Annotated in this window: 48 protein-coding genes and 3 pseudogenes (2 of these 51 cut by a window edge); 30 read left to right on the top strand and 21 right to left on the bottom strand. The window is 56.8% G+C overall.

Annotation, left to right across the window (positions count from 1 at the left end):
- Window positions 1–231: the 3' end of an NAD(P)/FAD-dependent oxidoreductase gene (locus ACLH0H_RS25205; RefSeq protein WP_411380119.1), read on the top strand. It extends 1,074 nt beyond the left edge of the window; 231 of the gene's 1,305 nt are visible here — the last part of the coding sequence; the start codon falls outside the window, past its left edge; it ends in the stop codon at window positions 229–231.
- A 223-nt stretch (window positions 232–454) separates the two neighbouring features.
- Window positions 455–1,453 carry a LysR family transcriptional regulator gene (locus ACLH0H_RS25200; RefSeq protein ID WP_411380118.1) on the top strand — a complete coding sequence of 333 codons (999 nt, stop codon included), beginning with the start codon at window positions 455–457 and terminating at the stop codon, window positions 1,451–1,453.
- On the opposite strand, the gene ACLH0H_RS25195 is transcribed toward ACLH0H_RS25200, so the two are convergent.
- Window positions 1,437–2,069 (bottom strand): TetR/AcrR family transcriptional regulator, encoded by a 633-nt coding sequence (locus ACLH0H_RS25195; protein ID WP_411380117.1) that lies wholly within the window; start codon window positions 2,067–2,069, stop codon window positions 1,437–1,439. The genes ACLH0H_RS25200 and ACLH0H_RS25195 overlap by 17 nt on opposite strands.
- A gap of 383 nt (window positions 2,070–2,452) precedes the next feature.
- On the opposite strand from ACLH0H_RS25195, the gene ACLH0H_RS25190 reads away from it, so the two are divergent.
- The 5 genes from ACLH0H_RS25190 (at window position 2,453) to ACLH0H_RS25170 (ending at window position 7,829) form a co-directional block, all read left to right on the top strand.
- The gene (locus ACLH0H_RS25190) at window positions 2,453–3,973 is read left to right on the top strand and encodes an aldehyde dehydrogenase family protein (protein ID WP_411380116.1); all 1,521 of its coding nucleotides are present in this window, start codon (window positions 2,453–2,455) and stop codon (window positions 3,971–3,973) included.
- A 66-nt stretch (window positions 3,974–4,039) separates the two neighbouring features.
- Entirely contained in the window at window positions 4,040–4,993 is a 954-nt protein-coding gene (locus tag ACLH0H_RS25185; RefSeq protein ID WP_411380115.1) for a PDR/VanB family oxidoreductase, read from the top strand.
- Between the two features lie 260 nt (window positions 4,994–5,253).
- Window positions 5,254–6,330 carry a catalase family peroxidase gene (locus ACLH0H_RS25180; protein WP_411380114.1) on the top strand — a complete coding sequence of 359 codons (1,077 nt, stop codon included), beginning with the start codon at window positions 5,254–5,256 and terminating at the stop codon, window positions 6,328–6,330.
- Complete coding sequence (locus ACLH0H_RS25175) at window positions 6,330–6,887, top strand: cytochrome b (protein WP_411380113.1); 558 nt, start codon at window positions 6,330–6,332, stop codon at window positions 6,885–6,887. The genes ACLH0H_RS25180 and ACLH0H_RS25175 overlap by 1 nt, the downstream gene beginning before the upstream one ends.
- A complete protein-coding gene (locus ACLH0H_RS25170; protein WP_411380112.1) occupies window positions 6,888–7,829 on the top strand; it encodes a LysR family transcriptional regulator in 942 nt (313 codons plus the stop codon).
- A 56-nt stretch (window positions 7,830–7,885) separates the two neighbouring features.
- Here the strand turns inward: ACLH0H_RS25170 and ACLH0H_RS25165 are convergent, their stop codons facing one another.
- On the bottom strand, window positions 7,886–8,413 hold the full coding sequence (locus ACLH0H_RS25165; RefSeq protein ID WP_411380111.1) for a flavin reductase: 528 nt from the start codon (window positions 8,411–8,413) through the stop codon (window positions 7,886–7,888).
- 258 nt (window positions 8,414–8,671) lie between these two features.
- On the opposite strand from ACLH0H_RS25165, the gene ACLH0H_RS25160 reads away from it, so the two are divergent.
- The 8 genes and pseudogenes from ACLH0H_RS25160 (at window position 8,672) to ACLH0H_RS25125 (ending at window position 14,916) form a co-directional block, all read left to right on the top strand.
- Window positions 8,672–9,862, top strand: a complete 1,191-nt coding sequence (locus tag ACLH0H_RS25160; RefSeq protein WP_411380110.1) for an acyl-CoA dehydrogenase family protein — start codon at window positions 8,672–8,674, stop codon at window positions 9,860–9,862.
- 324 nt (window positions 9,863–10,186) lie between these two features.
- A complete protein-coding gene (locus ACLH0H_RS25155) occupies window positions 10,187–11,812 on the top strand; it encodes a methyl-accepting chemotaxis protein (RefSeq protein WP_411380109.1) in 1,626 nt (541 codons plus the stop codon).
- 285 nt (window positions 11,813–12,097) lie between these two features.
- Window positions 12,098–12,346: pseudogene (locus ACLH0H_RS25150) on the top strand (hypothetical protein); the annotation flags it as partial.
- Window positions 12,347–12,419: 73 nt separating this feature from the next.
- Window positions 12,420–13,640 carry a multidrug effflux MFS transporter gene (locus ACLH0H_RS25145; protein ID WP_411380108.1) on the top strand — a complete coding sequence of 407 codons (1,221 nt, stop codon included), beginning with the start codon at window positions 12,420–12,422 and terminating at the stop codon, window positions 13,638–13,640.
- A 17-nt stretch (window positions 13,641–13,657) separates the two neighbouring features.
- On the top strand, window positions 13,658–14,263 hold the full coding sequence (locus tag ACLH0H_RS25140) for a TetR/AcrR family transcriptional regulator (RefSeq protein WP_411380107.1): 606 nt from the start codon (window positions 13,658–13,660) through the stop codon (window positions 14,261–14,263).
- 14 nt (window positions 14,264–14,277) lie between these two features.
- Window positions 14,278–14,403, top strand: a pseudogene (locus ACLH0H_RS25135) (ArdC-like ssDNA-binding domain-containing protein); the annotation flags it as partial.
- 70 nt (window positions 14,404–14,473) lie between these two features.
- Window positions 14,474–14,653 (top strand): hypothetical protein, encoded by a 180-nt coding sequence (locus tag ACLH0H_RS25130; RefSeq protein ID WP_411380106.1) that lies wholly within the window; start codon window positions 14,474–14,476, stop codon window positions 14,651–14,653.
- A gap of 77 nt (window positions 14,654–14,730) precedes the next feature.
- On the top strand, window positions 14,731–14,916 hold the full coding sequence (locus ACLH0H_RS25125) for a hypothetical protein (RefSeq protein WP_411380105.1): 186 nt from the start codon (window positions 14,731–14,733) through the stop codon (window positions 14,914–14,916).
- A gap of 103 nt (window positions 14,917–15,019) precedes the next feature.
- Here ACLH0H_RS25125 and ACLH0H_RS25120 read toward each other — a convergent pair whose 3' ends face one another.
- Window positions 15,020–15,238 carry a hypothetical protein gene (locus ACLH0H_RS25120; RefSeq protein WP_411380104.1) on the bottom strand — a complete coding sequence of 73 codons (219 nt, stop codon included), beginning with the start codon at window positions 15,236–15,238 and terminating at the stop codon, window positions 15,020–15,022.
- A gap of 177 nt (window positions 15,239–15,415) precedes the next feature.
- Between ACLH0H_RS25120 and ACLH0H_RS25115 the strand changes: the two genes are divergently transcribed.
- The 4 genes from ACLH0H_RS25115 (at window position 15,416) to ACLH0H_RS25100 (ending at window position 17,466) form a co-directional block, all read left to right on the top strand.
- Window positions 15,416–15,574, top strand: coding sequence for a hypothetical protein (locus ACLH0H_RS25115; protein WP_411382493.1), 159 nt, complete (start codon window positions 15,416–15,418; stop codon window positions 15,572–15,574).
- Between the two features lie 572 nt (window positions 15,575–16,146).
- Window positions 16,147–16,341, top strand: a complete 195-nt coding sequence (locus ACLH0H_RS25110) for a hypothetical protein (RefSeq protein WP_411380103.1) — start codon at window positions 16,147–16,149, stop codon at window positions 16,339–16,341.
- A 158-nt stretch (window positions 16,342–16,499) separates the two neighbouring features.
- The gene (locus ACLH0H_RS25105) at window positions 16,500–16,811 is read left to right on the top strand and encodes a hypothetical protein (protein ID WP_411380102.1); all 312 of its coding nucleotides are present in this window, start codon (window positions 16,500–16,502) and stop codon (window positions 16,809–16,811) included.
- A gap of 289 nt (window positions 16,812–17,100) precedes the next feature.
- A complete protein-coding gene (locus ACLH0H_RS25100) occupies window positions 17,101–17,466 on the top strand; it encodes a hypothetical protein (RefSeq protein WP_411380101.1) in 366 nt (121 codons plus the stop codon).
- Between the two features lie 37 nt (window positions 17,467–17,503).
- Here ACLH0H_RS25100 and ACLH0H_RS25095 read toward each other — a convergent pair whose 3' ends face one another.
- Window positions 17,504–18,571 carry a putative phage abortive infection protein gene (locus ACLH0H_RS25095; protein ID WP_411380100.1) on the bottom strand — a complete coding sequence of 356 codons (1,068 nt, stop codon included), beginning with the start codon at window positions 18,569–18,571 and terminating at the stop codon, window positions 17,504–17,506.
- Here ACLH0H_RS25095 and ACLH0H_RS25090 point away from each other — a divergent pair.
- Both ACLH0H_RS25090 and ACLH0H_RS25085 read left to right on the top strand, forming a co-directional pair.
- Window positions 18,570–19,555 (top strand): annotated as a pseudogene (locus tag ACLH0H_RS25090) (DNA cytosine methyltransferase); the annotation flags it as partial. The gene ACLH0H_RS25095 and the pseudogene ACLH0H_RS25090 overlap by 2 nt on opposite strands.
- Before the next feature lie 137 nt (window positions 19,556–19,692).
- Window positions 19,693–20,103: a DUF1937 family protein gene (locus ACLH0H_RS25085; RefSeq protein ID WP_411380099.1), complete on the top strand. Its 411-nt coding sequence runs from the start codon at window positions 19,693–19,695 to the stop codon at window positions 20,101–20,103.
- Between the two features lie 48 nt (window positions 20,104–20,151).
- Here the strand turns inward: ACLH0H_RS25085 and ACLH0H_RS25080 are convergent, their stop codons facing one another.
- Window positions 20,152–20,556, bottom strand: coding sequence for a hypothetical protein (locus ACLH0H_RS25080; protein WP_411380098.1), 405 nt, complete (start codon window positions 20,554–20,556; stop codon window positions 20,152–20,154).
- 261 nt (window positions 20,557–20,817) lie between these two features.
- On the opposite strand from ACLH0H_RS25080, the gene ACLH0H_RS25075 reads away from it, so the two are divergent.
- The gene (locus ACLH0H_RS25075) at window positions 20,818–21,048 is read left to right on the top strand and encodes an HNH endonuclease (protein WP_411380097.1); all 231 of its coding nucleotides are present in this window, start codon (window positions 20,818–20,820) and stop codon (window positions 21,046–21,048) included.
- Between the two features lie 128 nt (window positions 21,049–21,176).
- Window positions 21,177–21,815, top strand: coding sequence for a hypothetical protein (locus ACLH0H_RS25070; protein ID WP_411380096.1), 639 nt, complete (start codon window positions 21,177–21,179; stop codon window positions 21,813–21,815).
- A gap of 43 nt (window positions 21,816–21,858) precedes the next feature.
- Here the strand turns inward: ACLH0H_RS25070 and ACLH0H_RS25065 are convergent, their stop codons facing one another.
- Window positions 21,859–22,272, bottom strand: coding sequence for a TonB family protein (locus ACLH0H_RS25065; RefSeq protein WP_411380095.1), 414 nt, complete (start codon window positions 22,270–22,272; stop codon window positions 21,859–21,861).
- A 511-nt stretch (window positions 22,273–22,783) separates the two neighbouring features.
- Here ACLH0H_RS25065 and ACLH0H_RS25060 point away from each other — a divergent pair.
- On the top strand, window positions 22,784–23,002 hold the full coding sequence (locus ACLH0H_RS25060; protein WP_411380094.1) for a hypothetical protein: 219 nt from the start codon (window positions 22,784–22,786) through the stop codon (window positions 23,000–23,002).
- Window positions 23,003–23,004: 2 nt separating this feature from the next.
- Window positions 23,005–23,178: a DUF4224 domain-containing protein gene (locus ACLH0H_RS25055; RefSeq protein WP_411380093.1), complete on the top strand. Its 174-nt coding sequence runs from the start codon at window positions 23,005–23,007 to the stop codon at window positions 23,176–23,178.
- 94 nt (window positions 23,179–23,272) lie between these two features.
- Here the strand turns inward: ACLH0H_RS25055 and ACLH0H_RS25050 are convergent, their stop codons facing one another.
- From ACLH0H_RS25050 to ACLH0H_RS25040, 3 genes are read right to left on the bottom strand one after another with little or no spacing between them, the layout of a single operon-like run.
- Window positions 23,273–23,788: a DUF2247 family protein gene (locus tag ACLH0H_RS25050; protein WP_411380092.1), complete on the bottom strand. Its 516-nt coding sequence runs from the start codon at window positions 23,786–23,788 to the stop codon at window positions 23,273–23,275.
- A 1-nt stretch (window position 23,789) separates the two neighbouring features.
- A complete protein-coding gene (locus ACLH0H_RS25045) occupies window positions 23,790–36,287 on the bottom strand; it encodes a hemagglutinin repeat-containing protein (protein ID WP_411380091.1) in 12,498 nt (4,165 codons plus the stop codon).
- Between the two features lie 32 nt (window positions 36,288–36,319).
- Entirely contained in the window at window positions 36,320–38,041 is a 1,722-nt protein-coding gene (locus tag ACLH0H_RS25040; protein WP_411380090.1) for a ShlB/FhaC/HecB family hemolysin secretion/activation protein, read from the bottom strand.
- Window positions 38,042–38,594: 553 nt separating this feature from the next.
- On the opposite strand from ACLH0H_RS25040, the gene ACLH0H_RS25035 reads away from it, so the two are divergent.
- Window positions 38,595–39,323, top strand: a complete 729-nt coding sequence (locus ACLH0H_RS25035) for a class I SAM-dependent methyltransferase (protein WP_411380089.1) — start codon at window positions 38,595–38,597, stop codon at window positions 39,321–39,323.
- Window positions 39,324–39,358: 35 nt separating this feature from the next.
- Here the strand turns inward: ACLH0H_RS25035 and ribD are convergent, their stop codons facing one another.
- The 7 genes from ribD to ACLH0H_RS25000 all read right to left on the bottom strand — a co-directional run bounded on the left by ribD (window position 39,359) and on the right by ACLH0H_RS25000 (window position 46,513).
- Entirely contained in the window at window positions 39,359–40,462 is a 1,104-nt protein-coding gene (ribD, locus tag ACLH0H_RS25030) for a bifunctional diaminohydroxyphosphoribosylaminopyrimidine deaminase/5-amino-6-(5-phosphoribosylamino)uracil reductase RibD (RefSeq protein WP_411380088.1), read from the bottom strand.
- Entirely contained in the window at window positions 40,459–41,115 is a 657-nt protein-coding gene (locus ACLH0H_RS25025; protein ID WP_057722505.1) for an SAM-dependent methyltransferase, read from the bottom strand. The genes ribD and ACLH0H_RS25025 overlap by 4 nt, the downstream gene beginning before the upstream one ends.
- 17 nt (window positions 41,116–41,132) lie before the next feature.
- A complete protein-coding gene (locus tag ACLH0H_RS25020; RefSeq protein ID WP_411380087.1) occupies window positions 41,133–42,821 on the bottom strand; it encodes a WD40 repeat domain-containing protein in 1,689 nt (562 codons plus the stop codon).
- A 28-nt stretch (window positions 42,822–42,849) separates the two neighbouring features.
- Window positions 42,850–43,446, bottom strand: a complete 597-nt coding sequence (gene ribA / locus ACLH0H_RS25015) for a GTP cyclohydrolase II RibA (RefSeq protein WP_057722507.1) — start codon at window positions 43,444–43,446, stop codon at window positions 42,850–42,852.
- 10 nt (window positions 43,447–43,456) lie between these two features.
- Window positions 43,457–44,488, bottom strand: coding sequence for a formylglycine-generating enzyme family protein (locus ACLH0H_RS25010; RefSeq protein ID WP_411380086.1), 1,032 nt, complete (start codon window positions 44,486–44,488; stop codon window positions 43,457–43,459).
- Window positions 44,489–44,564: 76 nt separating this feature from the next.
- Window positions 44,565–45,458: a VOC family protein gene (locus tag ACLH0H_RS25005; RefSeq protein ID WP_411380085.1), complete on the bottom strand. Its 894-nt coding sequence runs from the start codon at window positions 45,456–45,458 to the stop codon at window positions 44,565–44,567.
- A complete protein-coding gene (locus ACLH0H_RS25000; RefSeq protein WP_411380084.1) occupies window positions 45,458–46,513 on the bottom strand; it encodes a methyltransferase in 1,056 nt (351 codons plus the stop codon). Before ACLH0H_RS25000 ends, ACLH0H_RS25005 begins: the two co-directional genes overlap by 1 nt.
- A gap of 341 nt (window positions 46,514–46,854) precedes the next feature.
- Here ACLH0H_RS25000 and ACLH0H_RS24995 point away from each other — a divergent pair, with 341 nt between their 5' ends.
- Both ACLH0H_RS24995 and ACLH0H_RS24990 read left to right on the top strand, forming a co-directional pair.
- Complete coding sequence (locus tag ACLH0H_RS24995) at window positions 46,855–47,508, top strand: helix-turn-helix transcriptional regulator (protein WP_411380083.1); 654 nt, start codon at window positions 46,855–46,857, stop codon at window positions 47,506–47,508.
- Window positions 47,509–47,544: 36 nt separating this feature from the next.
- Window positions 47,545–48,282 carry a nitroreductase family protein gene (locus ACLH0H_RS24990; RefSeq protein WP_411380082.1) on the top strand — a complete coding sequence of 246 codons (738 nt, stop codon included), beginning with the start codon at window positions 47,545–47,547 and terminating at the stop codon, window positions 48,280–48,282.
- Here the strand turns inward: ACLH0H_RS24990 and ACLH0H_RS24985 are convergent.
- From ACLH0H_RS24985 to ACLH0H_RS24965, 5 genes are all read right to left on the bottom strand, one after another.
- A complete protein-coding gene (locus tag ACLH0H_RS24985; protein WP_411380081.1) occupies window positions 48,249–49,691 on the bottom strand; it encodes an efflux transporter outer membrane subunit in 1,443 nt (480 codons plus the stop codon). The genes ACLH0H_RS24990 and ACLH0H_RS24985 overlap by 34 nt on opposite strands.
- Entirely contained in the window at window positions 49,688–52,771 is a 3,084-nt protein-coding gene (locus ACLH0H_RS24980) for a MexW/MexI family multidrug efflux RND transporter permease subunit (protein ID WP_411380080.1), read from the bottom strand. Before ACLH0H_RS24980 ends, ACLH0H_RS24985 begins: the two co-directional genes overlap by 4 nt.
- A 21-nt stretch (window positions 52,772–52,792) precedes the next feature.
- Entirely contained in the window at window positions 52,793–53,899 is a 1,107-nt protein-coding gene (locus ACLH0H_RS24975) for an efflux RND transporter periplasmic adaptor subunit (protein ID WP_411380079.1), read from the bottom strand.
- 36 nt (window positions 53,900–53,935) lie between these two features.
- Complete coding sequence (locus ACLH0H_RS24970) at window positions 53,936–54,436, bottom strand: DUF2165 family protein (protein WP_411380078.1); 501 nt, start codon at window positions 54,434–54,436, stop codon at window positions 53,936–53,938.
- A gap of 161 nt (window positions 54,437–54,597) precedes the next feature.
- Window positions 54,598–56,019, bottom strand: a complete 1,422-nt coding sequence (locus ACLH0H_RS24965) for an MFS transporter (RefSeq protein WP_411380077.1) — start codon at window positions 56,017–56,019, stop codon at window positions 54,598–54,600.
- A gap of 900 nt (window positions 56,020–56,919) precedes the next feature.
- On the opposite strand from ACLH0H_RS24965, the gene ACLH0H_RS24960 reads away from it, so the two are divergent.
- Window positions 56,920–57,543, top strand: a complete 624-nt coding sequence (locus ACLH0H_RS24960) for a chemotaxis protein CheB (protein ID WP_411380076.1) — start codon at window positions 56,920–56,922, stop codon at window positions 57,541–57,543.
- Window positions 57,543–57,671, top strand: partial view of a DUF421 domain-containing protein gene (locus tag ACLH0H_RS24955; RefSeq protein WP_411380075.1) — the 5' portion only. The gene runs 564 nt beyond the window's last position; the window shows 129 of its 693 coding nt (coding positions 1–129); its start codon is at window positions 57,543–57,545; the stop codon falls past the right edge of the window. Before ACLH0H_RS24960 ends, ACLH0H_RS24955 begins: the two co-directional genes overlap by 1 nt.

Below are 57,671 nucleotides of genomic sequence, written 5' to 3'. Positions count from 1 at the left end.
AAAAAAGCCACCATAGAGCTCGAATGGGCTGGCATGATCGATGTAACGCCGGACGGCCTCCCAGTGATATCCCCCGTGGATAAAATTCCGGGTTTGACGCTTGCTTCCGGATTCTCAGGGCATGGGTTTGGCACCTCTCCAGCAGCCGGACAACTGGTCGCAGATCTCGTCACTGGCGACACACCCATAGTTAATCCCGCACCGTATCACCTCAAGCGCCAGCACAGCTGATCAGGGGTACTCAGCAATCAAGAGTCTCATAGAACGTTAAACGTGCAATCTAGAACCGAGAATTTCAGCGCAGACAAAAACGCCTTCTTAGATCAAAAAGCTATAAAAATATTGTAGGTCACTGACCAAAAAAACTAGCCCGCGGTATTGCTTCCCAGCATTCACTAGCATAGATTCGTCAGCATAATAAAAAACCTGATGATGCGAACCGTGCGAGGCACCCATGATGAATTCCCAAACCGAGCTTCAAGATCAACGCTTCAAATATCTGTATTTGAGCTCCAGACTGGGAACCATGCGCGCGGCGGCCGAAGAGCTGGAACTCGCCGTCTCCTCCATCAGTCGCCAGATTGCAAAACTGGAGTCCGATCTCGGTATTCAGCTCATACAAGAAGGTACTCACAGGATCTGCCTGACCGCCGCTGGTCAGGCTGCAGTTGATTATTATGTTGAGCGTATGGGTCATCACAATCAACTTTTGAAAAAACTCGGCCAACTCAAAGAAGGATATTTAAATAGAACCAGCATTGCGGTGGGCGAAGGACTACTTAGTACTCAGGCCATAGGCGAGCTTTATCAATTTTTCAAAGCTAATCGACAATCGCACACTGAGCTTTTAATTGCGCCCTCTCACGAAGTTGAGCGAATGGTTGCTGAAGACGAAGCAGACATAGGATTGGTGTTTTCCCCCACCAAGACCGCCAACATCAATAGGCTCCATTCTTTCGACCAACCCATGAGAGCTATTGTCCATCCCGACCATCCGCTGGCGGGCAGATCGATACTCAGTCTTCAAGACTTGGCTGACGAAGATATTGTTCTCCCCCCGCCTGAGTACCGGATCAGAGGGATTATTGATCAGTTGCAAAGTGAAAGCAGCGCTCACTTCCAGCCTTACATTACTTCAAACTCACTGAAGATAATGTTGGACCTCACGCGCAATGGCATAGCCTCCACAATACTCAGTGACTTTCCCGTCATTGATGAGTTATGCAACGGCACATTAAAAGCTATTCCTATCGATTATCACGCCTTGAATGTAACACAAGTACAAATTATTTCGCGCCAATCCAGGAAGCTGTCCCCTCTTTCGCGTGATTTGGTGCATTACTTGGCAATGGCGATAAACGCACAGATTCGGCGCATTCGTGATTGCACCAGCAGAAATCCCAATAAGATTTTCTTGGTTCGGAAAAATGCCATAGCTACGGTAGTTGACTAGTCTCTTTTTCCTGAGAGATATTTTCCATGATTCTCCATATGATGGATTTAGCGTCTTGAACTATTCGCTCATAATTCTGCGCATCCGGCCAATCCACCATGTAAAGCACCATAATGCCATCGATGTGTAACAGCACCTGGGTTGCGACCCGTTTGATGGTCTCACGCGATGCGTCAGGGTAAACCTTGGTAAGGATTGTCGAAAATTTTCGCCTATTGACTCTGTACAGTTTACGCTGAAAAAGGCGCGCCTCTACATCCCGGAGTGCCATCCCCCAGAGCTCCACGAAGATAGCTGTAACATCCAGTCGCATGAGATCGCTAAACAAATAATCCAACACAGCACACATCTGTTGTTCGGGACTATTATAGGACTCCATCATTATGAGTTTATAATTTTTCAGATAGTCATTTACGGTATACCTGACCATCTCCAAAAATAGTTGATCTTTGGTCGGAAAAAAATATTGAAGATGGCTCAGCGACATATCGACTTTTTTAGCCACGCTTCTCATACTGAATCCAGCATTTCCCGAGTCGAGAAATACCATCCTTGCCTCGACCAAAATAGCCGTACGTTTCTCTTCAGTCTTTTGATTGTTTTTAGCAACCCTCATTAAGAATTTCCTTTTTACCTAAAAAATTCTAGAAATTATACAACACTCTTAATTCGCCTTAAAGCCCATACTTGCTTGTATTCCATACAGGCCAGATATACCGGTCCGGTTAGATGCACTACTTTTTTACCCGATATCGTCATCGTCTCAGCTTAGTGCAGTCGCGGCCCACGACCTAGGGCACGATCAGCAAAACCAATCCGCGCTACACGCAAGTGAGACATTGGACGCACCACCTGGATGATTCGCCTTTGTTGCAGCAAGGGCAACAATAGGTACCTCTGCTGTCATTGTCCAACTCTTGACGGTGCGGGATATTAATTTCCTTTATATTCCGCTAGTACGATAGCGGCCCCTGAAACAATAACAATGGGCATTCGATCATGACATTGGCAAATAACTACGAACACCTCACCGCTGGGGCTAAATCCAGGATCGGCAAACGTACCCAAATCTTCATTAATGGTGAGTTCAGGGACCCGCATTCAGGAAAATACTTTTCTATCGCCGATCCTAGTAACGGTCTTGAATTAGGTCAAATCGCACAGGCAGACCAATTTGACGTCGACCTGGCAGTGGCCGCTGCACGCAAGGCATTTGAAGACAGCGCCTGGTCCAGAATGAGACCTTATCAACGTGAAGCTTTGATGCTGCGGCTCGCTGATTTGATTGCGGAAAATGCTCAGGAGCTTTCTGAACTCGAGACGCTCAGCAGTGGCCGCCTTATTCGAAACACTCGCGCATTCGATGCGGACCTGTCGGTCTATACGCTGCGTTATATGGCCGGGTGGTCCACCAAAATCTCTGGAAAAACCCTGGATTTGTCCGTTCCTTACCTGCCGGATCAAAAATTCTTTGGTTTCACAAAACGATCGCCACTGGGTGTCGTCGCAGCAATTACCCCATGGAACGTGCCGCTTTGCCAAGCGGTCTGGAAATTGGCGCCTGTTCTTGCAACGGGGTGCACTGTTGTTCTCAAGCCCGCTGAGCAAACCCCGTTCACTACTTTGCGCCTGGCGGAGCTGTGTAATGAAGCTGGCATTCCACCTGGAGTTGTCAATGTCATTACCGGCCTAGGTCATGAAGTAGGTGCGGCGCTTGTTGAGCACCCTGGCGTGGACAAGATAAGTTTTACAGGCTCGACTGAGACAGGGAAACGAATCGCCGCAATAGCAGCGCCCCTGATGAAAAAATACACGCTTGAACTCGGCGGTAAGTCACCGGTAGTCATCGCCGAAGATGCCGATTTGAACATCGCTATTCCCGGCGCTGCCTGGGCTATTTTCGGCAATCATGGTCAAAACTGCTGCGCAGGTTCTCGGCTGTACGTCCACGAACGCCACTACGCCGAAGTCACTGCGGGAGTCGCTGAAATCGCACGGACCATCAAAATTGGCCCGGGTCTGGATTTAAGTTCCCAGATGGGTCCACTCGTTCATCACGCCCACCGCGACAAGGTGATGAGCATGATCCACCAGGGCCTTGAGTCCGGTGCAGAATTACTGTGTGGGGGCGAAACGATCAACAGCCCTGGCGCTTATATTCAGCCTACCATTTTGACCGACCTTACAAACAACAGCGTCACATCCCAAAAGGAGATTTTTGGGCCGGTGCTAACAGCCTTTTCCTTCAAGGAGGACCGTGAGGTTATCCAGCGCGCCAATGCGACCTCATTTGGTTTGGGGGCCAGTATCTGGACCAAAAACGTTGATCGGATCACGAGCTTCTTCGGCGGCGTGAAGGCAGGCACTATCTGGATCAATAACCACAATGTGCTGGATCTCAGCCTCCCCTTCGGCGGCATGAAGGATTCAGGCGCAGGTCATGAATTGGGTGAAGAAGGCTTACTCGCTCACACGTCACTCAAGGCCGGTGTTATGCGTGTTTTTGATCAGGCTGAATGAAGATTGGCGAGCTTTTTTAAACCATCAATATGAATTGTCTTCCCGCGTGCGTACAGGTATTACCCGATGAATGAACTCCTAAACGTAGTCGTGCTTAAACGAGTGCTGCAAGGTGATGATGTGGTCGTCATCGAGCTGGCGCGGGCAGACCGCGGCAATTTACCGACCTTTGAGGCCGGTGCCCATATTGATGTGCACCTACCCTCAAATGTGATCCGCCAATATTCGTTGTGCGGCGATCCCGCTGACGCAGGCATTTATCGCCTTGGGGTATTGAGAGATCCTCAATCCAGGGGTGGGTCCATTGCAGTCCATCAGGAATTGCTTGAAGGCGTAAGGGTAAACATAAGCCTGCCTCGTAACCATTTCCCGCTGGACTTGAATGCCGAACGTTCAATCCTGCTCGGAGGGGGTATAGGCATCACACCGATGCTGGCCATGGCCTATGCACTCGAAGCCAGGGGCAAGGCGTTTGAAATGCATTATTGCGCACGCTCACGTAGCCGAAGTGCGTTTCTTGAAGAGTTGGAGCTCTCCAGATTTTCCCAAGCCGTCCAGCTGCACTTCGACGATGAACCTGAAAGCAAACTGGACCTCAAACGCGTATTAGGAGGCAGCCAGGAGACGGCTCACATCTATACATGTGGACCGGGAGGTTTTATGAAGTGGGTTATCAATAATGCTCTCGAACTCGGCTACCCTGATGCACGCATTCACCGCGAATACTTTCAGGCCGACATTGATACCAATGGGTCTGGTTTTGAGGTTGTGGCGGCGCGCAGCGGTAAAACCGTCAATGTCATGACCGGGCAGACCATTTATCAAGCACTGGCTGAAGTAGGTATAGATATCGAAATATCCTGCGAGCAGGGTGTTTGTGGCACATGCCTCTGTGATGTTTTAGAGGGTGAACCAGACCATCGCGATGTGTATCTCACTGCTGATGAAAAAGCGGCGAACGATACGATATTGGTTTGCTGTTCACGATCAAAATCTCCACGATTGGTGCTGGACATATAACGTCAAAAGCGGTGCATCGCCGGCGTCATTTGCCTTGGGCGTCCTCAGCAATTTAATGACACACAGGCTATGGCGCAGGGCTTGTCATGCGTTGCCGCTCAAGCAAACCCATTGAGCCCACCGGGATTTTTTCCTGCCGTATCGGCGGTTCAAATCCCTCTGTCTTACACATGACTACTGCTTTGCGCCGGTTAGTGTTGGCGCTATCCATTCGGCAGTTTCAATCCAGCGCTGCCTGACAATGTGCAGCTGAGAATTTTATGCTTAAGAATAACCTTCAGGGTTTATGGAAATATCGAGTGCCGTTGTTGGGCATATTCAGTATCGCGACTGCTCTTGTGCTGGTTTTTGCCTGGGCAGGAGGATTCTTAGGCACCGGCGTTACCACAAAAGCGTTTCTGGGTGACTCCCTGGATAATTTTCCACCAGGCTATCGACGGGCCCACGGTAAGGGTATGTGTTTCAGTGGGACTTTTCATGCGAGCGGCGCGGCCGTCCCTCTGTCGACCTCACGTATTTTTCTACCGGCCAACATCCCCGCCATCGGGCGTTTTTCAATCGGCACCGTGGACCCGCATGCGGCGGACAATTCGACGGCGACCGTCAGTATGGCACTCATGCTGGTAGGCGACGATAAGTCACAGTGGCGAATGAAGCTCAACAACGAACCCTACTTCGCGACTCGGGATGCCGAAGGTTTCCTGGCGCAGGTCGAAGCCTTCGAACCGGTGGCTGCCACTGGACAACCAGCCCCGGACAAGGTGGCCGCGTTTTTTCAAAAATATCCAGAGGCTCGCAAGTCTGTAGAGCGAGAGGCGAACGCGACTTGGCCGGCCAGTTTTGCAGGCACCGAATATAATTCCATCAACGCCTTCGTACTTATTGCAGCGGATGGAAAACGTCAACCCGTGCGCTGGTCCATGCGCCCCCATGCGGCGGTAGAGATGTTGAGCAAAGAGGCTCATGCGCAAGCCAGTCATGACTTCCTGTTTGATGAAATAACTCAGCGTGTGGGTGTAGCACCCTTGTACTGGGATCTGGTATTCCAACTGGCCGAGGCAGGAGATCCGGTGAACGACCCTTCTCAACCATGGCCGAGCAACCGCAAGGAGGTAATCGCTGGGACGTTAGAGGTCAACCAGGTGGTAGAGCAAACTCATGGGGCATGTCGTGACATTAACTTTGACCCGACGCTTGTACCTTCAGGAATAGCACTTTCAGACGATCCGGTGCTTGCAGCCCGTGCGGGTATTTACTCCCAGTCCTATAACGCCCGATTACGAGAAATCGGTTTTGGTAAAGCCACTGACGCGGTTGGCAAAAAGGAAATCAAATAATGCATACCCAGCAGAAGCACACCGGTGTGCAAAGTTTCAACTTCGCGGCACGGCTTCTCCACTGGTTCATGGCTGTCCTTATCCTGGCTATGCTATTTATAGGTGTAGGCATGATGTCTTCTCTGAGCCTGCGTCCCTGGCTCATTGATCTTCATAGGCCTCTGGGAATCGCCATTCTTCTTTTGGCTATCCTGCGTCTAGGCAATCGGCTTTTAAGCGCCACCCCGCCATTGCCTGCCAGCGTACCGTACTGGCAGGCAATGGCGGCGCATGTTTCGCATCTATTGCTCTACTTGCTGATGCTCTGCCTGCCACTGCTCGGTTGGGCGACGCTCTCTGCCGGAAATTGGCCTGTCACCATGTTCGCGGGCTGGACCCTTCCACCCATTGCTCCTGTCAGCTCCGCGCTTTACGCTTGGTTTCGGGCCGCACATGGGTTATTCGCCTGGGTTCTGTTTCTGCTCGTGTTAGGACATCTTTGCGCAGCGCTGATACATGCCTGGATATACCGCGACGGCGTCTTTTCCAGCATCACGCGTAAGGCTCGTGGTAAATAAATGACGCACATCAACATGGCCACGATCGATCTGAATCTTCTCAGGACTTTTGTGGCTATTTGGGAACACCGCAGCCTGACAATCGCGGCCGAACGCCTACACCTCAGCCAGCCCGCCGTCAGTCACGCACTGCGTCGACTACGCGATGTGTTTGACGATCCGCTGTTCGTACGAACAGCAACGTCGATGGAGCCGACTGACGCAGCTATCCGCCTGCACGGACCCATTGAACATGCGCTGACTATTATTCAAAGCGCATTAATGATGTTTTCGAACTTTGAACCGAAAACAGCGGATCGTACTTTTCGCATCTCCATGTCGGATATGTCGCAACTTTATGTGCTACCGACGGTGATGGAAGTGCTAGCGCGCGAGGCGCCGAAAGTACGTCTGGATGTGCGTCAAATGCCTATAGAGCAACTGGCTATGGCATTGCGCAAAGGTGATGTAGATATCGCGATAGGCTATCTGGTAGAACTTGGTGAAGAGTGCATCCACGAAAACCTGCTAGACGACGAATTCATTTGTCTGTTGCGCGACGGCCATCCTTTTCAGGAGGATGAATTGAGCGTTCAGGACATACTCGCCCTGCGCTATGTTGACGTTTCGAGCAATATTACCGGCCATGGCCTAACCGCCGATGCAGCATTTGGAAAGGCCGGCATTGCGCGCGAAATCGCTCTGAAAGTGCCTAACTTCACGATTGCCCCGAAAATCGTTGCCAACACTGACCTGGCATTGATTCTGCCACGTGCCATTGCTATGCAGCTAAACCGCGACCAGCGCTATCGACTGCTGAGCCTGCCTATCGGATTGCCAGCCATCTCGGTTGGACTTTATTACCATAGCCGTTTCCTATCGGATGCCGGGATAACCTGGCTGCGCGGGTTAATCATTAGTCTGTTTGCCTCCGGCAGCCATACTGGAGTTCATATCAAATGAGGCGTGCGGGCATTATTTATAAACCCTGTCACCCGCGAATAGGGAAATGCAATTATTCAGGACGCCGGAGTCTGCACGTTGACGGCTGCAGCCCGCCCCAGACGGTGAAAGTTTCTCCCAAAGTAAATCAGGCTCTCCCCCTCTTCACGGACCTGAATTTGGTTAATTTCGACAAATAATACCGAGTGCGATCCGACTTCCTTGATATCTACTATGTTCCCTTCGAGGCTTGCTAGGGCGTCGTTCAACACCGGTAGGCCCGAGGAGCCTGTCCGCCAATCCTGGTCGGCAAAACGTTCAGCAGGCGGCAGGTCGGTCATACCAGCAAACTGTCGCGCAATACCCTCCAGATCACCGGTCAGTATATTTACGCATAACGCCCTGTTGCTCAGCAGCGCCTCATGAATTGAACTGTTACGGTTGATGCAAACCAATAATGTTGGGGGCGTATCAGTGACCGAGCAGACCGCACTCGCAGTTAATCCGAAGCGACCATGGGGGCCATCAGTAGTAATGATATTCACCGCCGCAGACAACAATGACAGCGCTTGCCGAAAATGTTGTTTTGATTGATCGCTAACCATACCTTCACCTTGTAATTATTGACTTGGTGAATCCATGTTGAGACGGATTGTTCATCCGGTCAAATTCGCTTTACTCATACGCACTATTGACAGCAGGAATAGCCATCACCCTTAAACGCCTTCCCCTTTAGAGGCGCATGGCACGACAGCTAATTCCCACAGATTATTTAGCCTATTCATATTCCGAATTTGATTTCTTCTTATCAGCCCACGCATTCTGAACGTGTATGCAATCACCCTAGCCAGAGAACAATAAACATGAACAGCAAAAACAATTTCGATGATCGTGACACACGTAAAGGCGCTCCAATCAGCATCAAGGCGATTTCCTTGGATGATGTGATTGCGGAGATTGCCGAGCGTCGCAGCGAGTTTAACCAACGCGCCCATGTCCCTTTAGACATGATCGAAAAAATGAAAGCAGTCGGTATCTTCCGTGCCAGTACTCCCAAATGTTTCGGTGGCGATGCGCTGGCTCCAGCCGAGTTCCTGCGCATTGTAGAGCGGGTATCCGAAGCCGACGGCTCGGTCGGTTGGGTGACCGCGTTCGGCTCAGCCAACATCTACCTGGCGGCACTCCCCCCGGCAACCCAAGCGTTGATTTATGCCAACGGGCCAGACCAGGTCTATGCTGGCGGCCTTTACCCTCTACAACCCGCCAAAGAGACTGAACATGGCTGGGAAGTCAGCGGGCACTGGCGGTTTGCTAGTGGGTGCAAAGGTGCCAATTGGATTGGTGTGGGCATCGGTGGCACATCGGCCAACGGTGGAGGACCGACGGCAGGCAAACCGCTGACCGCTGTGTTCCCCGCAAGCGAAGTGCAGATCGTCGACAACTGGAATGTTGTCGGAATGCAAGGGACGGGAAGCCATGACCTCAAATTGCACCAAAAGAACATCCAACGCGAGTGGACTTTCGTGCGTGGCAGTGCCTCCACAATTGACGAGCCCCTCTATCATTACCCGTCCGTTTCCTACCAGGCGCAAGTTCACGCCGCTGTTAACCTTGGGCTGGCACGCGCAGCACTGGACTTGGTGATCGCAATGTCGGGCAGCACCAAGACTGTCACCGGTGCCCCGCGCTTGGGTGATCGCGCTTATTACCGCAGCGAACTGGGTAAGGCAGAGGCGATGCTGCGAAGCGCCCAGGCGTTTTTCTACGAATCCGCCGAGGCTGTATGGGCCTCGCTCATCGCCGGTAATCCGGTGACCCTGCAGCAGATTAACTTATTGCGCCTCAGCGCCACCCATGCCGCTCATACCGGAGCGGACGTAGTCATGAAGGCTTATCGATTGGCTGGGACTGCAGCCATCTTCAATGACAATCGTCTGCAATGGATCGTACGCGACTCCATGGTAGTGACGCAGCATGCTTTCCTCGGCGAAGCGACTTACGACGGCGCTGGCGCGGTGTTCGCTGGCATCGAACCGAACATGCCCTATCCTTGAGCACCACTATGAACAGCAGCGTCTGCCACGCTGCCGCAGCCTCTAGAGCTGATTCTGTAAGGGAAATATGCAAACTTGTTAGCGAGTCCCTACCAACTGAACGAAAATCGCGTCCAGGTCGTTTGAGTTGAAGATTGTCGCAATCGGGCTGCATCGAGCCAACATCAGTCGATGTATGCAAATTAGTGAGTGGGCAGTATCAGTTTTAATATGCGGCACACAGCTGTTTTCGCTCAAGTGTGTCATCAAGCGACCGATAAAAACTTATGCGCTGGGCCATCCGCCGCTGCTTGCGGGGAGCACATTCCACGCTCTAGGAAAACCATGACAATAAGAACAATGAACATTGCTCCGCGCGCATTTCTGGGGTTCTCCCTGATAGGCGCGCTCATGCTGATTCTCGGCCTCTTCGCCCTGTCTCAGATGAGCAAGATCCGAGCAGCTGGCGACGACATTGCGATAAATGGCGTCCCTAGCTTTCAGACCCTGAATGCTCTCACGGTGACGGGCGTCCGCATGCGGGTTTTGTCGCATCGGCTGTTGACTGATCGCGAACCGAATATTCAGAACAGGACCATCGAATTACTTGCGGAACAAAACCAACAACTTAACAAGTCGCAGGCAGCATACGCCAAACTGATTTCATCTCCTGTAGAGCAATCCGACTACAACGACTATATGCGGTTGATGAATGAATATCGGAAGATTGAAACGCGCCTTGTTGCTCTCAGTCGGGCTGGCGATCTGCAGGAGCTAACGCGCGTGCTGAATGCCGAGTCTGCGGCTAACGCTGAGCAGATAAACGTAGCGTTGGGTAAGCTTACTGACTTCAATAACGCCCAGCTGGCTATCATCAATCAATCCGCTGCTGACCAGTACAGCTCTGCGTTCAACTGGGTTGTCGGCCTCCTGATTATTGCCTCGCTGCTGACCGTGCTATTTGCCTGGCTGCTGACAAAGAGCATCACCCAACCGATAGCGTTGGCACTTGAAGCGGCTGAAACCATCGCCGAAGGTAATCTGACCCGACCAATACAGGTTGATGGCACTGACGAAGCGGGCCGGTTGCTGCTAGCCATGCAAAAAATGCAGGAGAAACTGCGCGATACCTTAATGCGTATTTCCGGATCCGCAACACAACTGGCTTCCGCTGCCGAGGAGCTGAACGCAGTTACCGATGAAAGCGCCCGTGGCCTTGCGCAGCAGGACAACGAAATAGAACAAGCCGCGACTGCAGTCAACGAAATGACCAGCGCCGTCGAAGAAGTGGCGCGTAACGCAGTGAGCACTTCAGAGGCGTCAAAAAACGCGACGGCGTCAGCAGGCGATGGCCGGGATCTGGTTCACGAAACCGTCAACGCTATCGAACGCATGAGCGGGGATGTGCAAAGCACCGCCGATCTGATTGGTAATCTTGCGGAAGAGTCCCGCGACATCGGCAAGGTTCTGGACGTGATTCGTGGCTTGGCGGATCAGACCAACCTGCTGGCGCTGAACGCAGCTATCGAAGCGGCCCGGGCCGGTGAAGCCGGTCGCGGCTTTGCGGTTGTCGCCGATGAAGTACGCGCTTTGGCCCATCGCACCCAACAGTCCACCAGCGAAATTGAACGCATGGTCGGCAGCATTCAAGGCGGCACCCAAAAAGCGGTCAGTTCAATGCGTAACAGCACTGACCGTGCTGAATCTACCCTGAACATCGCGAAAGGCGCAGGCTTGGCGCTGGAAACCATCAACACCGCAGTGATCGAGATCAACGAGCGTAACCTGGTCATCGCCGCCGCTGCGGAAGAACAGGCTGCAGTCGCCCGTGAAGTGGACCGCAACTTGGTCAACATCCGGGACCTGTCGACGCAATCTTCCAACGGTGCCGCCCAGACCAGCGCCGCCAGCGGCGAGTTGACCCGCCTGGCGGTTGACCTGAACAGCATGGTGTCGAGGTTTCGCTTGTAAGGGGTATCTGATGCCATCTGTTGGAGCGAGGCTTGCCCGCGCGTGCGATGAAGAGGTCTGCCTGATATACCAAGGAGCCTAGTTCGCAGGCAAGTCTGGCTCTCACAGAGCTCAATTTGAACCCTGATTCCGCCCACAAAGTTACGGCCATTGGCGCTAAGTGTCCCATTGGCGTGTGAGCCAACCGTGGCGCTGGATAACGACGCCAGATGGGCCTCTGTGTTGCCTCCAAATTGCACCGACTACAACGAGATTGCCCCCCTCTCCGCTCCCATCGCTGGTGCGGAAGGTGACGGCGTCTGTCGATACCTCCAGCGCTCCAGGCTCGAACGCAGCGTGATCGATTTGGCCAACCCGTTTCTGCGCACTGAGTCGCTTACCTCGATCGCTTAAAAATGATGTTTCACAGATTCCGCTCATTTCAGCCGCTTCTTGAAAAAACACTTTGAACTGAAGACTAAAACACTTTCGTGCGCATGCCTTGCGCGGAGCGCTGGCAGGTGCTCCCTGGCCACTAAGAAAATAACGGCTTGACCTTGCCTCTCGGTTCTCGTTAACTTCACGCCACCATCCTACCTTCCGGTAGGAAGCCAATCATGGGTTTGTTATGGAAAAGAGTCATTTCGGCAATCCTTCACTGAAGTTTGCCATTGCCTTGGGCGCCATCGCCGCACTGGGGCCCTCAGCCGTCGATATGTATTTGCCAAGCCTGCCCGAAATGGCGGTTGATTATTCGACCAGTGTTGCCAGCATTCAGCTGACGCTCACGGTCTTTTTGCTGGCAATGGGGCTTGGGCAATTGCTGTTCGGGCCGGCAGTCGACGCCTTGGGCCGTCGACGTCCACTGATAGCAGGCTTGTTGCTGTTCAGTTTGAGTGCGCTGGCTGCAGGAGCGGCACCAACCCTTGAGTGGCTGCTCGTGGCACGATTTGCCCAAGGGATAGGCAGTGCTTTGACGTTGGTAGTCATCATGAGCATGGTGCGTGACGTCACTCAGGGCGTTCAGGCAGCAAAACTTTTTGGCCTGCTGCTGACCATTCAAGGTGTTGCTCCCATCATCGCCCCGGGGTTGGGTGGTTACATTGAGGCGCATTTCGGATGGCGAGCCGTCATGCTGGTACTGGCTGTTCTTGGTGCGCTGGTGGCGGTTAACTCGATAGCTGTTTTGCCTGAAACGTTATCCGTGCAAAAGCGTGAGCCATTGAATATGAGAGGGGCAATCCGCACGTATGTGCGTATCGCAAAAGATAGCCGTTTTCTACGGCCCACCTTAGCGCTGTCATCCGTGTTCTTTTTTCTCTTTGCCTATGTAGGCGGCGCTACATTTGTTTATCAGAATGAATACGGACTGCCTGCTGCCCAGTTCGGTACGCTGTTTGGCGCAACCGGCATCGCGATTCTTATAGGGGCCGTCGTGGCTACCAGACTGGTGGGCAAGTACGGTTTGGCCCGCATGGCAACGGCTGGAGCTTTTTGCATCTTTGCAGGTTCTGTCATGGCCTACGGCGCAGCAGTATCTGGTTCTAGTTTGTACTGGCTGGCCGCCGGTGTCGCGATAGCACTGCTTGGATTGGGGATTGCAGAAACCTCACTGATGACGCTGGTGATGTCTTCGCAAACCACTGCCCTGGGTTCAACGGCTGCATTGCTCGGCGCGTTTCAGCTTGGCATCTCGGCCTTCGCCACACCTTTGACCGGTTGGGCGAGCAGCCATGGCGCCATTGCCTGGTGCGCATTCCTGATAGTCTGCGCCATTATAGTGGGTGCTCTGACTTGGGTCAGCGTGCGCGAAGGCAGGGCCGAGCACATCACCGCGTTAAATCACTGAATTAAAAGGTCATCCCGATGAAAGTGCTGAGCCCTTCGGCAAGCAGAATCTGTGATATCGCTCTGGTGCATTTCGCTGAACGGGGATACGACGCTTCGTCGCTCAATGAAATCGCTGTCGTGGCGGGTATGCGCAAGCCCTCGTTATACGCGCACTTCAAGAGCAAGGATGATCTGTTCAACGCCGTGCTGAATCTGGCGCTGGCGACGGAGAGGCACTATATCGAAGAGATGTTTGCACGCGTCCCGGCGAATGATGACGAGCCCGGCAAGCTGTACACGGACAATCTTTCAAACCGCTACGAGTCTTCCGCTGCTCTGCGTTTCCTGCTGCGCACGGCATTCTTTCCGCCTTCGGAATTAAAGGCATCGGTTACAGTTGGCTTTGAAGCCTATCTGGACCGCCTGCGTGAACGCTTTGGCGCAAGCCTTGAGAACAGGTATCCAGCATTGTCGGCGAACGAGATTTCAATGTTTCAGGATGCTTATATCGCGGTTATCGACAGCCTTCATGTCGAGTTGATTTACTGTAGTGAAGGCACCTACTGTCGGCGTCTTACCGCTTTGTGGCGCATTCTTGGTGATTCGCTGTCTCTGGCTGTGGGGAAGGTGGCGCATGAGTAACTCATCCATGCAAACAGCGTCCCTATTCGGGCATCAATTTACCGTTGCTCTGGGCCGAGGCCAGGTTGCAGGGGTTCACTCAAGATCGTTGGTTGACCTTCAATCAAGCCAAAAAAGCCGGTGGGCACATCCGTAGCGGGTCACGGCGGAAAGCATCACTGAGCAGCCTTCTCGCGAGGGCTGCTTGGGATGACAACCGAGGGCATAGCGATGAGCAATTCAGTTTTTGAAGCAAGCGACGAGGTGGTCAACGAGGCGGCCGCATCCTGCGCCAGGCTGCTGGAAAAATGGTTCGGCGGCGTGGATGAGGCAATTGCCGCGCTCGAAGCCGATCAGGCCGACATGGCAGTCCTTGCGCTGCGCGGCACATCAAGCAGCGCCGGGCGATGACGGTCAGCGCACACATGAACATTAACGTCTTCTCCCATGAGGTCCCCGGGCAGGTTGCGTGAAGCCCAGGCAATACGATGAACGAGGTCATTCATATCACCCTGCGCGGGGAGCTGCAGGTATTTGCCGATGAAAGCCTAGCCGTCTGCATCTGCGAGGCAAACAGGCTCAACGCCGAGTGTGGCTACACCAGCGGCGTTCGTGCTGTTGAGTGCGAAGACGGCCATCGAATGACAGCGGCCGATTGCAAGGCTGCTGCATGACGGACCTTTTCACTGATGCCCACCCAGAGCGATGGGCACGGGGAAGGCAACCGGAGAAACGAAAATGCCCAGGCCATCCTTCGGCTCTGCCGGGCTCGTAAATTTAAAGCCCTCCAAGCTCATCTTCTTCGATCGCCCCTACTCGAAGTTCGCGCACACCGGCTCCCGACCAAAACCGAATTACCGCCCCCTTCCCGGCTGTCAGGGTCTGGACCTGCGCAATAAGTTCGGCCTGGTTGCCGGCGCGCATGATGGACTTATAGCCGTGGGCTTTGTACAAAACCCAAGCGCCATCCTCATTTTCAATACGGAAAACATCCATCGGATTTCCACCCCTGGGTTTATCTGTCGAAACCCAAAAACGACTTCCTGTTCCCACAATCCGCTGAGCGGCGGAACACCTCTACCCGTCAGCACTCACCCCGCGCCCATCGGCAAACAGCGGGAGGCATGAGTGTTGACGAATACAGGTGAACAACCCGCCACTTTGGAGGCGACCATGAGTGCAGTACTGAAATTATGCCAAGAGCGTTACGACGCTCAGTTGCCTCCAGAGGTCAGCGAGGCGGACCCAGAAAGGGAGTGGCTGGAGCACTCGGCGGAACAGTTGGTGTGCGGTGTCGATATCAAGTGGAAGCGCCGCCACGGCCAGCCGTAGGCCTGGATCAGCGTGATTCGCTCGCCCGATTGTTCCTGTCGTCTCACCCTGACTCCACGGAGCTAGCTGAGACGTTGGTCGAAGGGCTTGTGGTACGCCGGTTTACGAACGGCGTTTAACTGCTGAAGAGTTTCGCCACTACAGCGCTTGGTTATTGAGAGCCAGTCGGAAGCAACTGGCTCGATTAGATCGGTCGGCAGCAGCTTTACGTTGAGCGGCTCTCGTTACGATTATGTTGTTTTTTAACTCCCTTCCCTGTTTTGCGCTCGTATTGATTGTGAATAAACCAAACGACTAGGAGTAGGGCTGCCAAACCGAAAACGAACAGCAGCAGCTCTATTGCGGGACCTTCGTGTGAAAACATTTTTCGTTCCTCATCCTGAAGTAGCGTGACCTTAAAACAGTCACCACCGAAATTATTCGTAACATTTCATACATTTTCAGGGTAGTCGCCAAATTAGGAGGCGGCAACCCCGAAAGCCTCAAAACCATTGATCTAGACACGTCACTCGTCGAGAAACCCTCACACGCTTCACGAGAGGCAGCTCAGATTTCCTCCTATGGAGACGGTAATGACCACTGCACCGGTTAAGTCACTTGTTGACGAGCAGCTCGACGACATCGAGCGCCGCATCGCTATCTTGGGCTTCGGCCTTTCCTTCAACGAGCTGATAGGTCGAAAGCGTGAAGACCTGGTGCGGGATCTGTCGCAGCGCCTGGAACCAACAATGAAGGGCGGCAGGATTGCTGTGAGGGTCCGGCCGTGACTATCCGCCAGCGCACCCGACGCATGCTCATCTGGCGCGGCGCCTTCCCTGTCCTCGCCCTCTTTACGTTCCTGATGCTGCTCAGCGCCCTCGCTGATCGAATCACTCAATAACCAACACCTCATAGCGCCCCGCAAGGATGGCGCGGGAGTATCGCCATGCTCGCAGCAATTGCAGATCGCATCCGTTCCAAGTCCTACGAACTTCCCCTGTCCCGCGATTACGTCCGCCACTGGGGTCTGAAAGAGGCCCTCCGGGAGCTCGTGCAGAACGCGCTGGATAGCGAGTCGCCTTTCGAATACGCCTTCGCCGACGGCCAACTGTTCATCACCAGCCGCTTTGCAAGCCTGGAAGCCAGCACTCTGGTGTTGGGTAGTACGTCAAAGGCCGACCGCGCCGACGCCATCGGTAGCTTTGGCGAAGGCTACAAATCGCTTTGCTGGTGCTTACCCGGAACGGCTACGACGTGAAGGTTTGGAACGGCAACAAACAGTGGGTTCCGGAGTTCCGGCATAGCGACCAGTTCGACGCGGAAGTGTTGTGCATCAATGAGACGCCGGCGCACCGGTAAAATCAGGGCGTTGAGTGCATTGTCTCGGGGCTCACCGAGGAGGACGAAACGGAAATCCGCAGCATTTGCCTGCGCATGCAGCCGCCAATGAGCCACGTCATCGGCACCAAGTACGGACACATCCTGCCCTCCCGACCGGGGAAGCTCTACGTCGGCACGCTATTCGGGTGCGACACAGACCTGAGCTGATGCGCTGGCATGAGATAGAAGAAGTCAGTGAGGCGGTGCAACTTCTGGTGATCAACGCCAAGGCCGAGGATCTGCCGCCGGCGCCGCCGAAGATCAAAGGGCCGTCCGACATCATCCGTCACTACTTCCGTCAGGGAATGCGCGACCGGCTGGCGGCGCTCACCGCTGAACTTGGCGAGACGAAAGACCGTTCAACCATCTGGCGACTGATCGCGCATGCCCACTCGCTCGGTCGTGAAGCGTCTGCCCCGATGCTTGTAATTAAGCGCCACGGAATCGACATACCGCAAAACGTGGCGCGAAAATTACGGCAAGCAGGCTTTGCCGAATCGATCCAAATGAACGATGAAGAAGACCGTGAATGACAGGTAACACTGTTAGTTACTAAACAACCAATCAGGCTCAGCCTTGCCCATCGGTATCGTCGAGATACCTCGATCGTATTAGACTGACAACGTCTACCATTTCCATATCTTCATAATCGGCGTAGGCAAGCTTATTAAATAGGTTAGAAATATCTCTATTACCCCCAATCACTGACGGCTCTAATGTTTTCAACATAGAATATTTCTCTACGTAAAACTTCAGACCATCACCCTGAGTCGCCAAGCAATTTAGAAAAAGGCATGCAACCTCGCTACTACTCAATTGCGCCCTCAACATATTGGCATAGTTCCTCTGAGACCGATATGAACGTAACGCACGCCTAACTTCCATTCCAGCCAGTGATTTTTTTGACGAGCCGAAAGAAGCGCTGCCGAAGGCATCAACATACTTCAGTATCTGATAAATATTCCTGTAATAATGTCCTACCGAGCCTACATACGCATCAAGAAACCCTTGAGAACTATCTCTAACTCTCTCTATCTGACTTTCAACTGGCACAAGAGAATGGGGAACAAGATCCAACTTCCCTATATAATAATTTGATAGATACCTAAACGCATCTTCGCCCTCGTACACCCTAGCGTTAGGGCCATACCCTAATTTTATTCTCATATTCCTTGAAAGAGAGGAGTGCATATCAAGCAACCTAAAAAAAACTGATTCAAAGTTTTGCTGCTTAAAAATAGCGCTCTGCTTGTTTTGTATATCCTGAACTTCTCTAGCATCTTCGCGGGCGAGAGAGAGCTCCTCCCTCTGCAGAGACAGATTATAAAGCACTGCAATAAGAGCACAGAAGCTCAGCAATGGATTTAATATTCCACCGATAAAATCACCAAGCTGCCCCCAATATTGAGCCGTCTCAGGGTGCTTAATTGATATCCACCACAAGTCCAAACCAAATTGAAAGTGTGCAATAACTAACGCAGCTACAAGTGCAGAAATCACTAACGCCAATAACCCAAGAAGATAGATGTAATTCCTGCGCATCCAATCCCATCGGTCCAGCTTCCTTGCCCTTGTTGAAAATCGCATCGTGTTTACCATTGAGATAAATGAACAACTATACCGGCGAGGAGCCATCATGCCCATCACTTACGGAAGCGTGTGCAGCGGCATCGAAGCTGCGACACAAGCCTGGCACCCCCTGTGCATGAAGGCCGCCTGGTTCGCCGAAATCGAGCCGTTTCCCTCGTCGGTTTTGGCGCACCACTACCCCGACGTGCCGAACCACGGCGACATGACCAAGCTGACCGCGCTGGTGCTAACCGGCAAGATACTGGCGCCGGACGTGCTGGTCGGCGGCACGCCATGCCAGGCCTTCTCGGTTGCCGGTATGCGCGAAGGCCTCACCGACCCGCGCGGCGCCCTCACCATCAAATACGTGGAGCTTGCAGATGCAGTTGACTATGTTCGCGCCGGCCAGCGAAAGCCCGCCAGCGTCATCGTCTGGGAGAACGTCCCCGGCGTACGCCCTTCGCATGCTTTCTTGGCGCGCTTGCTGGGGAAGACTGCGAGCTGCAGCCTCCAGGGAAAAAATGGCAGGACGCTGGTTGTGTGTATGGACCCAAAAGAACAATCGCGTGGCGAGTCCTGGACGCCCAATATTTCGGCCTGGCCCAACGACGCCGTCGTGTGTTCGTTGTCGCAAGTGCGACAGACGGGCTCGATCCCACCGAGGTACTTTTTGAGCGCTAAGGCGTGCGCCGGGATACTGCGCCGAGCCGAGGCGAGGGGCAAGACGCTACCGGAACAGCTCCTTTCGGCCCTGCGCTCCAGTGCGGATGCGGATATGTCTTTGCCGAATCCTTAGGCCGGTACGGGTGTCCGAACTGCGAAGGTGACGAGGGGCCGGCGGTCGATATGTTCGGTGGCATCCCGGCATTCGGCAGGCATAGCCTGGGTGGCTCGATCGAACGATCGGCAACACTCACCGCCAAGGACAGCCGGCTCGACATCGAAAGCGAGACATATTTCATTCATCCTGAGGTCGCTGGAACGCTAACCAGCCACGCATTCAGTGGTGGTGCCGGTGGCCGGCCAGAGGGCGCAGCGGCCGGGCACTTCATAGAGTCCCGGCTTGGTTGATAGCCAAAGCTTGGCGTCACGACACTTTTGAAAACAGTCGTGAAACTTGTGCGGCGCCTTCTTACAACTTTCCCCCTTGACATCACTTCTGGTCGTGACGCGGCCATTGAGGACTCCCCATGCCTACAAAACAGAAAATCCCTGTCGTCTACGTGGCCCGCCCTTACCGCGCCGCAACCCGTGACCTGATCGCAGAGAACATCGCTACGGCCAGGTCCGTCGCGGTTGCCACCGCCCGCCTGGGCTGGTTCCCGCTCTGCCCGCACACCAACACCGCGCACTTCGATGACGATCTGCCAGGCCAAGACGAGTTCTCCCTCGAAGGCACCCTGTCGCTGATGGAGCGGTGCGATGCAGTTGTCCTGATCAACGGCTGGCGATACAGCGCTGGCACCCTGGGCGAGGTGCACCGCGCCCGCGAGCTGGGCATACCGATCTTTGCCTGCCTGGAAGATTTACCCACTGCCGAAGAGTTCGCCGGCATGACGGTTGTGAATGCCCATGATCTGGTAACGAGGGAGGCTGTATGAGCAATCGTCGCAGAAATCATCAATATGCAACGAAGTCATGAAAACCTTTCAAACGGAAACCATGTATCTAATTAACGTATCGCCATACCCCCAGACTAAAGACCCCATTAATGCTACTACCATTGCGGAGGACCGCGCCCTGTAGATTTTCTTCAGAAAAGAATCAACAATTTCTTGCGTATGAGTGCGGAAGTCTTCAATAGGCTCTGGTGTCAAACGAACAGCGGAATCAGCAAGCGTAATACATACCAGCGAAAATATGGCAGTTATGCAGCCTGTGCGCTGAAACCAAAGGGCAGGATGTTCAAAGGCGGGGCGAAAATGATCAAAAGACATCAAAGGAGCTAACGTCGCAATTAGCAGAAGGAGATAGCAAGCCCATAGGCACATTCTGGCTTTCATCCAGCTCGCCACCACAACGCCAGCTCTTAAATCCTTCGCACTATTATCCATTATGCCCGCCCCGTAAAAATGGAAACTATACCCAAGAGTCAGCTCTACGCCCACATAAAACCTATAACCCGGGTCGCGTCACATTAAGTCTTCTGGCGTCAATGAGGGTGAGTCTGCGCTCGTAGACAAACAAGTTCCGATCTCACCCTCACGTACGGCAACGGGGAACCGGATCTCGATGGGGGGGTACATCCGTACTCCACGCGCAAAACCTGTAACCCCTCCCCTTCAAAGTCAGCCGCTATAGCGGCAAGGAGACCTATGCGCCTGAAGAAAGCTGAGCGCAAGCAAGTACGCCTGAAGTACGGCGGGCACTGCGCCTACTGCGGTGTGCTGCTGGGTGATCGGTGGCACGCCGATCACCCAGAGCCAGTGATCAGGGTCAGTGATGAGCGCGTGGCCGAGCAGGCCAAGGATCACAACCTCGACAACATGATGCCGGCCTGTGCGCCCTGCAACATTAGCAAGGGCCGGCAGACACTGGAGGGCTGACGGGCCTGGATCTCCGGGCACATTAACTCCCTCAACAGCTACCACCCCGTCTACCGCCTGGCTAAGTCCTACGGGCTGATCGCCGAGACCGGCGCACCGGTGGTATTCCACTTCGAAAAGGTGACCCCATGACCGCAATCAAAGAACGCCCTATCCTGTTCTCGGCGCCGATGGTGCGCGCCATCTTGGAAGGCCGGAAGACGGTCACGCGACGGGCGATCAAAGTTCAGCCGCACATCGATGCCAGCGGCAATTTCTGCGTAGGCAACTCCAACTACGGCCAGGACGGCTACGGCAAACCTGTAACCAAGCACTTCGTCAACGGCTGCTGCCCCTATGGCAAGCCAGGCGACCGGCTGTGGGTGCGCGAGACATTCGGCCTGCAGGTCCGACATTACGGCGGTGGCACCGGCGAACACATCGTTTATCGCGCCACCAACCCTGACGCCATTTACTGCAAGTCGGCAGAGGGCCAGGAATACCCAGTTAAATGGAAGCCAGGCATCCACATGCCACGGCACTCCAGCCGCATCCTGCTGGAGATCACCGACGTGCGCGTCGAGCGGTTGCAGGACATCAGCCGTGCCGACATCCGAGCTGAGGGCCTGCAATGCCCACCCGAAATGGCAAGCGATGAGGTTTCACCCAATTACCGAGACTGGTTTGCAATCGCCTGGCAGGAGCTATGGGAAAAAATCAACGGCGCTGGCAGCTGGAGCGCCAACCCGTGGGTCTGGGTGGTCGAGTTCAAGCGGGTGGCGCCATGATCCCCACTAGCCACCCTTCATAGACCGGAATGTCGCCCCAGCCCTACTCCGCACTGCTTGAATGGCCGCCCTGGGATACGGGGCATATAGCCGGATCCAAGCAATATATAAATGGAGCGACTATTTGGATTTCGCCGTCCTTAAGCACTGAAGGTGGCGGTGCAGGTACGGGTGATGCTGCCGAAATCAATGCCTGTACAGCGGGAACGAAGAGTTCCGACCCAGAACAGCTGATGATTTTCTGACGTAAGACGTTACCTTTGGCGTCGACGAAGAATTCGACTCTAACCATGCCCCCTGCCCCTTGAAGTCGAGCCTGCTCGGGGTAGTACTTGTACGAGGACAAATGAGTGAACAGCTGTTGCTCCCACAAGCGCTGCTTTGCCAGTTGTTGAGGACTTGGGCCACTAACGCAAGCACTAAGCAGTAAAACAATCACTATCCAGCCGTACTTCATGAACGCATTTCCCTTGACGTATTCATTTGCAAAAGAGGCTTGAGGCAAGCGTTGCGCGATGCCCTATCTCAGGATTGAGGCTACTCGAAAATGTCCGCTGTAAACGGGTAGACCCTAACGCCTTACAATCTCGCGCTTCTTTTAAAAACTCTTCTCATTAAACCATAAAGTTCCTGCCGCTGAGCGGTGGGCGAGGTATTCCTGCATGACTGAAAATCAATTTCCCTATGAGGCGTGGGTGCTGACCGCAGGCTTCGCGCCAAAGAAAGTCGAGATCGTTGGATCTAAAGCCCGGACGGCTGGATGCGAGCGCAAAGCCGGAAGACCTACCACCAGGTAGATCTGTCCCCCCAAGGAGAAAGCCATTGAGGCCGGTTGGCGCCGGCTGGATGAGTAGTGAAGTGCGCTTCAGAAGCGAGCAGCCGCCGTCGTCAAGAAGAAGGCAATGCCCACGAAGCATTCAGCCAAGCCCTAACCCACCTTCTGCCGCCCAGCGCGGCAAGGACACCCCATGTTCGCTATGAAACTCACCCTGATACTGCTGGGCGCTTTGCTGTACCTGGTCGGAACACTCTGCTGGCTCTTCTGGGCCGGGCCCGAATTGCTGTCCACCGGCACCACCGAGGCACTGATCTACGCCCTCTTCGGTACCTGCGCCTGGCTGCTGATCTCCTTTGGCCTAGCAATCCGCATCATCAAGAAAGCGCGGACCACAGCGGGCGGGAGGTAGGTATGGAAATTCATTTTCTGTCGCATGAGGAAGTTTGCACACTCACAGGCGCAAAAACGAAAGCCGACCAGATGCAAGTGCTAAAGCGGAACGGGATTCGGCACACCATTAAGCGCAGCGGCTGGCCTTGCGTCATCGCTAACGCCCTAAAAACGGGGTCTGCACCCGATTTCTAGCACACTCAAGTGCTCCCATCACAACATTTTGAATCTCCTCACGCCCCCCTTTTTTAATGAAGTCTACTTCCTACCATTATAGATGTGCCAACAATTATGACTTCTTAGCCACACCACCCAAACCGCCACTCAAAAAAGCCCCCCAGTTCAAGTACAACCTCTCCATATTCTTCTCGACACTATGCGCTCTGGGGTCATAATCACACTGCGACGGCATATAACGAACAAAACTTTCAATTTCAGCCGGATAATCAAAGTCAGCATAAACAAGTTCAACAAGGCCAAGTGCATCTTCAATTTTCCGCCTGTTTTCAAACAACCACTTCAGTGCAACATACATCCACTTTTTTTTCGAGCAAACAACCTCCTCCGTAACCTCAGCGCTTGAAAGTTGACGTATCTTTTCTTTGATCGCCCAGACCTGAACTTTATCCAAAAGCACCAGCTCTGTTTCCAACTCGTTCATGGAACCTCTCGTCAAATTTACATCTGCAACCTTTTGCGCAAAATCACAGTTGATGATTCCTTTCTCAACCCCCCAGAGAACGTCTCTCCAATTTAGATCAATATTCTCCATGACAAACTTATAAGTAACATCGGGAAAGTACATATTATTTTACCTTGATTTGACGCTGATTAGGTGTTCCAGTTATGGAGCCATTTTCAATAAATCTCTGATGCGTAACACTGCCCGAAGGATCCAAGATATATTCATATATACCGGTTGCCCCATCAAGCCCTCCCTGCGTTTGCAACAAAGTTCTTTTCACACCATCTCCCCCCGTGAGGACAAAAGCTTGACCAGCCGCCAATTGTGCTTTAGTCAAATAGCTCGCAGCAATATGCGATACATCGCCTTTCAGTCCACTTCCAGTACGATCAGCTAACAATATTTTATCCGAGATTTTGCCAACCTCATCCTGATCAATTTTTTCACTATACATATTACCCGGATCAAGTCGATGCTCAGGCGTTATATATTTCCCATCATCCCGTTGCCCATCCAGCTGGGTTCCTCCGGTATTGATAGCGGGGTTAACAACGCCGCCATTTGCGAAACCACCACTGCTCGGATTTACTCCGTTAATCTCAAGAATGGGAGTGATATAGGCCAAATGTTCAGGGTCGAGCTGATGAATCGGAAAGGAGGTGCCAAGCAAAATCTCCCAAACAGCGACGGAAACCCTGATTTGTTGCGCCGCATCCTTTCCAGCCTTCGCACCTGACTCCACCAGCGAATTCGCAGCAATACGCGCCTTCTCCTGAAACGTCGCATCTGACGCTACCAGAACAGCACCGACAGCCACGACGACTGCTTCAGCCGCCACAGGAATCGCCACTAAATTGCTTGCGCCAGTTTTAGGACCGTTCAAGGTCGTTAACAAGCTCATGACGATCAGAGCTTTGTTGGTATCATCGCCCGCAATTTGAGTGAGCTTATCAACCAACGCCTGGTTTTCAGGTGCCTGCTCTTTTCCAGTTATACCCGCGATCACTTTATTGATCAGCGCTGCACGGTCTTCCGGATGGCGACTACCCAATTGCCTAACGAAGGCTTTGGCGGCCATCTCGTCGGAGACCCTGTCGGGGTTCTTTCCGATGGCAATGTCCGTACCCGCGCTAAAAAGATCTAGGAGTACTTGAATGGTTTCCTCACCCCGATCTCCAAGCTTCTTAGCATCAGTTGTCCATCGCGCAATCGTTGCAGTGGGGTTTGTCACCGCCGTCAATGAAGAATCAGTGAGGTAAAGATCTGTGCGCTTTTCTTTATCCTTGGTGACTTCGTAAGCTTTACTTACTTCACGATTGAGGCCTGCGACAGCCGAAGCCGCGTCAGCAGCATCTCGAACAATTATCTCTCCCGAACCAACCGTCGCGCGGACCGACTGTTCACGCTCCTTGTCGTACTTCCAGCCCGAAACACTCCAACCGCTATCGCCGGCTTTCCCCTTACCCACTTGGCTTGGGTCTTGTGTGGTGCTCTGACCCTCTTTGTAGGAGCCGCCAACACTCAGGTAGTACCCATGTTCATTATCTTTTCCTGCGATGTCGTTGAACCCAAGCGTTCCTGTATCCAGTTTGAGATTACCGGTGTCTGAAGCGATCAACGCACCATCCAATTGCGTGTGATCCTCTGTGCGGATATCGACCTTGTCTCGCCCAGTGATACGGGTTTGATCTTCTACCCAGTTGGTTTTACCCGTGGTCTGACCATAACCGACTGAGCCGCTAACACCCGCGCCCGGGCCAATTGTTACGGTTGCGCTAATATCAAATTCCTTCCCTTTGACCTTACCGGTGTCAGGAACCGAAGAAACGCTCAAATCTCGACCCACGCGACCGATTATCTGATCCCCGCGCAGCTCAGCGCCGGCGATGTTGGTATCTCTCCCGCTGCCGAAACTCAGACGGTCTCCTGCATATAGGTAGGCGTTCTGTTGCCCCTGCTTCTCCCTTTCAAGATCCCCCTTGCCCATACTGACGCTCACATAGATACCAGCGCCTTTTTCACCGCCCAGAGTGAGCCCTACCTCCCCTCCACCACTGCTTCTAGTACTTTCGCTATTACTCTCATTTTTCGCCGCACCAATATTCAGATCATTTCCAGCTTTTAGATCAATGTCGCGACCCGACCGGGCTTGAGTTCCAATAAGATTCAAGTCATGACTCGCAATCAGATTGATATCTCGCCCCGCATCTACCACTGTGGGTGTCGAAGTTTCATGGCTGGCGTCTTCGTCAGCAACACCATGACTCCCACCGATCCCCAGCTTGGCCCCGCCGCTGGTACCGCCATGAATGCCCGCCCAGCTCTGACTCTGAGAGTCATTCTTTTCGATGTTGCCTTTGGCGACATCAAGATTGATATCACGCCCTGTTACGTTGATATCCCGACCTGCGCTTAACTGACCACCAGCGACGGCAACATCGTTACCGGCAGTCATGTTGAGGTCCTTTCCGGCATGGAGTGTCGAAGGCCGATTGGTCACTTCCACTACTTGTTTGCTGGTACTTTCACTACTACTGCCAATTTTCAGGTCTCCCGTAGGACCTGCCAGGAATTGGCCAACAGCATCGACGCCCCTCAGAGTGCTTGAGCCCTTGCTGACATTGTCCTCACCTTTGCCTGCACCACTCACAGCATCCTTCGTGCTGCCATAGTTATGATTGAGCGATACGCTAACCCCATTGCGCTCCTTTTCAAGCTGTTGCTCTACCAACAAACGCTCACGAGCTGCATCAATATTGATATTGCGCCCGGCCTTCAGGTCAATATTGTTGTCCGCCGCCAGATCAGAGCCGCGCTGGTTGATATCCCGCTTGGCCGTAATCGCCAGATTTTCACCCGCGCTGATTTGGCTCGCGGCTGCAGTCTGCTGCTCAAGGCGATTTTTCTCGCCGTTGCGATCGGTACCGGCAAAGAACGTGACGCCATTGGCGTCACTGGACACCCCAATACCGGTCTGTTTCGACTTGGCCCAATCACGCTCGCTTTTCGAGTTTTGCGCAGCGACTACGTTGACGTCGCGCCCCGCATTGAGACTGACGTCACGTCCTGCACTGATGCCGCTGCCCACCAGGTTGATGTCGCGCTCGGCCTGCAGAGTCGCATCGCGATCCGCCATAACCTGGCTACCAACGCTGGTGCTGCTCTGGGCTTCCTGTCCGGCCTTCTTGGCCGATGAGATCGCGATGAAGCCACCCGAGATTGAGCCGGTCTTCTTCTCGTATTTCTCACTACGGCTATAGGCCGTGTCATTGGCCGATACCAAGTTGATGTCACCGGTATCCTTTACCAGGCCTGCCCGCAACTCAGCATCGTTCTCGGCATTGATCTCACTCGCCCGCAAGCGAATGTCATTGCCCGCAGCCACCACCACGTCGTTGCCGGCCTCCAACTCACTGCCTACTTGCGTGGCGGTCGTTTTCAGTTGGCTCTTGCCACTTTTTGAAAGCCCCAGGAATCCAGACTTGGTCTTCTTGCTGTAAGAGCCATGTTCTTCAACACCTGACAGCACCGCGATGTCACCGGTGGCGCCCAGCAGCATGTCGCCACCGGCTTTCAATTGACTGCCGATCACAGTGACGTCACGCCCACCTTCGATGTTCATGCCACCGTCGGCTTTCTTGCTGGCGTTGACGGTCAGGTCCTTGCCCGCCTCCACAACGGAAGCCACGTTGGTGCTGTCGTAACTTTCACGCTGCTCGCTTTTGCTGCGCCCGAACGAGCCTTTGCTCTTTTTCGAGTAGAACGAAGCGTCTTCGTCCAGCGCTGACAAAATGCTCAGGTCACGCTGCGCCTCCAAAGCCACGTTACCGCCGCCCGCAACCCGGCTCGCGGTCAGTTCAAGGTCCTTGCCAGCACTCAATGACACATCACCACCAGCTTTCAGCACACTGGAAACCTGGCTGATGTGATCCTCGGAGCGAGTCACCTTCTTGGACTTGCTGGATGAATGCTCCTCGTCCGCTGCAGACGAAATACTCAAATCATCAACGGCCGAAATACTCAGGTCACGTTTGGCATCAATTCGGCTTGCGATAGCGCTGAAATCGCGGCCCGCCGTGACCTTCACATCACGCCCCGCGTCCAGGCTCGCTCCGGTTTGCGTGACGGTTTCAGTGCGGTATCTGCTTCCCATGTCAACGGAGTTGCGTTGCTCTACCGCATCAAGGTGCACATCACGCCCGGCGGTAATCGTAGTGTCGCGTCCACTGGCCAGCACGCTGCCGTTGTTAGACACGTCACGTCCAGCATTGAGGCTCAGGTCGTTAGCCGCTTCAATCCTGGCAGCGCTATCGAGGTAATCGCGGCGTATTGAAGTACCGGAGCTGTAACCGGTGGTAGTCACGCTACGCTCGTTGATCACATCGCCACCAACGGCCGTGAGCGTTACATCGCGGCCGGCAATGATCCCGCCTGACTTATTGACGATGTTGTTACCCGCCAGTAGGTCCAGACGGTTGCCGGCTTCAATCAACCCGCTGTTGGCCAGGTCGTTTCCGGCCTTGGCCGACAGGTTATGAGTGGCGCGCAGGGTTCCTGCGTTCTCCAGGTTCTCACCCGCCATAAGGCTGATGTCCTGGCCAGCAATCAGGGCGCCGTTGGGGGCCAGGCGATTATCAGCTTGGGCCAGGTACAACACCGGCACCAACACCTTTTCGCCGTTGATTACACTCTCTTCAAGCCAGACGATATCGTGGGTTAGCGCGGCCACTTGCTGACCGGTCAGCGATACGCCCACCGACAGGTCGAGGGCCTGCTTGCTGCGAATGGCGTTATCCATCAGGTGACGGAACACTGCCTCGTCAGAGGCCTGACCGTCGATAAAGCGCTGCCCGGTACGCTCGACAATCGCTTGCTGGATCAATCGTTGTTCATAAAGACCGTCGCCCAATCGCTTCGCGCTTTCATCCGGGTTATAGCCCAATCCTGAGAGGAGATAATCCGAGCTCATGAACTGTTTGAGGTCAGTCAGAACTGGATTGGTTTCGATCAGGTATTTATGTGGCTTCGAAACGATTGTACGGTCAGGCAAGCCCTGCACACGGTTTAGGGTTTGACCGCTTCCAGGGGTAGAGGTGGCGAGTGGGGTAATGCCCGGAATATTCAGGGAAGGCGAGCTTCCGGCGTTGACGCCACTGGCTTCTCGGGCACCCACTGATACAGGGCGAGAATCCCCCGCAATCTGGCTCGCGCCATCCAACTGGATCGTCCTGCCTTGGTTTTGAGGCAACGCCTGCTGTCGTTGAGCCAGCTCGATGCTTGCCTCGCTCAGGGTCCAACTTTTTGGCTCATTGCTGCGTTGCGCCACCTGGGTATCGCTTACTCTACTGCTGCTGAGGCGGAACAAGCCGTTCTGCCCCGTCGGCAGAGAGAAGTTGGGTAGCGTTACGGGATTGACTTGCCGCTGAGCCAGATCCGGGGGGAGTTGGGCATTGACGGAGATATCTTTGGTGATGGTAGTGGGCTTTGCTACCCCGTTCTGCTGGCCTTGATTCATAAAAGGGGCCAGGTTTTTGATATCGCCGTTCTGGATAGATTTTGTTGCGTTTATCGATACAGTCTTACCTGCCTGAATAACGGCAGCCGCCGAGCTACTGGACTGATAGTTTCTGACATCACTCATTAAATTGAGCGCCAAAATGGCGGCTGGAACAGAAACCTCGGGGCCTTGCCCAAAATAGGGGTTCAGATAACCAGTCCTTTGCCATGCCCCCATGATTGCGTTGGGCGTGCATGCTCCACCGTCGCTGTCGCACGATTGACCATTAAAATACTCCATGAGATATCTGGAGTTACGATTTACGTAGAGGTCTACGGGGCCATTACCGTTTTCATTGGTAAACCACGGTGCCGAGAACTTCCGACCTGGCGTTGACTTGTAAACTCTTGAACGGGTAAATTCGCCTGTACTTACCGACGTGTTTTCAAAACTTTCTGCCTTCAGATTTATATTTCCACCTGAAACAACAGTCGAGGCAAAGTTATTAAATCGGCCAACGTCGGCATTGAAATCCCCGGCCACCGATACTGTCGCTGCTTTCCCCGAAAAGGTGGCCTCAGACACATACTTCTCTTCGACAAAATAATTCATGTAATAACATTTATTGCTATCACAATCGTAAGTAATGTCGCCTGACACCAAGCGTTCTTTGCCAGCAACACCTTGCCTTTTATTTTCAAACGCAGCGGACGCCAGCGTAAAGTCGGCATCAGTTTGAATAGAGGACGAGAAATTAACAACGCTATTGGCTTTACCACCCTGATGCCCACCAATACTCAAGTTGCCCAGACTGTAAATGGCCGCATTATGATTGTTCAGCAGATCACCGACTTTGATGTCAATGTTCGAACCGCTAAAAATCAGTCCACCTTCATTCAACAACGTCGGTGTCTGCAGCAACAGCGCTTGCGTACTGCCCAACGTTGCGTAGTTATTAATAGCGCCGGCACCGACACTCAGCTTCGACGCAGATGTAACCCGACCGTAGTTGTTGAATGCTCCCGCTATATTGAGGGTTGTATCGCCCCCTCCTGCAATGCTCGCAGCGCTGCTCACGTTTAACTGCGCCGCACTCAAGCCCAGTGTCCCGACACTGCTGTAACGGCCTTTGCCGACGTAGTTGCCGGTCAGGGTCAGATCCGCGGTGCCATCACTGGTGATCAACCCATCATTGTTCCAATTGCCACCCGTACCGATAAGGCTGTCGGACGCCAGCAACTGCCCACTGGCGGTTTGATTTAAAGTGTTGACGTTGATCGTCAAGCGCCCGGCCTGGATCACGCTGCTGTTGGTCCAATTGTCCGCAGTGAGGGTCAGACCGCCTCTGGTAACCACGTCACCACCGGCCTGAGTGAGGTTGGCAGTGGAGATATCAAAGGTGCCAAAACCTGCATGTAACAAGCTGCCACCCTGGTTCTGAAAGCCACCCACATTTAGCGTCAAATCAGCATTGGAGGTTTCCAACCGGCCGTTACGGTTATCAAACACGCCACCAATCTGGAAGTTGGTGTTTCCACCGCTACCCAGCGCCCGAATTTGCCCACCCTGGTTATCAACGCTATTGGCCGCCACATTCAGGCTGCCATCGCTTTCAATCACCCCGCCACGGTTGGTGAGTAGCCCATTTGCTGTCAGCTCAACCACGCCACCGGCGATTTGCCCAGCACTGTTATCCACTTGCTGGCCATCCACCCGCACCAGGCCTTTGGCATACACACCACCGTTGGCATTTGCAAAAAAGTTGGCGTTGAGCAAGGCATCGCCCGCCTGCGCAGCAATGCGTCCACCCTGGTTGTTGATGCTGTTCGCGAGCAGGTTCAGGCGCTGTGCCTGGATGATGCCACCTTGGTTATTCAGGCCTGCGGCCAACTGGGCATCTAGCAGGCCCTTGAGGCTGGCCAACGTACCGCCTTGGTTATCGACATAACCGCGGATGTTCAGGCCCAGGCCGGTTTGGCCCTGCACGACACCCTTGGCGTTGTTCAGGTCCGCGGCGCTCAGTTGCACATCGGCGTCCTGGCTGTAGATCAGACCATTGGTGTGGTTCTGTACGGCGTCCGATGCCGTGATTGCTACCCGTTCCTTGGCTACAATGGTGCCACGCTCACTGTTGTTTAGGCCTCCGGTAAACAGGGTCAACAGGCCCTGGCTGGCAATCTGACCGTCGGCGTCGTTGTAAACCTGGCTGGCACGTTGCAGAAGCAACGGCCCAGCGCTCACCAGCTTGCCGCCGCTGTTGTTGAGGTTGCCGAGCAAGTCGAGGGTCAACTGTCCGTTGCTCGCGAGCGTGCCGCCGTTGTTGGTCAGGTCGGTACCGGTAAAGGTGAAGGCTTGTTGCGCGTTGATGGTGGCTTGGTTGGTCAGGGTGGCCGCTTGTACATCCAGCGTAGTGCCGCTCTCGATCAAGCTGCCGTCACCATTAACCAACGCGCCAGTCACCGACAGGTGTTGCCCGGCGCCGCTGGAAAGCACGGACTTGCCACGGTTATCCAGGCTGGCAGCGCTGACGTCCAGCCGCCCTTGACTGACCAGCGCGCCTTCAGTGTTGTTTTGCAGGGCACCGCTCAGGCGTACATCGATCGCACCGTTGCGACTCGACAGTGTGCCGTGGTCACGGTTATCGAGGCTACCACCGCTGACGTTCAGGCCTTGCCAACCCGACATCAAGCCATTCGCGCCGTTATTCAGGGTGTCTGCGTTGAGGGTCAGTACTTGGCTGCTGATCAGCTTGCCTGCACTGTTATCCAGCGTGCGCGCTGCCAGGGCAAAGCTTTGCTGGCTGGAAATTTCACCGCCTTGGTTGCTGAGATCCCGCAGGTTTTTCAGAGTCAACGGACCATTCGCGAGGATCAGGCCGTTACGGTTGTCCAGGTCATTGTTGTTGAAGTCGACGGTTATGCCCTGCTCACCGACTATCCTCCCCCCTGCCAGTGCCAAGGCGTTGAGGTCGATAGCCATGGCACCTTTGGCAGAGACTTCACCGCCGTTACCGGAATTGAGGCTGGCGGCCTTGAGGTTCAAGGTGCTCCGGCTATTGATCAGGCCGCTGGCGGTATTGTTCAGGGCCATGGCGTTGAGCGTTACGGCGGCACCCAACAGGATGCCGTTCTGATTGTTCAGGTCAGCGCTGTGCACAGTGACCGCTTGCGCAGCGCTGATAAGGCCTTGGTCGCTGTTGTTCAGCAGACCGGCGCTGGTTAGTTGCAGGTCGCCGCGACTGGTCAGGCTGCCGCCACGGTTGTCAATGGCAGTGGCTTGCGCATTGAGACTCGTCCCGCTGATCAACCCCTTGATGTTGGTCAGAGCCTGGTCGATGCGTAGGGTCAGGCCCTGATTGCTCAGCAGCTTGCCGTGGCTGTTATCGAGGTTTTGGGCGGTCAGGCTGAAGGCTTGGCCGCTGGAGATTTCGCCACCGTTGTTGGTGACGTTGGTGAGGTTATTAAGTAGCAATGGGCCGACGGCATTAATCAGACCGTCTTGGTTGTTCAGTTGACCATTGTTCATATCCAAGGACAGGCCAGAATTGCTGAACAGTTTGCCGCCTTGCTGGTCCAGTCCGTTGACGCTGGCGGTCATGGCTTTGGTGCTGCCGATGCTGCCACCGTTGTTCAACTGCCCGGTGGTCAGAGACAAGGTGTCGCCGCTGTTGAGGCGACCGCCCTGGTTGCTCATTTCGCCCGTGGTGACGGAGACCGGCCCCTTGCCACTGATGCTGCCCTGTTGGTTGCCCAGGTTGGCACTGCGCAGCACCAGGTTGCCATCGGTTAGCAGTGCGCCATTGTTGTTATTCAGCATGCTGGTGACTGAAACGTTCAAGCCTTGCGCGCTGGATAGGCTGCCCTTGGTGTTATTGAGCCTGTGCGCTTTGACGTCCAGCTTGCCTTCACTGCTTAGCAGACCTTCGCTGTTATCCAAGTCGCCCGTCAGCGCCAACATCAACGGCTGTTGGCTGAACAGCTTGCCACCGGTGTTATCCAGTGAGGTACCAACCAGCGTGAGGCGCTGGCCGGTCAATTGACCCAGGGTGCGGTTGATCACCTGATCTACCGCGAGTTTCAATCCCAGACTCGAGAACACTACACCCTTGTTGTTGTTCAGTTGCAGTCCAGTGATGGTGACATCGGCATTTCCGGTCACTTCACCGGCTCGATTATCGAGGTGGTCGACGTCGAGTTTCAGCGCCTTTACGGCACCTACCAGGCCCTCGCGATTATCGAGGTTCGCGCTGCTGATATGCAGGGCTTCGGTACTGATCAGTTGGCCTTTCTGGTTATCGAGACGGTCTGCGTTGACGGTGACCTGTGCCTTACCGGCGATCTCACCGCTACGGTTATCCAGAGTTGCGCTACTCAGCAACAAAGTACCATCGGCAATCACGCTGCCATGCTGGTTGTCGATCAGTTCGGACTCACTGATATCTACGTCGCCCCGGCCGCTGATCAGGCCTTTGAAATTGTTAAGCACCTGATCAACGCGCAGGGTCAGCTCTTGGTTGCCGATGAGTTTACCGTTGGTGTTGTTGAGGTTCTGAGTGGTCAGGGTGAAAGCGTTCTGGCTGGAAATCTCACCGCTCTGGTTGTCGATACTGGCAAGGTTGTTGAGCAGCAGAATCGGGGCGTTGATCAAACCAGCGTTGGTCAACTTGCCGTTGTGCAGGTCGAGAGTGAGCTGCGCGTTGCTCACCAGTTCGGCGCCGCCCAATTGGGTGAGACCGCCGAGGTTGGCGTTCAGAGTACCGACGCTGGCGATACGGCCACTGTTGGCCACGTGGGTAGCCGTGAGGTCAAGGCGCTCGGCACTGATCACGCGACCGTTAAGGCCGTTAGTGAACTGTCCGGTGACAAGGTTCGTTTCTCGCTGGCTTTTAAGCAGGCCCTGGGTGTTGTCAAGGCTCCCGATGGTCAGCGTGAATCCTTGTGCGCTTTCGACGGTGCCAGCGTTGTTAAGCAGGTCGGCGGTGGTGTTGATATTCAATTGACCAGCGCTGGAAATACTCCCGCTGGTGTTATCGATGCGCTGCCCAGCAAGGGCAATTGAACCTTCGCTGTTGAGTTTGCCGCGAGTATTGTCCAAGGATTCGGACAACTTCAGTTCCAGTGAGCGCTGCCCACCCAAGGTACCGTCGGTGTTATCCAGTCGTGTACCGGTCAAGCGTACATCCTTGGCAAACACAAGGCCCTTGGCCTGATTAACGACCTCAGACACCGCCAGCTCCAGTGTGGTACCGGCCAACAGTTTGCCCCCGCGGTTGTCGAGGTACTCGCCGCTGAGTTCGAGGTTTTGCTGACTGGAAATTTCGCCGGCGCGGTTATCGATGCTGTCGGCCTTGAGTTTCAGCACTTTTGTCGCCGCAATCAGGCCGCCGTTCCGGTTATCCACGGTGCCGGCGTTGAGGGTCAGGTCGCCCTGAGCAACCAGTTCACCACCTTGCTGGTTCAATACGCCAAGGGTGGCGTCCAGTTCATCTTCGCTGGCGATGCGGCCCTTAGTGTTATTCACGGTCTCCACCGTCAGGCGCACCGGCCCGATGGCGCCGACCAGGCCGCCTTGGTTGCTTAGGGATTGGCCGGTGATTGCCAGTGCCTGCTTGCTGTTCAGCACACCTTCTCGGTTATCGACTTGGCCAACGTGCAGATTCAGGTTCTGGTTGGCACTAACGACGCCGCTACGGTTATCCAGGCGTCCCGCCTGGACCACCATGACCCCCTTGGCCAAAACGTTGCCTTTGGTCTGGTTATCCAGCAGGTCATCGATCCTCACGGTGAGATCACCATCACTGACCAGACGACCGGTTTGGCTGTTGTCCAGGCTTCCTGAAGTGATGCTCAAACGCTGGCCACTGCCCAGGGTTCCACCCTGGTTGGACAGTGCGCCAGTGTTGACGGTGAGGTCGCGACTGGCGATCACCGTCTTGCCGCTGTTGTCGATGGCTTGCGCGATCAAACGCACATCGCCTTGGGCATTGCGGCTATTATCTGCGTTGATACCTGCTTCAATAATCCCGCCGTTAGTCAACCGACCGCCTGCGTCCAGAGTGATGCTGTCCCGAGCGGCGAGGGTTTGCCGGTTGCTCAATGCACCCTGGGTTTTAACCGACAGATCGGTGCCGGCATAGACAGCGCCTTGTGTCTCCACGCTGGCCGCTTTTACCGCAATTGCAGTACCTGCCGACGCCTGGCCCATGACCACGTTGCCCGCCGCATCAATCTGGATGTCACCGCCGGCGACCATGTCTCCCGACAGATGTACGCCCACGCCTGACTCGGTACCGACCAGCTTGACTGCGCCCACATACATGCCGCCCAGCGCTGACGAATCGATCGCCAGGTCCGGCGCCTGGCTGCCATCGGCCGCTCGCGCCGTGGCGTTCAGCGTGCGTGCGTCCACATCGTTGCGACCGGCCACAATGGTGAGTTTTTTTGCCTGAATCTGCGCGTTGATCGTCGCGGCGCGGGTAATGATTTCGAACTGGTCGACGTTGTTGGCATTCAGGCCCGCGCCGTCGATGGCCACGCTGCCCTGATCGACCTGGTAACGGCTGATCTGGCCGTTTTCGATCACGGCCTTGCCGGTGGTCAGCGTCGCTTGCGGGGTATTGATAAAGCCGCAACCGTTGCAGCTGATGCCGTAAGGGTTGGCCACGATCACATGGGCCGACTGCCCCGCCACTTCGGTGTAGCCACGCAACTGACTGGGGCTACCGCCGTTGACTTCGTTGAGGATGACACTGGCGGCGACACCATTGAAATTCGGGTTTCCGACGATGATGCCGCCCAGTTGCGTGGACTGGGTACGAGCCGTGGCGTTGTTAAGGATCACGCCGTTGGCACCGACGTTGTAGTCCTGGAACTGGTTGTGCGACAACCCGCTGCCATTGGGCGCGGCGATATTGACGATCGGCACGCCATTGCCCTCCTGCCCAAGCGTCGTGCCCGGTGCGCTGACCACAATGCCGTCCGCTTGGGCCAACAGTGGGTGCCAGAACATCGCGTTGGCCAGGATCAACGCCACCCCACGCTTAGGCAGCCCCAGGAAATGGGCGCGGCTTTTAACGGCAGCAGAAGGTTGGCGCGCAAGGAAAGCGAACTGGCGAACGTCCATGTCAGATCCCAATGCCCGAAGGCGATAAAAATTTAGAGAAAGAAATCCAGGCGGAAATAAACCGGCGCTTCACGTTCAGTGATCGGCCCCGGTCGTTCCAAAGAGTGTGCAAAGGTCACCGTGGCGGCAACGTTCCGGCCGCGTGCAAACAGGTCCACTGAGTTGCTGGTCATGCGCCCGTGCTGCTCGGCGTTGTAGCGACCGTGACTGATCACGCCCTGGTCGTAACCCAGGCTGGTGCCGTACTCGGTGAACACCGGCTGCATCCAGGCCCAGGTCACCGGGCGGCTCCAGCGCAGGTCGTTGCGCCAGTAACCGCCGCTGTCGCCGGACAGGCTCTGGTCCCGGTAACCGCGAATCGACGACTGCCCGCCCAGGCTCATGCGCTGGGGGCTGAACAGCACGTCTTCGCTGCGCTGGCCGGTCATGAGGCTGCTGAAACTGAACGACTCGCCCCACAACTTGAACGGGTACAGATAGCTCAAGGTGGCGGTGTATTTGCGGTAGCGCGCATCGGCCTGGCCCGGCCGTGGGTTGTGATTGGCCTGGGCGTCGAAGGCGCCGATGCCGTCCTGCATGCCCAGGTCGATGTTGAGGAACGAGCCACCGATGCGGCGGCCATGGTTGATGCCGAACTGGGCTTCGCTGAGGCGGTTGCTGCTCAGGGCGAGCTTGCTGTCTTCGATGAAGTTGTTGGTGCGCAGGGTGGCCACGCCGGTACTGAGTGAGGTCTTGCTCAGGGCGTCGCGGTGGATCACGCGCTCCAGGCGCAGTTGGTGGTTCTGGCTGTCGCCCGATTGCTTGAAGTTGAAGCCGCTGGCCTGGGCCAGGGAGCGGTATTCGGTTTCGCTGTAGCTGTAATTGAGGTTCCACCAGCCGAAGGGCAGGTTGTAATTGAGCATCGAGTTGCGCGAGGTTTTTTGGTGATCGCTGACCGCATCGTGGCCGCCGCGCAGCGACAATTGATCCGCCAGGCCCAGCGGGTTATCCCAATCGAAGCTGGCGCCCCACTGCTGCTCACCGGTGCTGCGCTGGCCGCCGTTGTGGCGGGACAAGCCGACGCGCCACGGTTTTTGCGGGGTGTTTTTCACCAGCACATCACTGCCACCGACGGCCTTGCCGGGTGCCAGTTCCATCTGTGCCTGGTTCGAAGGCAGACGATTCAATTGATCAACCATCTGCTCGATTTCACGCAGGTTGAGCAACTCGCCCCGCGTGCCTGGAAAGCTCATGGCCAATTGACGGTCGGTGATGCCGCTGCCTTCAGCGCCCTTCAAACTTTCAAGTCTGCCTTCGACGACTTGGAGCTTGAGGTTGCCGCTGGCGAGGTTCTGTTGTGGCAAGTAGGCGCGGCTGGTGACCAGGCCCTTGGCCAGGTAATGGTCGGTGATGACTTTGAGCAGTTCGTTAAGCTGTAGCACACCCAGGCATTGGCCGATATAGGGTTTGATCAAACGGGTGCGTTCGCCTGCCGACAATGCGTCGGCGCCGGACAGCTCGATAGTGTTGATCGCAAAGCAACGGATGTCACTTGGGGATGCCGGCTTCGCAGGGGCCGCCGCTTTGCCGGGCAGGTCCTTGAGGTCCTCGAGGCGGCGTTGTTGCTCCTCGAGCAGGCGGTCCTGACGATCACGGATCAGGTCGGTGACGCCTGGCGTGTTCTGCAGGGTCGCGGCTTGCGCCATGCCGGCTGCGCCAAGGCAAACAAAAGCGGACAACAGGCCGAGCCTGGTTCGACGTACCGTACGCCACATCTCTAGATCCCTCTACATGGCGCTGTGCCATCAATTGGCGGCGATCATAGTAGTGGCGATATAGTGGCGTCAATTAAATGTACAAATTTGTTCAATGCCAAGTAGGGATCTCTGGGCCCTGCTTGGTCCGAAAAAATCAGACCGTCTCTATTGTCCGCGACCGCTTTGCTCGCCAGCCACAGGGCATGGTCGCCAGCCATCCGACACTCGCAGGTGATTCAACCATAGGTAGAGTTGACCTCAACCTTGCACACTCGTCATCGTCAGGAATAAGCCCCAACCAACTCATAGCCTATTTGGATGATTAGCAAATCAATCCGCGCCCCACACTCCAGCCGTCGCCGGAGAAATAATCCACAAATACCAGACACTCCTTAAACGCATAATCAACACAACTCTCTCCCATCAGCAGGCTGACCCAATCGAGCAGTACCGCCACTAAGCCGTTTGTTAAAGCGAGGGGTTGCGCTTAATATCGCAAGTCTTACCTTGCATAACGACTGTCAAGGCTTGCTCAACACCCAGCCCGCATATTCGAAGGAGTGGCATGCAGATGAAAGAATCCAAAGAAGTGTACGAACGCATCAGTGAACAGTTCGAGGATTTCACCACCAGGGCCTCTCAACGCAAGGTCGAGGTCGACACCTTCCGTAGCATGGTCGGCAATGTCGAGGGCCTGCGTATCCTGGACCTGGCCTGTGGCCATGGTTTCTTCAGTCGCCAGTTGAAGGACTGGGGGGCGGCCAAGGTGCATGGCGTGGATATTTCCGAAAACATGATCTACCAGGCACGGCAAGCCAACGACGGTATCGCCTACGAAGTACGGGACGTGGCGAAGATGGGCCGTATCGGCGCCTACGACATGGTGACGGCGGCCTGGCTGTTCAACTATGCCAGCAGTGTCGACGAACTGAGCAAGATGTTTCAGTCGGCGGCCGACAACCTGAAGCCCGGTGGTCAATTGGTGGCCTACACCGCCAACCCGTCGTTCGAACTGCAAAAAGGCAATTTCACCCGCTATGGGATTGAGGTGTTCGATGAAACCCCGGTCGCCGGCGGGTTTCGCTGCAACGCGCAGTTCATGTCATCGCCCCCCGCACCGTTTACCTACTATCGCTGGGAGCAAGGCGTGTACGAAGAAGCGGCACGGGTAGCCGGTTTCAACCAGCTCACCTGGGTCGCCCCGCTGATCAGTGAACACAGCCGCGCTACCATGGGTGCGGGGTACTGGCAACTGTTCGAGCGCAACAGCCTGCAGATCGGTTTGACCTGCCGCAAATAATCGCGCAGTGATCGTTTCCACGCGCGTGGGAACGATCACGCCAGGGCGCTGACCGGCCGCAATCGCACCCGGATGTCCGCTCCCACCAGGCATTGCTCGATGATCGACAACTGTTGCGCCTGCCCCAGATCGGTCAAGCCATCCAGCGCCAGCAACGGCCGTGCATCCCTGCCCAGGAACATCGGGGCGATGTAGACCAGCCATTCATCCACCAGGCCTGCCGCCGCAAAGGCGCCACACAATACCGGGCCGGCCTCGAGCTGGACCTCGTTGCACCCCTCCTCAGCCAGGACCGTCATGACCTGCCGCAGATCAAGCCCTTCGCCGTCCAGCCCGACCTGCCGGAAACGCACACCCGCAGGTGGCGGGTGCAACGGCTGTGCGCCGGGCCCATGAAACACCAGGGCCGGTGCCGCGCCATCCAGCACATGGGCATTGGCATCGCCCTTGAGGTGCTGGTCGAGAACCACCCGCAGCGGCGCGGAAAACGCCGTGTGTGGGTCGGGCAGGCGCACCGTCAGGCGCGGGTTGTCTGCCAGCAGCGTACCGCTGCCGGTGAGCACGGCGCAGGCCCGGGCGCGCCACACTTGCACATCGTCCCGGGCCTCGGGCGAGGTGATCCATTTGGATTGCCCGTTACCCAGGGCCGTGCGACCGTCCAGGCTCATGGCCAGTTTGATCCGCAACCAAGGCCGCTTGCGCTCGGTACGCGAGAAAAACCCCTGGTTCAACTCGCGCGCCTCCGGGCACGGCAGGTGTTCGACCAGCACCCCCGCCGCCTCAAGCCGCTCAACACCATGATGCTCATGCTGAGAGCGGTCGACACTGGCGATCACCACCCGCGCCACGCCGGCCTTGATCAACGCGTCGGCACAGGGCGGCGTGCGCCCATGACCGCCGCACGGCTCCAGGGTGACATAGGCGGTGGCGCCCCGTGCATCGACGCCCGCCTCGCGCAACGCATTGACTTCGGCGTGAGCCTGCCCCGCCCACTCGTGCCAGCCCTGGCCAAGCAGCAGGTCGCCCTTGGCGATCACGCAACCGACCCGGGGATTCGGCGCCGTGGTAAAGGCGCCCCGGTCAGCCAGTTTCAGGGCGAGCCGCATGAAGTGCATGTCGCGCGCCAGCGCCAGGCTCATGTGCGAACCAGCGCCAACAGGTACACCGCCTCACCGTGCTGACGCTCGATCACCACCAGGTCCTGCCAAGTGAAACCAAACGCTTCCAGGGTGTCGCGCACACCCTGTTCGGTGAAGAAATAACCTTGACGCTGGTTATCCATCTCGCGCCAGCCCGGCTCCGGGTTGCTCGCGTCGACACCGAAGACGTTGAGCCCAATCAGCGCGCCAGGGCGCGCGTACTGGCGGATATTGGCCAGGTAACGGCTCCACTCATCCGGATGCTGGTGATGGAAGCAGCCATTGTCGAGTACGCCGTCAAACACCTCCCCGGCCGGTGGCTGCCAATCCTGCAGGGCGCTGCACACCAGGCTGAGACGCTCGCCCCAGCGTTTGCGCAGCAGCGGCCAGCTGGAATTTTCGACGATGTCCAGGCCGGTCACCCGGTGCCCTGCCAGGATAAATTCCGAGGCATCTCGTGCACGGCCAACGCCCACGTCGAGGATGTGCTGGTCCGGCGTCGGCCCCAGTGCCTCGAGGAAAACCCGGGCGGCCTTGGCCATACCGATGTCCCAGGACCACTCATCTTCACCATGGCTGTAGCGGTGGACAAATGAAGTGTCGAGTGCCCGGCGGTACGTCGATACGTCCATGAATTGCGCTTGCTTGCTCATATCAGGCAGTCCTTGGGTCAAGAGGCGCGACGGGTGGCGATCCCGTAGATCTGTCCATCGTAGGAACTGGCCAGGAAATCATCGCTGGCCGTGCTGTGGGTGATGCAGGAGATGCCACTGGCCGTGGGACGCTGTACTTGCTGCCAGGAACGGCTGGGCAAGTCGAACAGCGCGATGGTGCCGCTATAGTTCGCAGTGGCAATCACTTCCCCGTCGGCCGAGGCACAAATGCACTTGATGGAATTGCGGTGCGGCGTGTCATAGACCTCGTCACCGGACTCCAGCCACAGGCGCAGCTTCAGGTCGCGACCAATGCTGGCGAAACCGCCGTCGACCCGGCAGCAACCGTTGGAGATACGCGTGTGGGCATTTTCGATATGCCGTGCGCAACTGAAGTCGCTGATGGTGTGCAGGGCGGCGGCGGCCGAGGCGCATACGCTGAACAGGTGATGCTCGTTGGCCGCCACGCCTTTGATCGCGTTGTCGTGCATCGGGATCGACGCCACCAGGTCCAGGGTGTTATCGCCAGCGATGATAAACACCAGGCCTTCGCCGGTGTAGGTTCCGATCAGTGCATGAAGTTGGCCATTGCGCTGGAACGTCGTGCCGCAATTGAGCGGCGAGCGATGTTGATACAACAGGCGCCCGCTGAGGGCATCGAACACCTGGCCCATCTGCCCGCCGGTCAGCAGCAGCGGGCCGAACGGCAGCAGGAAGTTGCACAGGCTGCCGACACCGCTCACGGGCTGGTTATCGCGAAACAGCAAGCCCGCGTCACCGATGCTGTATTGCCCGCCGTCGGTGGTCACCACGGCGTTGATGCTCACCGCCGGCTGGATGCCGTCCACCGCCCACTGATCGTGTTCATAATCCCAGGTGGCGTAGCGCGAGCCGAAGGTGGCGAACACCAAGGCATCACTGCCGACGAACGCACAGCTGCGTGGCCAGACGATGCTCGGCAAATTGGTGCTGCGCAGGCGCTCCAGCTGGGTGCCATCGAAGCGCCAGAGGATCGCCAGGCGGTCATAACTCAAAGTGACCAGCAGCTGTTTTTCATCATTCCAGACGATGCGCTTGATCCCGGCATCGTGGGCCGGAATGGAGCGGATATCGCCCCCATGGATGATCGAGATGCGCCCCTCGTCGTCACCGGCAAACACCACGCCGGCGCGGGTAATGGCGACGGTATCGGTTTCGACGCCGCCGATGTCGACTTCATCGCATTGCTCGAAGGTGGTGGTGTCCCACTGGCGCACCGTGCCGTCGTCGCTGCTGGAAATCAGGCGCTTGCCATCCGGCGACCAGACCACGGAAATCACGTCGGCCTGATGCCCGCGGCAGGTGCCCTTGAGGTTGCCGTCGAGGTCGAAGAGGCGCAGTTGATGATCGCGCGAGCAGGTCGCGATTGACGCACCGTCCGGTGAGAACACCGCCATTTCCACGTCGTCGTCATGCCCCGACAGCACGGCTTTGAGGCGCATGCTCGGCACTTCCCAAACGCGGGCGGTGTAGTCACTGCTGGCACTCACCAGGTACTTGCCATCGGCGCTGAACGCGCACTGGTTGGCTAAGTGGTCATGGCTGACACGGTGGATCGAATGCCCGGTATGGGCATTCCACAAAATGACTTGGTTGTCGTAACCGGCGGTGGCGATGAACTCACCAGCATGGGCGGCGACGCCGCTGATAGGGCCTATGTGTCTCATGGAAAAGTCCTTTTCCTGGGGAATGAAATCAAAGCTTGATGGTGTGGCTCGACTTACTGACTTTTGATCGCAGGTAGTTGTGGTTCTGCTTGGTCAGGAACACCCCGGTCGGCACTGAACTGACCACGTCGATCCCGCCGTCGCGCAGTTGCTTGACCTTGTCCGGGTTGTTGGTCAGGAGCCGGCAGCGATGTACATCCAGGGCACGCAGCATGGCGACCGCCGGGGCGAAACTGCGCGAGTCTTCCGGGTGGTTGAGCTTCAGGTTGGCCTCGTAGGTGTCCATACCGGCGTCTTGCAGCAGGTAGGTTTCAAACTTCGAATACAGGCCGATACCGCGACCCTCCTGGCGCAGGTAGATCAGGTAGCCGCCTTCGGCATCAAGCGCTTTCAAGGCTTCCTGTAACTGCGGGCCGCAATCGCAGCGTTGGGAGCCGAATACATCACCGGTAATGCATTCGGAATGCACGCGCACCAGGGGCACATCGGCATCGGGCTCACCGGCCTTGACGGCAAAGTGTTCATTGTTCTTGTCAAAGCCCTTGAACCCGAAGAAGTGGGCGTTGACGGAGCCGCCAAGAATGGAGATGGGAACTTGCGTATGGAGCGTTACTGGAGTGTCCATGACTAAGCCTCTATGCGTGTGGGACGTTCTGGTCAACGTTGTTTTCTACCAAACGGAATCCCATGACATAGATGGGTCTTGGATAACGTCCATGTCGGCGCTGATTGCGCGCAAGATCCCTGAAGCGGGTGAAACTGCCTCCACGGGCTACCCGGTGCCGACCGACATCCAGCACCAGGTCATCGTTGATCTCAGGCCCGCCCGGATAGGCCCGATAATCGTCGGCAACGTACTCTTCCACGTTGCCGGCCATGTCCAGCGCGCCAAACATCGAGGCGCCTTCGAGGAACACCCCGACAGGTGTCGACGCGAGCAACCCCAACTCAATGGTGTTGGCGTACTCGACATTGAATGTTTCGCCCCAGGGAAACTGGGAGCGCTGCGGCCCTGCCGCGGCGTATTCCCACTGCGCCTCGCTGGGCAGTGCGAAGGCGCGCCCGGTGCGCCGGCTCAGCCATTGGACATAGGCGTCGGCATCGACGTCGCTGACGCTGTACACCGGATGGTTGGCCTGGTGCTGGGGAAAGCGCCCAAAGGCCCAGCCGGTAGGCAAGAACGGATAACCAGTATCCAGCAGGAAGGCGCGGTATTCGCTATTGGTCACCGGGTAGCGACCGATGCGAAAGCTCGCCAGGCTGACCCGATGGTTGGGGGTTTCCTTCTCGATCCAACTGCGGTCCAGGCCCAGCCCGGCGTAGGCGGTCATGACCGCATCGACGCGCTGCGGCTCCAGGCCGATCTCGACCTGGGCAGCGGGAACGTCGCACATGGCTGGGCTGAAGACGTCGATACGCGGGTCGCCCTTGCAACCCAGCACTTCACCGGCGGCGATACGCCGCACCAGGGGTTCGGCAAGCGACTCGACCACCCGCAGCAGTTGCTCGATAGGCGCGCTCATCAACTGTCCGGTAGCGTCGGCGATTTGCCGGGTCAGTTCATATTCGACGTAAGCCTGCGGGTAGCCCATCAATACCCGATCAGACACGTTCTTTGGCAAAGGGCTCGGTAGCGTCGGCCAATGCCAACCGTATTGATTCGTCATAGGTACACCTTTTTTTCGAGCGAACACGTCCCCGACCGAGCGCGAAACCGCTCGGCGTGTGTGGGTCAGTCAGGTATCAGAGTCGGTCGAGCAGCAACCTTCGATTGGTCTCGATCATCTCGACTTCGGTGGAATACACCTCAACCACCAAGCCATCGGGGTCTTCGAAATACACCGCCGTGCGAACGTTGTCCGGGCCGCGGTGATAACCCGGCGCAGGGCCATTGCCCTTGACCAGGGTGATGTTGTCGTCGGCAGCCACCTTGTCGGCGATGCGCTTGACGTCGTCCGGCAGCGCACGAATGCCGATGTGGTAGCCCGGCGGGTAGACAAAGTCGGGATTGTGTTCGATGAAGAAGTCGAACCCGTTCAACTCCATCACCACTTTGCGCGGCCCCAGGTTGTAGCAATAGTGGGCGCCGAAGATGTCGCGATAGAACGCCTGGGAGGCTTCCAGGTTACGGGTGAGGATGTTGATATGGGTGAGTTGCGGACGCTGGGATTCCAGCGCGGCAGCCTCGATGGATACGCCTTCCAGGGAGCGCCACATTTTGATCGCGGCGGCGAATTTGGAAAAACCGGCCAGCCAGTTTTTTACCGTCTCCGGGGATACGCCTGCGTCAGTGATCGCCAGGCCATGGGGGTAAATGAAACAGGCCGCGTGTTGCAGCAATGTCGCGCTCAGCGGATCGCCGGCAGCTTGCCCGGCGCGGCCTTCGGTAAGGCGCACGACGCCGACGGCCTTGTTGTGATAATCATCCGCCAATTGCGCGAGCCGAGTATTCAGGGTGTCGAGGCTGTCTGCCGCTGACACCAGCAGGATAAACCCGTCGGCCTGCGGTAACTGCGCGCCCTCCACGGCCGCGCACACTTCAAAACCGGCCGCTTTCGCGCAGGTGTTCAACGGTTCGAGAACCCCGTTCAGACGTGTCGCCGTGTTGGGGCTGTACAAGGTAATAAAGCGCAGCATCAGGCGACCCTCCCCTCGTTACGGCGACCCACCAACAGGCTGTAGCGTCCGATAGGCTCCTGGACCACCTCAAAGCCCTGGGAGACCATCTGCTCGGCAATCCATCGGGTGGGATGCAGTTCGCCGTGCACCGTGTTGACCATCATGTGCAAGGAGAAATCCGCCGACAGCGCCGGATGAATTTCGTCGTCTTCCAAGGTCATGCTCAGCACCAGCAGCGAACCGCCGTCGTTGACCAACTGTGCAGCCGAGCGGATCAGCGTGCTGGTTTCTTCGCGGTTAAAATAATGCAGGCAGTCATTGACCATGATTACGTCGGCGCTTTCACCTTCGTAACGGGCCAGGTCCAGCAGGTTACGTTCCTTGAACGTCAGTCGCCCCGCCAACTGGTACTTCTCGATGGTGCTTTCGGCAGACTGGCGCGTAGCGGCCAGGTCCCAGATTTCACCCTGGACCTGGGGGTGGCGCCGAGCGATTTCAGCGATGTAGGTGCCGTGGCCACCGGCCAGGTCGATGACCTTGCTGGCCGTATCGAACACTGGCAATTCCTTGAGCACATCGACCATGGGCTGACTGAAACGCACCATCGCATCGTTGAAGGCATCACGCGCAGCAATGTCGTGCTTGAAGCGATTCTCTTGCTGGAAATCCATGGACTTGGCGCTGCTCAGGATTTCCCCGAGGCGCGGCCAGTTCTGCCACTGCAAGCGCTGGTGAGCAATGATCGGGCCGATGAACTCGGCGCTGCGGCTGACCAGGAAACGCTCGGCCAAGGGCAGGTTGGTATAGGTGTCGGCGAATTTTTTCAACAGGCCCAGGGCAACCAGGCCATTGAGAAAGATCTTGGCCTTGTTGGACACCCAGCCCAATTGCTGGCTGATTGCGTCGGCGGTAGCCGGGCGGGTGGTTTGATCGAAGAGGTGCTGCGCTACAGCGAAATGAAGGATGGCGGATTGTCGATACTGGTCGGAGAGTTTGACCAGGTCGACCACGCTGGACAGAGCGGTTACTTCATCAGCGTGCTCATAGATGGTCGTAGGCTTTTGCGCATTCATACAGATTCTCTTCCTTGGAGGTTTTGTGTTCACCGGCGTCGGCAAGCGATCAGTGCTTTGGACGTAGCGTGTTTTCTAACGGTCCGGAGTCGTGTGCAAATGAATGTTTACGAGCAGCTTCCAAAAAGCTAGCTACGATCCTAGTCGTAAGTCCTACAAAAGCAAGGCAAACCTTTTATAATTATTTGTTCTTTATAATTTATTATTAATTACTTTTATTTGTTATTTTCCTGAGCGGCAAAAATGACTATGCTCATGTCCAATACCCCTTACGCAATGGATGGCGCCAAAGGTCGACGAACTCCAGTGATGCCCTCACTCCTCATGGTTACACGCGATTTATGACCTCCAAACCTGCCGACGATACCCAGCCATCCACCGCTGAACGCATCCTGTTTTTGCTCAAGACCCGTGGCCCGTTGAAAACCACCGAACTGGCTTCCCTGCTGGAACTCACGTTTGAGGCAGCCCGGCAACAAATCCAGAAGTTGCAGGCATCGGAGTTGATCCTCGGCGTTTCTGCACCCACTTCCGGGGCCGGCCGCCCTTCGTTGAAGTGGGCTCTGACGGACACTGCTCACAACAAATTCCCCGATTCCCACAGCGTGCTGACCCTGCACCTGATCGAATCCATCGAGGGGGTTTTCGGCAGTGACGGCATCGAGAAAATCATCACCAGCATGGAAGCGACCAATCGCCAGGAGTACGTTCAGGCGTGTTCGCAAGCCTCGTCCCTGGAAGAGAAAGTCGCCATCCTGGTGCGCATCCGCGAACTCGCCGGCTATATGGCGCATATGGAACCCGCGGGTGAAGGTTGGCTGCTGATCGAAAACCATTGCCCGATCTGTGCCGCCGCGCGCAAATGCCAGGGTTTCTGCCGCTCGGAGTTGCAGATATTTCGTGCAGCCATGGGCGAAGACACGCTTGTCGAACGTTGCGAACACCTGATCTCCGGCGACCGGCGTTGCGTCTATAACATCCAACCGCGCGCCTGACCGCCCCCACTCCAACCGCCCTAAAGGAATAAGGCCATGACCCCGACCATCGACTTGCTCGCCAGCCACCGCAGCGACCGCAGCTTCCAATCCACGCCCGTCAGCGACGAACACCTGGATGCCATCTTGCGGGCCGGCCACCTGGCACCGACGTCATTCAATGCCCAGCATATTTCCGTGGTGGTCGTGCGCGATGCGAACACCCGCCAGCGCATTGCGGCGGTCGCGGGCGGCCAACCCTGGATCGTGTCGGCGCCGGTGTTTATCACGCTGGTGGTGGACTTCCACAAGACCGCCGTCGGTGCCGGGCTCAATGGCCAGCAACAGCAGATCCAGCGGCACTTGGAAGGGCTGATCGCCGCCAGCACCGATGGCGGCATTATCCTCAGCACCCTGATGATCGCCGCGCGTTCATTGGGGTTGGGCGTGGTGCCGGTGGGCGGCATTCGTGCCAACGCCGAGGCGATGATCGAACTGCTCGGGCTGCCCGAGCAGACCTTCGCCCTGTGCGGCCTGGCCCTGGGCCATGTGCACGAGCCGGCGGCGCAGAAACCGCGCATGGGCATCGAGGCCTTCCGTCACGACGAGCGCTACAACCGCGCCGCGCTGGCACCGGCGATCAGTGCGTATGACCAGCACCTGATGCGCCATTGGCAGATCATTGGCCGTGCGGACGGCCAGTCCTGGTCAAGCACCGTGGGCCGCACGTACGCACGCAACTACCGGCCCGACCTCAAGGCTCAATTGCTGGCCAATGGTTTGTCCGCTGATTGAGCCTGAGCCGCACCGCCACTGCCCCAGCCCAGCGCCTTGTATAGCGCGATGGCGTTGAGGTAGGACGCTGTCTCGGCGTCGGCCACGTCCTTCTTGATCAGGAAAAACGCGCGCTGGTTTTCCAGCACCGCCATGTAGGTGCCCGAACCGCTGCGGTAGCGTTTGCTGGCGATGTCGATCGCGTGCTCGGCATGTGTGGCGGACGCCAGCAACGCGCCCAGGCGGGTCTGGTCCTGCGCCAGGCGCATCAGTGCATTTTCCACATCTTCCTGGGCCTTGAGCAGCGACTGTTGATAGCGCGCCAGGGCACCTTCGGCCTGGGCCTGGGAACCGCGCAGGCGTGCGCGCACGTTGCCCAGGCGAAGCGCCGGCCAGCCCACCGACGGCGCCAGCTCATAAGCCCGCGATGCGCTGCCCAGGTCGCCGCCGCGCAGGGCGAAGAAGCCAATGAAACCGCCCAGGTTCAGGCGTGGGTACAAGTCGGCCGTGGCGACGCCGACGTCTTCGGTGCTGGCAGCCAGCAGGCGTTCGGCGCTGACTACATCCGGACGATTGCGGATCAATTGGTCGACATCGCCCAAGGGCAGTTGCCGGGCCAGGGGCGCAAGGAAATGCGCCTTGGTCAAGGCCTGCTGTTGACGCGGTGGTTGGCCGGTCAAAACGTCCACTCGATAACCGGTTTCCTGGATCCGTGTCAACAACGGTGGAATCGCCGCCTCACTGAGCAGCAGGTTGGCATGGGCGTTTTGCTGATCCTCGAATTGGCCGCTGCCGGCGCGCACCTGAGCGCTGGTCAGCGTGAGCGTTTCGCGCCAGGCACTGACCTGGGCCTGGGCCACCTCCAGACTGCGGCTCAAGCCTTGCTGCTCGTAGTAATAACGCGCCACGTCGGCAGCGATGCTCAACTGCATCAGCGCCAGGTCCGCCTGGGCCGACTGCGAGCGCGCCATGGCCGAGGCCGTCAGGCGCTGCAACCGCCCGAACACATCAATCTCCCATTGCACATCAAAGCCGGCGCGATAGGTCTGTGACAGCATCCGCTCGGGTGGCCCACCGTCGAACGGCAACTGCTGCTCCAGGCTGCGGCCATAGGCGGTACGGGCAGTGACGCCGGGATACTGGTCGAGCCGGCGATCATCAAACACCGCGCGGGAAGCCAGCAAGTTGGCCTGTGCCTGACGGATGTCATGGTTATGCGCCAGCGCCGTGTCGATCAGGCGATCGAGTTCGGCGTCGTCAAAAAACGACCACCACTGGGCCTGCACCGGCGCCTGTTGGGCGAACAAGGCCTTTTGTGCAGTGACCAGGCTGATCGGTGGGGTCGTGGGCTTTTCGTAATGCGGCCCGACCATGCAGCCGTTGAGCAGCGTCAGCGCCAGCACGGTGGTGACAGTTTTGCCGGGCTTCATGGTTTGCTCCTCAGGGTTTGCGCCAGGGACTGGGCCCGTGGGGTCGAGGCCGCCACTGAATGCTTGCGGGCCAGCAGGGTGTAGACCGTCGGCAGCACGAACAGGGTGAAGCAGGTACCGATCAGCATGCCCGATACAATCACCACCCCCAGACCGTAGCGGCTGTTGGCCCCGGCCCCCGAGGCGAACAGCAACGGTATCAGGCCGACCACCATGGCCGCCGTCGTCATCAGGATCGGCCGTAAACGAATCTGCGCGGCCTTGCGTATCGCCTCGCAACGGTCGAGGTGTTCCTGGGCCTGCAGGGCGTTGGCGAACTCGACCATCAGGATGCCGTGCTTGCTGATCAGCCCGATCAGGGTCACCAGGCCAATCTGGGTGTAGATATTGATCGTGGCGTAGCCCAGCGCCAGGGGAATCAGCGCGCCGCTGATGGACAGCGGCACGGTGATCAGGATGATCAGCGGGTCCATCAGGCTTTCGTACTGCGCCGCGAGTACCAGGTAGATCACGATCACCGCCGCCAGGAAAGCCAGCAGCAGCGCATTGCCTTCCTGGGTGTATTGCCGCGCATCGGATTGCCAGTCGTAGCTGAACCCCACGGGCAGCTCGGCGGTGACGCCTTCCAGGAACGCCACGGCGTCGCCCAGAGTGATCCCGGCCGCCGGCACCCCCTGGAAGGTCGCGGCGTTCTGCTGGTTGAACTGGGTCAGCTTGTTGGGTTCGACGTGCTCGGACACCTGGATCACCGTCGACAGCGGAATCAGTGTGCCGTCTTCCGTGCGCACATACTGGCGGGTCAGGGCTTCGGGCGTCAGTCGCTCACTGCCCGGGCTCTGGGCAATCACATCATAGGAACGGCCCTCCAGGCCAAAGCGGTTGAGGTAGTTTTCCCCCACCAGCACCGCCAACGATTCGCCGATGTCCCGCATGCGGATCCCCAGGCTGTTGGCCTTGGCCCGGTCCACCCGCACCTGTACCACCGGGTTGTTGTAGTCCAGGTCACTGTCGACCACGGCGAACAATCCACTGTCGCGGGCCTTCTGCTTGATCTGCTCCATGGTTTCGTACAGCACGCGGTAATCCTGGGAGCTGCGCAGCACCAGTTGCACCGGCAGGCCACCGGTGGAGCCCGGCAAGGCCGGCAGTTGGAAGGCAAAGATGCTGGTGCCTTCCACGTCGTTGGTGGCCGCTTGCAGGTCGACCTGGATCTGCGCGGCGGTGCGCTCGCGCTCGCCCCACAGCGTCAGGTTGATGCCGCCAATGCTCGAGGCGATGCCGTCGCTGCCATTAATGATCCAGGTGCTGACGGTTTCCGGCAGCCGCCCGTAGACCTCATTCAGCTTGGCGGAAAAGCGCTCGACGTATTCCAGGTTGGCATGTTGCGGCGCCTTGATCGCAGTGAGCAGCCCCGCCTGGTCCTCGGTGGGCGCCAGCTCCCGCTGCGGCAACTGGTACAACCACGGCAGGCTGATCATCACCAGCAAGGCAAACAGCCCGCTGAGCCAGCGATGCCGCAGCGACAGGTCCAGCACCTTGGCATAACGCAATGCCAGACCGTCAAAGACGCGGTTGGCCAGGTGTGCCATGCGCCCTTCCGATTGCTTGGACTGCAGCAGGAACGAACTCATGACCGGCGACAACGTCAGCGCCACCACGCCGGACACGATCACCGCGCCGGCCAGGGTCAGGGCGAACTCACGAAACAACGCCCCCGTGAGGCCGCCCATCATGCCGATAGGCGCATACACCGCCGCCAGGGTAATGGTCATGGCGATCACCGGGCCCGCCACTTCACGCGCACCGACCAGAGCGGCCGCCACCGGGGTCTTGCCCTCCTCTATATGCCGGTGCACGTTTTCCACCACCACAATCGCATCGTCCACCACCAGCCCCACGGCCAGCACCATCGCCAACAGCGTCAACAGGTTGAGACTGAAACCGAACGCCAGCATCAGCGCCGCGGCGCCCAGCATCGACAAGGGGATGGTCACCACCGGAATCAGTACCGTGCGCAACGACCCCAGGCACAGGTAGATGACAATCACCACGATCAGCAAGGCCTCGAGCAGGGTCTTCATCACTTCGTCGATGGAGGTCTGGATAAAGCGCGCGGTTTCAAACGCCAGCTCGGCCTTGACGTCCGGCGGCAGGGTCTTGCGCACGTCCGGCAGGAGCTTCTTGATACCGTCGACGATCACCAGCGGGTTGCCGCCGGGTGTCGGGAACAATCCCAGGTGCACGGCCGAAACGCCGTCCATGGTGGCGCTGGTTTCGCTGGACGCCGCGCCCAGCTCCACGGTGCCGACATCCTTCAGGCGCACCAGGCCGTTGCCATCGTTGCGCAGCACCAAATCGCGAAATTCATTGACGTTGGTCAGGTCGGTATTGACCCGCAGGTTGGCGACCACAAACAGGCCTTTGACCTTGCCCGGCGCCGCCTGGTAGTTGTTGCGGCGCACCGCGTCGGCCACATCGGCGGCGGTCAGGCCGCGAGCGGCCAGCCGTGCGGGGTCGATCCACAGGCGCATCGCCAGGGTTTGCCCGCCGAACACCTGGACCTTGGCCACGCCCTCGATGGTGCTCATCACCGGCTCCACCACCCGTGCCAGGTAATCGGTCAAGGCCGGGGTCGACAGGGTCGGGCTGGAGAACCCGATATAGGCCACCGCCGTCGACTCGCCGGACGAGCGCTCGATCACCGGGTCATAAGCCTGCTCCGGCAGCCGGAAACGCACCTGGTTGACCTTGGCCATGACTTCCGTGAGCGCCTGGGTCGAGTCACGGTTGAGCTCCATGCGCACCGTGACCACGCTGCGCCCCTGCACCGACGAACTCGACAGGTAATCCACGCCCTCCACCGACGACACCGCCTGGGCAATCGGTTGCGTGACGAAGCCCTGCATCAGGTCTGACGAAGCGCCGGGGTATTCAGTGGTCACGGTGATGGTGGAGCTTTCCAGCATCGGGTACTGGCGAATCGGCAACTGCAGCAAGGACATGACCCCCAGCAGCAGGATCAGAATACTGACGACGAGCGCAAGCACCGGCCGCCGAACGAAAATATCGGTGAAAGTCATGAGCGTTCTCTGGACGAAGAATCAGATGCCCGTCACAGGCGGTTTGGACGCAGGCAGGACCAGGGTGTCATCGGTCGGCTGCACCGCCATGCCGTCACTGAGCTTGAGTTGCCCGGAGGTCACCACCTGGTCACCCTCTTGCAGGCCTTCCTGGATCTGGACCCAACCGTCCTGGCGCTGGCCGATTTTCACCGCCACCCGCTTGACCACCAGCGCGGCCCCCTTATCCGGGCGGGCGAGAAAAACGGTATCGCCATAGGCGGTGTAGGCCACCGCCGTTTCCGGCACGGTCAGGACATCGGCCACTTCGGTATCGGCCACTTTGACACTGGCGTACATGCCAGGCTTGAGGGTGGCCTCCGATCTGTCCAGGGTGGCCTGTACCTGCACCGTACGCGAGCGGCCGATCATCGGGTCAACGGCACTGATCCACGCCTTGAACACCCGGTCAGGGTAGGCGTCGATCAGCACGCCCACGGTTTGCCCGACGGCCAGGCGGCGGCTGAGCTGCTCCTCCAGGGAAAAATTGACATAGAGGACCTGGGTGTTGACCAGACTTACGATGCGGTCGCCGACATTGAGGTACTGCCCTTCGTTGACCTGGCGAATGCCGAGCACTCCGGCGAAGGGTGCGCGGATAGTCTTCTGGGCAATCAGTTCCTGGACTTTTTTCAACTCGCCCTGAGCCATGTCATGGGCGGCCCGGGCGTTGTCGAGCTGTTCCTGGGTCGCAGCGTTTTCCCTGACCAGGCCGGTCACCCGCTTGCGAATGATCCCGGCATTGCGCACCTGGGCCTGCAGCCGCAGCTGCTCGGCCTGCTCCGGACCATCGTTGAGTTTGACCAGCACCTCGCCAGCCTTGACCTGGCGGCCCGACTCGAAGTTGATCAAGGTGACCCGCCCGCCGACCTCGGCGGAAACCTGCACCTGGGAAGCCGCTTCCAGCTCACCGACGCCGGCGAAATACACATTGGCCGGGCGTAATTGCACCACCCCCAGCGCGACCTTGGTCAACGCGCCGGCCGGGGCATCGGCAGGCTGGGCCTGGGATGGCGCGCGCGACATCATCACCACCGCAATGACCGCCACCGGAATCAACACCAGGCTGGTTATCTTCTTCTTGTTCATGGACGTCCTTATCACGATGAGAGTGTTACGCGCGGTTCACAGCCAGCTGTGGTTGAACAGGAAGAAGGCCAACACCGCCCAGATCGACAGCACCAGGTGAGTCAACTGCAAACCCTCTTGGCGAATCCAGTAGCCGAACCATAAGCCCCCCAGCAGCATGGCGAAGACAAACGCCGAAAACGCGCTGAGGGCGAGGTTGAGCCAGGGCCGTGCCGACAACAGGCCGTCGCCGAGGATCAACTGGTAGCTGCCGGTCCAGGCCGCCAGAGCAGCAACCAATTGCAGGGCCAGCACTATCAGCAGGGCCAGTTGGTGCAAACGGGGTGAGCGTACGGCCCGCACCAACAAGGGAATGTCGATGGCAGGAGTCTGGCGCAACGGCTCCATGGCCATGGTCGCGCCCACCGCGCCTACCGAGCTGCGAAACGCTTGCCAGTTGTTAAGCACCGCGATGCTCAGCCACAGGCTCACGCCAACGGCCTGTACGCCCAGGAACACTGACATCGAGTGACCTAGTAACCATGCCTCCACAGTCATTCAAACCTCCGTATTTGCCGAAAGGGAAATCCAGCCTCAGGTATATACACAAGACATTGCTTGGATAATACATGGTGTGTGGTTGGAAGGCCAATGCGAAAGTGTCAGTAGCGTCGAGGCCTCATCGTTGATTATTCAGTCGATCTCTGCGCGAAGCACCGTCAAGCCGGGCCAAACGTCGGTTGCTCGGTCTTGCTTCGAATGACCGGCCCGACCGTGACAAAGAGCAGCACCGACAGCGCGGCGTATACACCAAAGAGCCAGGCCGCAGCACTGGACGCGCCGGCAACCCCACCGGGCGAAGAGAACCCGCTCAGGTTTACGATCATGCCGGCCAATGCCGCGCCGATGGCCGTGGCGATCAATTGGACAGTGGTGATCGACGCACCCGCCAATTCCTTTTCATCCTCGGACACGCTCTCCAGTACGCGAGTCAGCAAATGCGGCCACGCCAGGCCAATCCCGAGGCCAATCACCAGCATCCCGACACACACACCTGCCACGTTGATGGTCGAAGGCCCCGAGCGCGGCACGAAGATAAACGCCACGATTAGCCCTGCGACAATGCAGAACGGTGCGATGCCAATCGCGCGGGTCGCTGAATCGGGCTTCAACCCAGAACTGTACAGCGCGCCCAACGTCCAGCCTGCCGCCATTAGCGCGCTGATGTAACCGGCCAGCAGCGGTGTCTGAAGGTGCAGTATTTGCAGAAAATACGGCACGAAGACTTCGCTGGTCATGCCTATCACCATCAAGCTCATGGAGAAATACAACGGCAGCAATGCATTGCGGGCCGTCATCGCGCCCTTGGGCAACAACCGCAAGGTCGCACGCACTTCCACTTGGTAGACGAAATACAGAAGCAACAGACCGACCGCCAGGCCCAGGACGCTATACAGCGCATCCGGTTTGATACTGCCTACCGAAATCGCCAGCACCACGCCACTCAACAGCACCAGCTGCGCCATCGGAACTCCGACATGTCGAGGTGCCTCGACGCTTTTCTTCGGTAGCAGCGACCAGGCCAACAACATGAACAACGCAGTGACCGGAATGAGCGCAAAAAAGGCTGCGCGCCAAGCGTCGTACTCCGCGAAAATGCCGCCCACCGCCGGCCCGATCAGCGTTGCCGCTCCCCACATGCCAGAGATCAATGCCATCGCCCGCGGCCACAATGGCTCGGCAAATACCAGGCGGATCATGGCGTATGGCAGCGCGAACAATAACCCCCCACCCAGCCCTTGAATCGTCCGGCCGAGAATCATGACCGCCATGTTCGGCGACAGGCTGCACACCGCGCAGCCGATGGCGAAGATCACTCCTGCCCAGACATAGGCAGCCCTGGGGCCCAATCCTGCCAGGCATTTGGTCGACAGCACCGAGCCGATGATCGAGGCCACCACGAACAAGGTGGTGTTCCAGGCGTAATAGTCGAGGCCGCCGATGTCGGCGACCACTGAAGGCAGAATCGTCGTCACCAAGTAGACATTGATCGCGTGAAGCGCAACGCCTCCTGCCAATGCCGCGGAGCGCAATCCATTTTTCCCGAGGAGCAATGCTGACCAACCTGTCGAAGATGTCATCCTGATACACCCAGTCTGATTAACGTTAGGCCAGTCTATTTCAAAGGATAATACTTGCGTAATTATTTGCCCACTAGCCCACTATCTGACCCCTGCAGTTCTGTCGCCAACGGGGACTCGCCCACCGGGGCGCAAACGCAACCGCAGATCTGCAGGCATGGCCATTAGCCCCAACCTGGCCATCGAGGCGATTCGGTTGGACGATGTCAACTTACTGATTGTGACGGGAGGTCCGATCTGGAAAACAGACAAGGCGCCCGCCTCTCTCTCCTGTCCAGCTGTCGTTCGTTGATGATTGCGGCGTGACGCCCCGGATAGGCAAATGAGCGCTGATTGCAACTTGGATCTGTTGGTCAAGGAAGAATGCTGCCGAACCTAAACCAGGAAATGAGTTAAAAGGTTTGCTCCTTTATAGAGTGAATCGTTGGCTCTCAAGACTAAGCCTGCTTGCTGGCCGAGTGTGAAAATACCGTTTTTTGTCATGCTAAGAATCATCGTCACCAAATTAAGATGTTGCTTCGCATACGCTCCCTGCCCAAGGGCTATAGTGTGCGACTCTCTGCGAGCATATTTCACAAACTTTGTTCTAACGCGTTTTTCGGCCTGGCTAAGCATATGGATAAAACCCTGAAAAAATATGTACTGCCCCTCAGTTATATGCGCCTTTAGGGTGTATAGCAATAAGGCAATATTCCATATAAGCCGCAATACGATCCGCCGCAAGAACGCTGAACGCCTGGCAAGGCATGCCCATCGTTCATTCCAGCGCTTTAATTGAGCGCGCACTGTAGACGTCCCAGGCTGAATCGCTAAACTCGGTGGCATGGAATCAACCGGCCCCTTTCTTGATCGCCGCGCTAGGTACCAAGACGACCGAAAAGCCCTCAAGCAGGAGAGAAAATGATGTCAGACACTAGTGTCCAATACAGAGACATCATTGTTATCGGCGGGTCAGAGGGAAGTATTGAACCATTGAAAGAAATACTCCGTGGTCTGCCAGCGCAATTCCCTGCGGCAATTTTGATCGTTTTGCATACTCACTCTTCAAGCCCAAAAATGATGGCGACCATTCTTCAACAATCCTCATTCATGCCGGTAGCTTATGGCGAACATGGCGACGCTATCCTGCCTGGCCGTGTCTACCTGGCTCCGCCCGACAAACACCTCGAGGTTTCGGCTTCTGGCCTGGTTTTTTTAAGTGACGGGCCGAAAGTGAATTTCAGCAGGCCAGCAGTCGACCGTCTGTTTCAGACCGCTGCTGAAGTCTTCGGCCCCCGAGTGATCAGCGTGATCCTGTCCGGCAATGGGGCTGATGGAGCGCACGGAGCGATTGCCATTGGGACGGCGGGTGGCTTGAACCTCGTTCAAGACCCGAACGATGCTAACGTAGCAAGTATGCCTGCTGAAGCCATCGTCAAGGACGACCCGGACGTCTTGGTCAACGCTGAAGCACTGGCAACCATTCTGGTTCACGCAGTCAGGCGTTCTTTCAGGCCGATTGTTCTAAATTCACAGAGGCAATGATGTCCCCCTTCGATCTCCAGCGGATGTTGATAGATGAATTCCCTCTGTCGTTTTTGTTAGAGGTTGGCTTGCGAGCAACCTTTGCCTTTTTTGCTGTTTTTCTATTCTTAAAGTCAAGCGGTAGGCGT

Source organism: Pseudomonas sp. MPB26 (assembly GCF_046605355.1).
Taxonomy (GTDB): Bacteria; Pseudomonadota; Gammaproteobacteria; order Pseudomonadales; family Pseudomonadaceae; genus Aquipseudomonas; species Aquipseudomonas cedrina.
This window is presented reverse-complemented; position numbering and strand designations above follow the sequence as displayed.

Coding starts and splice junctions, on each gene's coding strand:
- ACLH0H_RS25120 (WP_411380104.1), bottom strand. CDS start 15,238: ATGGATGTTTTCCGTATTGAAAATGAGGATGGCGCTTGGGTTTTGTAC.
- ACLH0H_RS25075 (WP_411380097.1), top strand. CDS start 20,818: ATGCGCCTGAAGAAAGCTGAGCGCAAGCAAGTACGCCTGAAGTACGGC.
- ACLH0H_RS25040 (WP_411380090.1), bottom strand. CDS start 38,041: ATGTGGCGTACGGTACGTCGAACCAGGCTCGGCCTGTTGTCCGCTTTT.
- ACLH0H_RS25170 (WP_411380112.1), top strand. CDS start 6,888: ATGACGCACATCAACATGGCCACGATCGATCTGAATCTTCTCAGGACT.
- ACLH0H_RS25155 (WP_411380109.1), top strand. CDS start 10,187: ATGACAATAAGAACAATGAACATTGCTCCGCGCGCATTTCTGGGGTTC.
- ACLH0H_RS25060 (WP_411380094.1), top strand. CDS start 22,784: ATGTTCGCTATGAAACTCACCCTGATACTGCTGGGCGCTTTGCTGTAC.
- ACLH0H_RS25175 (WP_411380113.1), top strand. CDS start 6,330: ATGCATACCCAGCAGAAGCACACCGGTGTGCAAAGTTTCAACTTCGCG.
- ACLH0H_RS25000 (WP_411380084.1), bottom strand. CDS start 46,513: ATGAATGCGCAAAAGCCTACGACCATCTATGAGCACGCTGATGAAGTA.
- ACLH0H_RS25130 (WP_411380106.1), top strand. CDS start 14,474: ATGAGCAATTCAGTTTTTGAAGCAAGCGACGAGGTGGTCAACGAGGCG.
- ACLH0H_RS25010 (WP_411380086.1), bottom strand. CDS start 44,488: ATGACGAATCAATACGGTTGGCATTGGCCGACGCTACCGAGCCCTTTG.
- ACLH0H_RS25025 (WP_057722505.1), bottom strand. CDS start 41,115: ATGAGCAAGCAAGCGCAATTCATGGACGTATCGACGTACCGCCGGGCA.
- ACLH0H_RS25005 (WP_411380085.1), bottom strand. CDS start 45,458: ATGCTGCGCTTTATTACCTTGTACAGCCCCAACACGGCGACACGTCTG.
- ACLH0H_RS25020 (WP_411380087.1), bottom strand. CDS start 42,821: ATGAGACACATAGGCCCTATCAGCGGCGTCGCCGCCCATGCTGGTGAG.
- ACLH0H_RS25115 (WP_411382493.1), top strand. CDS start 15,416: ATGAGTGCAGTACTGAAATTATGCCAAGAGCGTTACGACGCTCAGTTG.
- ACLH0H_RS25065 (WP_411380095.1), bottom strand. CDS start 22,272: ATGAAGTACGGCTGGATAGTGATTGTTTTACTGCTTAGTGCTTGCGTT.
- ACLH0H_RS25200 (WP_411380118.1), top strand. CDS start 455: ATGATGAATTCCCAAACCGAGCTTCAAGATCAACGCTTCAAATATCTG.
- ACLH0H_RS24990 (WP_411380082.1), top strand. CDS start 47,545: ATGACCCCGACCATCGACTTGCTCGCCAGCCACCGCAGCGACCGCAGC.
- ACLH0H_RS25180 (WP_411380114.1), top strand. CDS start 5,254: ATGCTTAAGAATAACCTTCAGGGTTTATGGAAATATCGAGTGCCGTTG.
- ACLH0H_RS25045 (WP_411380091.1), bottom strand. CDS start 36,287: ATGGACGTTCGCCAGTTCGCTTTCCTTGCGCGCCAACCTTCTGCTGCC.
- ACLH0H_RS25195 (WP_411380117.1), bottom strand. CDS start 2,069: ATGAGGGTTGCTAAAAACAATCAAAAGACTGAAGAGAAACGTACGGCT.
- ACLH0H_RS24975 (WP_411380079.1), bottom strand. CDS start 53,899: ATGAACAAGAAGAAGATAACCAGCCTGGTGTTGATTCCGGTGGCGGTC.
- ACLH0H_RS25140 (WP_411380107.1), top strand. CDS start 13,658: ATGAAAGTGCTGAGCCCTTCGGCAAGCAGAATCTGTGATATCGCTCTG.
- ACLH0H_RS25085 (WP_411380099.1), top strand. CDS start 19,693: ATGCCTACAAAACAGAAAATCCCTGTCGTCTACGTGGCCCGCCCTTAC.
- ACLH0H_RS25080 (WP_411380098.1), bottom strand. CDS start 20,556: ATGGATAATAGTGCGAAGGATTTAAGAGCTGGCGTTGTGGTGGCGAGC.
- ACLH0H_RS24995 (WP_411380083.1), top strand. CDS start 46,855: ATGACCTCCAAACCTGCCGACGATACCCAGCCATCCACCGCTGAACGC.
- ACLH0H_RS24965 (WP_411380077.1), bottom strand. CDS start 56,019: ATGACATCTTCGACAGGTTGGTCAGCATTGCTCCTCGGGAAAAATGGA.
- ACLH0H_RS25055 (WP_411380093.1), top strand. CDS start 23,005: ATGGAAATTCATTTTCTGTCGCATGAGGAAGTTTGCACACTCACAGGC.
- ACLH0H_RS24985 (WP_411380081.1), bottom strand. CDS start 49,691: ATGAAGCCCGGCAAAACTGTCACCACCGTGCTGGCGCTGACGCTGCTC.
- ACLH0H_RS25035 (WP_411380089.1), top strand. CDS start 38,595: ATGAAAGAATCCAAAGAAGTGTACGAACGCATCAGTGAACAGTTCGAG.
- ACLH0H_RS25125 (WP_411380105.1), top strand. CDS start 14,731: ATGAACGAGGTCATTCATATCACCCTGCGCGGGGAGCTGCAGGTATTT.
- ACLH0H_RS25110 (WP_411380103.1), top strand. CDS start 16,147: ATGACCACTGCACCGGTTAAGTCACTTGTTGACGAGCAGCTCGACGAC.
- ACLH0H_RS25070 (WP_411380096.1), top strand. CDS start 21,177: ATGACCGCAATCAAAGAACGCCCTATCCTGTTCTCGGCGCCGATGGTG.
- ACLH0H_RS24960 (WP_411380076.1), top strand. CDS start 56,920: ATGATGTCAGACACTAGTGTCCAATACAGAGACATCATTGTTATCGGC.
- ACLH0H_RS25160 (WP_411380110.1), top strand. CDS start 8,672: ATGAACAGCAAAAACAATTTCGATGATCGTGACACACGTAAAGGCGCT.
- ribA (WP_057722507.1), bottom strand. CDS start 43,446: ATGGACACTCCAGTAACGCTCCATACGCAAGTTCCCATCTCCATTCTT.
- ACLH0H_RS24970 (WP_411380078.1), bottom strand. CDS start 54,436: ATGACTGTGGAGGCATGGTTACTAGGTCACTCGATGTCAGTGTTCCTG.
- ribD (WP_411380088.1), bottom strand. CDS start 40,462: ATGAGCCTGGCGCTGGCGCGCGACATGCACTTCATGCGGCTCGCCCTG.
- ACLH0H_RS25050 (WP_411380092.1), bottom strand. CDS start 23,788: ATGTACTTTCCCGATGTTACTTATAAGTTTGTCATGGAGAATATTGAT.
- ACLH0H_RS25100 (WP_411380101.1), top strand. CDS start 17,101: ATGCGCTGGCATGAGATAGAAGAAGTCAGTGAGGCGGTGCAACTTCTG.
- ACLH0H_RS25190 (WP_411380116.1), top strand. CDS start 2,453: ATGACATTGGCAAATAACTACGAACACCTCACCGCTGGGGCTAAATCC.
- ACLH0H_RS24980 (WP_411380080.1), bottom strand. CDS start 52,771: ATGACTTTCACCGATATTTTCGTTCGGCGGCCGGTGCTTGCGCTCGTC.
- ACLH0H_RS25185 (WP_411380115.1), top strand. CDS start 4,040: ATGAATGAACTCCTAAACGTAGTCGTGCTTAAACGAGTGCTGCAAGGT.
- ACLH0H_RS25165 (WP_411380111.1), bottom strand. CDS start 8,413: ATGGTTAGCGATCAATCAAAACAACATTTTCGGCAAGCGCTGTCATTG.
- ACLH0H_RS25095 (WP_411380100.1), bottom strand. CDS start 18,571: ATGATGGCTCCTCGCCGGTATAGTTGTTCATTTATCTCAATGGTAAAC.
- ACLH0H_RS25105 (WP_411380102.1), top strand. CDS start 16,500: ATGCTCGCAGCAATTGCAGATCGCATCCGTTCCAAGTCCTACGAACTT.
- ACLH0H_RS25145 (WP_411380108.1), top strand. CDS start 12,420: ATGGAAAAGAGTCATTTCGGCAATCCTTCACTGAAGTTTGCCATTGCC.